Source organism: Pseudomonas sp. 4CAES_32.4 (assembly GCF_058136335.1).
Window position 1 is genome coordinate 5,106,306 of record NZ_CM176882.1, and the last position, 57,154, is coordinate 5,163,459.

Below are 57,154 nucleotides of genomic sequence, written 5' to 3' on the forward strand. Positions count from 1 at the left end.
AACAGCAGAGCGGTTTCGCCCAGCACGTATGGCAGTTCGAAGATGTCGTGGCCCGCAGGGCCACCGGCGACGTTGTTTACCAGTACCGCGTATACCGCGAAGATCGACGCAAACAAAATGCAGTCGGTCATCAGGTAGAGCCAGAAACCGTATACGGTCATCTCGCCCGAATCGTGGTGATGGTCATCGTGCCCATGTTCACCATGGGCGTGTCCAGCATTGGTCACTAAATTCGACATGGTTTAAGCCTGTTCCAACGAGGTTTCAACACGGGTGGCATTGGCCGGGATTTTCCCTGCCGCGACCAGACGCTTGTGCTGCTCGGCTTCGATACGCTCGATCGTTTCAACCGGAACCATATAGCCCTGGTCGTCACGTGCAGCGTGGATCACGAAGTAGACAACAGTGCCTACCAGGCTCGCGATGGCCAGCCACCAGATGTGCCAGATCATGGCGAAACCGAAGACGGTCAACAGCGCGCCCATCACCACGCCAGTGGCGGTGTTGTTCGGCATGTGGATCGGCTCGTACTTGGCCGGTTGCTGGTACGCAGTACCGTTTTCCTTGGCTTCAGTGAACGGGTCGATGCAGTCAGCCTTAGGCAGCACGGCAAAGTTGTAGAACGGTGGTGGCGACGAGGTCGACCATTCCAGGGTGTGTGCATTCCACGGGTCACCGTGATCGCAAACGTTCTCTGGCTTGTTGCGGTCACGCACACTGACGTACAGCTGGATCAGTTGGCAGGCGATACCGACAGCGATCATCACCGCACCGAACATGGCAACGTACAGGTACGGTACCCACTCAGGGTTGGTGGTGGCGTTCAGACGACGGGTCATGCCCATGAAGCCCAGTGCATAGAGCGGCATGAACGCGACGAAGAAGCCGGAGATCCAGAACCAGAACGCTGCTTTACCCCAGCCTTCGTGCAGCTTGAAGCCGAACGCTTTCGGGAAGTAGAACGCGAAACCAGCGATGTAACCGAATACCGCACCGCCGATGATCACGTTGTGGAAGTGCGCGATCACGAACAGGCTGTTGTGCAGAACGAAGTCAGCACCCGGGATGGCCAGCAATACGCCGGTCATGCCGCCGATGGCGAAGGTCACCATGAAGCCCAGAGTCCACAGAACCTGGCTGGTGAAGCGCAGACGGCCCTGGTAGATGGTGAACAGCCAGTTGAATAGCTTCACACCCGTCGGGATGGAAATCAGCATCGTCGCCAGACCGAAGAAGGCGTTGACGCTTGCACCCGAACCCATGGTGAAGAAGTGGTGCAGCCAAACCATGAAGCCCAGTACCGAGATCGCGCCCGAGGCGTAGATCATCGAGTGGTGGCCGAACAGTTTCTTGCCGGTGAACGCCGAGATCACTTCCGAGAAGATGCCGAATGCCGGCAGGATCAGGATGTAAACCTCAGGGTGGCCCCACGCCCAGAACAGGTTGACGTACATCATTGGATTGCCACCAAGTTCATTGGTGAAAATGTGGAAATCCATGTAACGGTCAAGGGTCAGCAATGCCAGGGTAGCGGTCAGGATCGGGAACGAAGCCACGATCAGAACGTTTGCCCAGGTGCAGGTCCAGGTGAAGATCGGCATGTCCATCAGTTTCATGCCAGGGGTACGCATTTTCAGTACGGTCGCGAGGAAGTTAACCCCGGTTAACGTCGTACCTAACCCGGATAACTGTAGCGCCCAGATGTAGTAGTCCATACCCACGCCAGGGCTGTATTGCAGACCCGACAGTGGTGGATAGGCAACCCAACCGGTCTTGGCGAATTCGCCGACGCCCAGGGACAGGTTGATCAGCACAACGCCGGAAACCAGCAGCCAGAAGCTCAGGGAGTTCAGGAACGGGAACGCAACGTCACGCGCGCCGATCTGCAGCGGCACTGCGAGGTTCATCAGGCCGGTGAAGAATGGCATCGCCATGAAGATGATCATGATCACACCGTGAGCGGTGAAGATCTGGTCATAGTGTTCAGGTGGCAGGTAGCCAGGCGAACCCTCGGTGGCCATGGCCAACTGGGTACGCATCATGATCGCGTCGGCAAAACCGCGCAGCAGCATGACCATGGCAACGATGATGTACATCACGCCGATTTTCTTGTGGTCTACCGAGGTCAACCACTCGGTCCACAAGTACGTCCACTTCTTGAAGTAGGTGATTGCAGCGAACAGCGCCAGACCACCGAGCGCGATCATGGCGATGGTAATCATCACGATCGGTTCGTGGAATGGGACTGCTTCCCAACTTAATTTACCAAACATCGTTTACTCCTCTGCCCCGGCAGCTGAATGCGAACTCGAGTCCATTTCCGTGGCCGCCACTTCTTTCTCTTTCTTCTCGTGCTTCAGTGGCTTGCCCGGCTTCATACCTTCGTACTTGTCGACGATGATCTGGAACTGGTTCGGCGTGACCGAGGAGTAGAGCTCGACTGGGTTGTTCTGGCTTGGCTTGGCAAGGGCTGCGTATTCAGCTTGATCAAGCTGTTTAGGTGACTTCTTGACTTCACTTACCCAGGCGTCGAAATCTTCCTGAGTCGTTGAGATAGCTTTGAACTTCATGCCGGTGAAACCCGCGCCGCTGTAGTTGGCGGAGATACCGTCCATTTCAGCGTTACGGTCAGCGATCAGGTGCAGCTTGGTCTGCATGCCCGCCATCGCGTAGATCTGGCCGCCCAGACCCGGGATGAAGAACGAGTTCATCACAGCGTCAGAGGTGATCTTGAAGTTGATTGGCGTGTGCGCCGGGAACACGATCTTGTTGACCGTGGCAATGCCTTGTTCCGGGTAGATGAACAACCACTTCCAGTCCAGCGCGACCACTTCGATGGTCACCGGCTTGACGTCGGATTGAATCGGACGATACGGGTCCAGTTCGTGGGTCGAAATGTAGGTGATGTAACCCAGGGCAATGATGATCAGGACCGGAATGGTCCAGACTGCCACTTCGATTTTGGTCGAGTGCGACCATTTCGGGGTGTAGACGGCGTTCTTGTTCGACGCGCGGTACTTCCAGGCGAACAGGAAGGTCATGACGATAACCGGCACGACGACCAACAGCATCAGCAGGGTCGCGGTGATGATCAGGTTTCGCTGTTCCAGGCCAACCTGGCCCGTTGGATTGAGCAAGGTCATGTTGCAGCCTCCCAGCAACAACGTGCCGAGCAGCGGCACTAGGCCTAGTAATCTGGGGTACCTGTTTTTACTCATCTCACGACCTCTAAAGCAGCTTGCGCAATGCAGTTGGGTTTTGATCGCCAACACTTCACCCTGCCAAGGGTTGGCATTTTCTTTGGATTGAATAAGGGCCGCCCGTCGCGCGTCAGACGCTCGACAAATCCTGGGACAGCGGTCAGTTCTTATTCGAATTCGTGGTCAAAGGCCTTGTTACAGACCAATTCCATTTGGTGCGGAAAGTTGGAAGGCACCGACACCTGGGTGTCTTGGAAGCCTCACGACTCACTCGACACCCGACTTTCTGCGCAGCGCCTTATTAATGTGTTCCTTAATAAAGGCTGAACAGTGCCGGGAATTCAGTGCGGGCGATTGTAGATAGGTAGCGCCCTATACACCATGTCTTATCCCGAAATAATTTTTATCCGTTCGAGCAACAATCCATCACCATTTTTGCAAAAGTTCCGCATGTTATCGAAATCGATTCTCAACAAAAACACCAAAAATTGTAGGTGTACCCGCCTCAGTTCAGACAGCTCTGAAGGCCTTTTCCGAGCCCCGGAATAGCGCAAAGCCCGATAACCCAAGGCTTTTGGCCATATGCCGACGCTTGTTAAAACTGCCTGCTCTGGCACTCCCGTGCTAAAGCCGAAAAACCCCGAAACAGACCAATCTTTTTTTGTAACAACGCACCGATTCGCGTCATTGAAGAGACCTGCGACACGGCGCGTGTGACAACATGTCGCACACTTGCCGCACCCTCCATTGCCGTTCGTCACGGTGTTTTCACAAACGCTGTGAAAATGCAAAACGCCCCGATTTGCTGATCCGCAAATCGGGGCGCTTTCTGTATCGGCCACTCAGCCGAATAGTTGACTCAGCGCAGGGCTTTTCGGTTACGCGAGGTCAGCAGCGGCACCAGAATCACCACCAGCACGAACGCCACCAGCGCCCATTGCGCCAGCGACAGACCGAGGATCGGCGGGTACGGCGTCGAGCAGAATCCATCGACCTGGAAGCCCAGCGGGAAGATCTTCGCCAGTGGCAAATCATCGACAATCGGCTGCAACACATCGATGCCGCAGCTCACCGCCGGGTAGAACTGCGTGTACACGTGATGACCGGCAACCGCCGCCCCGGCAATCGCGCTAATCACCACCAGCACTTCGAATACGGTAATGCTGCGGCGGGTGCGCATGGCTGCGCCAATGAACGCGAACAGCGCAATCAGCAGCAACGCATAGCGCTGCAGAATACACAGAGGGCACGGCGCCTCACCCAGTACGATTTGCATGTACAGCGCGCCACCGATCAGCGCCAGACAGATGATCCCCAACAGCACCAGAAAGCGCCGCTCACGGCCCAACCGAATCGTTTCCTCGCTCATCGCCTTTCCCTTGTTTGTCCATGGTTCAGCCGGCGTGCGGCTGAAAGTTGTCGCAAGTCTACACCGGGGCAATAAACGATAAAGCGGTTAAGGAACCATTAAGTTGTAGGGATGTTTTCCACAGGAGACCCGAGTCGCCCCATCGCTAGCAGGGCTAGCTCCGACACTTTGAAATGCATTCCAAGGGTGGGAGCTAGCCCTGCTAGCGATGGGAGCAACTCGGTTTCAGATCATTCCAAAGCCGAGGCCGGCCCAAAGAACTCGTAACGGCTTTGCTTCTCTGGCACACCCAAGACTTTCAAATGACGCTTGATCGCGCCCATGAACCCCTTCGGCCCAAGGAAGTAAGCATCGACATCACGCTGCTCAGGCAGCCATTCGCCCAATTGCTCCACGCTCAACAGGCCCACCTTGTCCGCCGCCGGACTGACGCCATCGTCTTCGGCGTAGCAATAGAAACGCTTGAGTTGCGGATGACGCGCCGCCAGGCCATCGATCCAATCGCGGAACGCATGGACGCTGCCATTGCGCGCGCAGTGGATGAAGTGCACCGGACGCTCGGTTTCCAGCGCCGCTTCCAGCATCGCCAACGTCGGGGTGATGCCGACGCCGCCGCTGATCAACACCAGCGGTTTGTCGCTGGCCGTCAAAGTAAACTCGCCCGACGGTGGAAACAGCTGAATGCTCGCGCCGACATGCAGTTGATCGTGCAAATGGTTCGATGCACGACCACCCGGCTCGCGTTTAACGCTGATGCGGTACTGACCTTTATTGGCCAGCGCCGACAGCGAGTAGTTGCGACGGATTTCTTCGCCATCGAGGATCAGCTTCATGCCGATGTACTGACCCGGCTCAGCTGCCAGAATCGGGCCTTTGTCGGCAGGTTCGAAGTAGAAGGAGATGATTTCCGCGCTCTCCTCGACCTTGGCCGCGACGATGAATTCACGCGCCCCGCGCCAGCCGCCGACCGCTTGCTCTTTCTGGTCGTAGATCGCGCCCTCGGCACCGATCAGTATGTCAGCCAGTTGACCGTACGCTGCGCCCCAGGCGCTCATCACTTCCGGCGTGGCGATTTCCTCACCGAGTACTTCCGAGATCGCACGCAGCAGGCACGCACCGACAATCGGGTAGTGCTCCGGCAGAATCTGCAGGGCCACGTGCTTGTTGATGATTTTCGCTACCAGATCGCCCAACTGATCGAGTTGATCGATGTGGCGGGCGTACATCAGTACACCGTTGGCCAAGGCTCGAGGCTGGTCGCCGCTCGCCTGGTGGGCCTGGTTGAACAGTGGGCGCACCTCAGGGTATTCAGAGAGCATCATGCGGTAGAAGTGCGTGATCAGCGCTTCACCGCCGCTTTCCAGCAGAGGCACGGTGGATTTGACGATGGCACGATCCTGGACGCTAAGCATAAGAGCAACTCCTGAGCTTTCTTGAAAAGTTACCTTAGGGTTATCAGGTTTCGTGCCAAGTTTTTTATTCATACAAATCAATAACTTGAAGACACAGTAGTCATAATGACCCAAATAGACTTATAGTCATCTCGACTACATCGTGTCCCTTTGACTACAAGACCATGACCGCCAAATCACTGCTCACCGCCCTGCTGCCTCTGGTTTCCGACCTCTCCCGCGAACTGCCTGAGGGTGAGCGTTACCGACGCCTGCTCGAAGCCATGCGCGCGCTGTTGCCCTGCGATGCCGCCGCGTTGTTGCGGCTCGACGGTGAATCGCTGGTGCCGCTAGCGGTGGATGGCCTGAGCACAGACACCTTAGGTCGTCGTTTCAGAGTCAGCGAACACCCGCGCTTCGAAATCCTCCTGGCCGGCGCCGGGCCAACCCGCTTCGCCGCTGACAGTGATTTACCCGATCCTTATGACGGTCTGGTCGATGGTCTCGATGATCATCTTGAAGTTCACGACTGTCTGGGCTGTCCTTTGTTTGTCGATGAAAAGCTCTGGGGCCTGATCACCCTTGATGCACTCGATCCCGAGCGATTCGAACCGATCGAACTCGACGCGCTGCAAGCCTTTGCCAGCCTCGCCTCGGCCACCGTCAACGCCGCCGAACGCATCGAACGGCTGGCCACTCGCGCCGAAGACGAGCATCAACGCGCGGAGGTTTACCGTCAGGCTAGCGGTCAGCAGAACCGCGAAATGATCGGCCAGAGCAAAGCACTCAAACGCTTGGTGGAAGAAATAAACCTGGTCGGTGGCAGTGATCTGACCGTGTTGATCACCGGTGAAACCGGGGTCGGCAAAGAGCTGGTGGCGCAAGCGATCCACGCCGCGTCACCGCGCGCCGACCAACCGATCATCAGCCTCAACTGCGCCGCCCTGCCGGATACCTTGGTGGAAAGCGAACTGTTCGGTCACGTGCGCGGCGCGTTCACCGGCGCCACCAGTGATCGTCGCGGCAAGTTCGAACTGGCCAATGGCGGCACGCTGTTTCTCGACGAAGTCGGCGAGCTGTCGCTGACGGTACAGGCCAAGTTGCTGCGGGTTTTGCAGAGCGGGCAGTTGCAGCGTCTGGGCTCGGACAAGGAGCATCAGGTCGACGTGCGCTTGATCGCCGCGACCAATCGCGACCTGGCTGAAGAAGTGCGCAGCGGTCGTTATCGCGCCGACTTCTACCATCGCCTCAGCGTCTACCCGCTGCGGGTGCCGGCGCTACGTGATCGCGGACGCGACGTGTTGCTGCTCAGCGGTTTCTTCCTCGAACAGAACCGCTCGCGCATGGGCCTTAACAGCCTGCGTCTGAACAGCGACGCTCAGGAAGCGCTGCTGGCCTACACGTGGCCGGGCAATGTACGCGAACTGGAACACTTGATCGGGCGCAGCGCATTGAAGGCGCTGGGCAACTGCAAGGTGCGGCCGAAGATTCTCAGCTTGAGTGCGGCGGATCTGGATTTGCCGCGCGAGGTTGTGGATAACCCGGCGGAACCAATGGCCGCCGCGGTCGCTGTTGCCCCGCTGATTACGGGTGATTTGCGCAGCGCGACCGAGGAATATCAACGGCGCTTGATCAGTGCGGCGCTGGAGCGTAATCAGGATAACTGGGCCAGTGCGGCGCGCGAGTTGGGGCTGGATCGGGCGAACCTTGGGCGGATGGCCAAGCGGTTGGGGATGAAATAATCCGCCCACCGTCGGATTGGCGCCAGAATCCCTAAAGCCTGCCCGCAAGACGTCGATAACCCGGCATCAATACCTGCTGGCGATCTCCGGGATCGCCGCTCACCTTTTTCCACAGAAGGTTTATATGTCTTCCACCAAAGCCCGCGCAGATTCACTTTCGCTTCTGCTGTTTACCTTGCGCAGCGGCAAGTTGATGGCGATCAACCTGCTGAAAGTCAGTGAAATCATTCCGTGCCCGCCGCTGACCAAGCTGCCGGAGTCGCACCCGCACGTCAAAGGCATCGCCACATTGCGCGGCGCCTCGCTGTCGGTCATCGACCTCAGCCGCGCCATCGGCGAGCGCCCGCTGGAGGACCCGAACGGCGGCTGCCTGATCGTCACCGACGTCAGCCGCTCCAAACAGGGTCTGCACGTTCAGGCTGTGAGCAAAATCGTCCACTGCCTGACCACCGACATCAAGCCACCGCCGTTTGGCTCGGGCGGTTCGCGCGCTTACATCACCGGCGTGACCTCAGTGGACGGCACGCTGGTGCAGGTGCTGGATATCGAAAAGGTTATCCACAGCATCGCCCCGGCGCAGATCGAAATGGCCCCGACCGACCTGACCATGGAAGACGCCGAAGTACTCGGCAACGCGCGTATTCTGGTGGTCGATGACAGTCAGGTGGCGCTGCAACAATCGGTGCACACCCTGCGCAATCTTGGCCTGCAATGCCACACCGCACGCAGCGCCAAGGAAGCCATCGACTGCCTGCTCGACCTGCAGGGCACCGCCCAGCAGATCAATCTGATTGTCTCCGACATTGAAATGTCCGAAATGGACGGCTACGCCTTCACCCGCACCCTGCGCGAGACCCCGGACTTCGCCCACCTCTACGTGCTGCTGCACACCTCGCTCGACAGCGCGATGAACAGCGAGAAAGCGCGGCTGGCCGGGGCGAATGCGGTGTTGACCAAATTTTCTTCGCCGGAACTGACCCAGCGTTTGATCGAAGCGGCCAAGCACGTCGCCGCGCACGGGCACTGAGTCTTGGCCGAGACGTATTGTTTTTTGATGCGGCGCGACCTGGCAGAAGTCGTGCCGGATGTGCAATGGCCGTCAGGTGTCGAAATTTCCGTTTACCGCGCAGAACTGGCGCCCTCTGTACATCAGTTGATGCAACTCGGTTACCGCGAAGGCGGCGGTCGCGTGCCGCCACTGGATGAATGGCAACAGCGCTTTGAGCGCGATCCGGAATACGACCCGACCCTGTGTTTTATTGCCTGCGACGCCACGGGTGTTGTCGGCGTCGCGCAGTGCTGGACGAGTGCGTATATCAAAAATCTGGTGGTGCACCCGCGCATTCAAGGCCAAGGACTGGGCCGGGCGTTGTTGCTGAATGCGTTCAAGGTGTTTCAACAAAGGCGCGAAGGATTTGTCGATTTAAAGGTACTGGAAGCCAACCTGCGGGCGCAGCGACTGTATGAAAGTGCCGGGATGTATGTGGTCCGCCGGGAATTGGTGCCGGGCTGATCCACTGCATTCGCTAGCAGGCCCGCTCCCACAACTGAAATGCATACCCCTTTGGGAGCTAGCCCTGCTAGCGATGGCGGCATCCCTGACAACTTTTCCTCCCGAACTGACTCCAACCTTGGCCCCCAAACCAAGGATGCCCCTACCATGAAAGCCATCACCCTCAGCCTGCTCTGCCTCACCGCCCTCGCCTCCCAGGCCCAAGCGTCCAGCCCCGACGCCTGGGCCGCCTACGACAAAACCGTACTCGCCAGCTGCACCAAAGCCAGTGGCCTGAAAAACGCCAAACCGGTCGGCACACCCGCGCAATTCGATGATCGCGTGGGCTACACCGCCGTTCTGCTGCAAGGCCAATACCCGCAAAAACACATGAAAGGCCAGCAAGGCAGCGAGTTGTGCCTATACAACAAACAATCGAAAACTGCCTTCGTCACCGAGTGGGACTCGATCCGTCCGACCGCCAAAGCGAAGTGAGTGGCGCATAATTTGCTTCAACCCGGGTCTGTGCGGTGGTTTTCCGCCGCCGTTTCACACCTTGATTGAAGACAGATCGCTCAATGAATACGACGTTTTCCTGCGTAGGCTGCGGCAAATGCTGCACCGACCACCATGTCCCTCTGACCCTGGCCGAAGCCCGTATGTGGGCGACGGATGGCGGTCAGGTGATCGTGCTGGTCGAAGCCTTTCTCGGCAATGGTCTGGGTTTGCCGGCGCAGCAGCGGGAACATGCCGAACGGCGTTCGGTGGTGGTGCGCAGCGGCGAGACCGACGCCCACGTGGCGATCACCTTCGCGGCTTATAACGTCGGACCTTGCCGGAATCTTGACGAAGACAAGCTGTGCCGAATCTATGAGCGCCGGCCGCTGGTGTGCAGGATCTATCCGGCAGAAATCAACCCGCATATCCCGCTCAATCCTGCGGCCAAGGACTGCCCGCCGGAATCCTGGGAACAAGGCCCGGCGCTGATCGTCGGAGGCGAGTTGGTGGATCAGGAACTGGTCGACTTGATTCAACGCTCGCGACAGGCGGATCGAGATGACATCGGCATCAAGGATGCGATTTGCGCAATGCTCGGGATTAGAACCACGGCGCTCAAGGGTGACGGGTTCACGGCGTATTTGCCGAACATGAGTGCTTTTGCTTCGGTGATTGATCAGGTGACCGCACAACCACTGGCGACTGCGCCGAGTGAATGGCTGTTTCACTTGTCCGGCGATGACGTTGCCGGGCAAGTGTCGGCAGCCGGGGCGCGGGTGGTGACCGAGCCGGCGCAGACGTATGCGTTTATCTCGCTGCGGGCGGCCTGATCCAAGGTCTCGCGGCGGCTGAAGGTTCTTTCGCGAGCAGGCTCGCTCCCACAGGGATCGTAAGTCAACTGTGGGAGCAGCACTGGCAGCCCCAATCCCGAACGGCGGCTACCGCCAGACTTTCAGGTCCTACCTTCTCAGGTAGCGCTCGGTGATCGCCTGATACTCGCCACTCCGCTTCAAACGCTCCAGGGCCGCATTGAGCTCATCGCGCAGCTTGCTGTCGGTTTTGCGCAGCGCCATGGCCACGCCCGTGCCCAGCATCGGGTCCTTGAGCGCCGGGCCTGCAAAACCGAACGGCTCACCTTGAGGCTGGCCCAACAAGGCATAAGTGATTTCGATGGAATCCTGCAGGGTCGCATCGATTTCACCGCTTTGCAGGGCAGCAATCAGTTGATCGTTGAACTGGAAGCTGCGAATCGTCACACCCGCTTCAGCCCAGCGCGCCGTGGCGAATGCCTCGCGACTGGTGCCGGCCAATACGCCGACGCGTTTGCCTTTGAGCGACTGAGCATCGGGCAGCAGATTGGCCCCTTTGCGCGTCACCAACCGGCTGCTTAGCGGGTAGAGATTGTCGGTGAAATCGATGCGTTCGCGGCGTGCCGGAGTGGCCGTCATCGGCATGATCACGTCGAACCGCTGGGCCTCAAGCGCCTCGACATTCGTCGCGTAATCCTGATCGACCCACACACAACGTGTTTGCAGCTCAGCGCACAGCGCATTGCCCAGCTCGATGTTGAGACCGATCAGTTCACCTTTATCGTTGCGACTTTCAAATGGAGGGACGAGAGGTTCGACGCCAAACCGCAGCGTCGGCTCAACCGCTGACGACACACAACCGGTGGTCAGGGCCAGCAACGACAAGGCAGACAGGATTTTTGCCAGAGACATGGAAGCGACCTTCATCAAAGCGTTCACGGGGCGTGAATATTTGACGAAAGGCCGCTTGGATTCCCAGAGGACGAATCAGCTGTCTCTGTGGGAATAATCTGCTTCTTGGTGCGACTACTTCAAACCAGATCAGCGCTTGCCCATCGAACGACGGGTGCCCGGCGGCGCCATGCCCGGGGTCTTGGTGTGGCCGTTCTTGGCGCCGTTCTTGTACCACGGCTGGTTCGAGCCTTGTGCGCTAGCCAGCTCACCCGGTTTGAACGGAAACTTGAAGGCCGGGATTTCGGCTTTGGTATCGCTGGCGTCGGTCACTACAGCCGGAACATCGCTCACGGCGTCGTCAACCGGCGGTTGGGTTGGGGAAGTCATAAAAGCTCCGGAAAGCAAAAAGTCGGGCCCGGTCAGTGAGCCGCAAAGGCGCGCAGTATACCTGTGCGCCATGGCTCGGCACCTGAAGATTTGCGCCGCACGCCGAATGGTCTACAGGTACGAGATGGTGACGATGCCTTTGTCACTGGAAGTCTTCAGCGCCTCGTAGCTCATCGTAAATGGCTGTGATTCATGGCTGCAGGCATTGCGCTCGGTGTCCACGGCGACTTTCAAACCGGGCGTTAGCTCGAACTGACGGGACTCATTGGCGGACAACGCTCCGACACGTCCCACCGCACATCCCGAATCGACAATTTGTCCGGTAAACCGTATCTCGCCAGATTGACTGCCTGGCGCGGCTAACGCAGCGAGTGGAAGCAAGAGAAGCACGTACGGCATTACGGTTTTCAGCTTCATATCAAGACACTCCGCAGTGAACCGCCCAGAGAAAATCCGGGCTACACAATGTTTATCCGCGTGCAGGGCCGGATCTTGAGAAGCGTAGTTGGCAAATGAGTAGCGAATTGAGACGGCAGAGCGAAATGACCGTTAGAGATGTATCGCCCAGGCTCGCTCCCACATGGGAATGCACTTCAACTGTGGGAGCCAGCCCTGCTGATGATGAACGATAACGCGGTGTTCAGACGGATTACGTTTGCGGGTCAACCCGATCCAGCGCCCGGTTCACCGCCAGCTCGGCCAGCATGACAATCTGCTGGATCGCCAGCGCCGTACTGCGCTGCGGGCGGTTGAGCTGATCCGCCAGATCCCCGGCCATGACATGGGCTGACGACAACGATTCGCAGGCGTGGGCAAGCAGACTTTCAGTGTCGATGTTCGGGTGGATGAGGAACATCGTGCTCGGCTCGCGCGGTTTGACCGGTTCAGGGCAGAGATAGAAATCGAGAGCGCGTTTGATGGCTTCGCGGGTTTTGATCTGGTCTTCGGCGCGGAGGGCTTCTTCGAGTGGGGTTGTTTCGATGGGGGGATCGGGTACGGGCTTGGACATTGAAAAACTCTCTTATCAAATGATGTACAGCCATCACTTGTCGTTTCTCACGCGACGAAGGGGTGGCAGCTATGTGCGGAGTGAGAAACCGGTAAGAGAGCAACCCGGCCGGACCGAAGTCCGCCCGCACACAGCCGCCATAAAGCATTGCCGGCAGCAGATGAGCTGGCGGCGATTATGGTCGTACTCGTGTTTGATTAAAACATCTCAGCGGGTTCTCACACCCGATCGCCGAGTTTTCGACGACGACCCAAGACTAGAGAGCCCGCGTCCGACGGACAACCTGAAAACCTTGTGGGAAGGTTCTGCCTGCTGCACACAGATTTAAACAGCCTCAATTCATCGGGTGGATGGGCTGGCCCCATCGCCAGCAGGGCTAGCTCCCACAATTAAACCGGGTGCAATCAGTTGGAGAATGGTCGGCTGTCAGGCCGCTATCGCCAGCAGGGCTGGCTCCCACAATTAGACCGAGTGCAATCAGTTGGAGAATGGTCGCCTGGCAGAGCGCTATCGCCAGCAGGGCTGGCTCCCACAATTAGATCGAGTGCAATCAGTTGGAGAATGGTCGCCTGTCAGGCCGCCATCGCCAGCAGGGCTGGATCCCACAATTAGATCGAGTGCAATCAGTTGGAGAATGGTCGGCTGTCAGGCCGCCATCGCTGGCAAGCCAGCTCCCACAAAATCAAGATCAAAAGATCGTCCGATCGCGGCCCGAGCCTTCGGCAGCTCCTACACAAAACCCGCGGCGCAGCCGCCCCACTCAACAGGATGAGCGTTAGCTCGGCTGCAGCTTTTGATCTGTAGGGCGACATCGGAAGGCTGAGTGGAGGGATTGATCCGGGGGTGGGAGCGCAGCGACCGTTTGGCGCAGCCAAACACAGCGAGAGGAGGTGCAGCGAAGCAAACCGGAGGCGCTGCCCCCCGGATCGATCCCGCAACGAAGGAACCCCGAGCCCCAGCGAGCGGGCCGAACGTAGGAGCAAGCGTTTTTTGCTTACTTTTTTTGGCGTTTAAAAAAAAGTGAGTCGCCGTAAGGGCGAAACCCTAAGCCGCCGTTACCGCAGCAACGGATATGTACCCAACGAAACTGACAGCGCCGACAGCTAGCCGTCACCCTCCTGACCCCCAAACAAGTTTATAAATACCCAACCTGCCCAAACTCCATACCCTTGGCGCCCACCCCGCATGCGAATCCAAAAGAACAAAGCCCTGCTCGCCCTAGTGATCGTCCTGGCCGCCGCAGGCACATGGTGGGCAATGAAACCCGCCCCAACCAAACTCGCCACCCCCACCGCCATCCCCGTGCGAGTCATCGCGGTCAGCGAAAAAGACGTCCCCCGCTACACCAGCGGCATCGGCTCCGTACTCTCACTGCACAGCGTTGTAGTGCGCCCACAAATAGACGGCATCCTCACCAAAATTCTCGTCAAAGAAGGCCAACTGGTCAAAGCAGGCGACCTGCTGGCCACCATCGACGACCGCTCGATTCGCGCCAGCCTCGACCAGGCCCGCGCACAACTGGGCGAAAGCCAGGCGCAACTGCAAGTCGCCCTGGTCAACCTCAAACGCTACAAACTGCTCACCGTCGACGACGGCATCTCCAAGCAGACCTACGACCAGCAACAAGCCCTGGTCAACCAATTGAAAGCCACCGCCCAAGGCAACCAGGCGTCAATTGATTCGGCGCAAGTACAACTTTCCTACACGCAGATTCGCTCCCCGGTCACCGGCCGCGTCGGTATTCGTACGGTCGATGAAGGCAACTTCCTGCGCATGACCGACACCGCCGGCCTGTTCACCGTCACCCAGATCGACCCGATCGCCGTGGAGTTCTCGCTGCCCCAGCAAATGCTGCCAACCCTGCAAGGCCTGATCAGCGATCCGCAACGCGCGCCGGTCAAGGCCTACATCGGCGCCGACACCGATGGCGAGACCGGCAACCTGCTCGGCGAAGGTCACCTGACCCTGATCGACAATCAGATCAACGCCAACACCGGCACCATCCGCGCCAAGGCAGAATTCGACAACGCCAGCCAGAAGCTCTGGCCCGGTCTGCTGGTCACGGTAAAAATTCAGACAGCCCTCGACAAGGATGCGCTGGTCGTCCCGCCTACCGTCGTACAACGCGGCCTCGACCAACATTTCGTTTACCGGGTGAACGGCGACAAAGTCGAAGCCGTGCAAGTGCAGATGGTTTACCAAGGCAGCGGCCAGGACATCATCAAAGGCGTGAAGGCCGGTGACGTGCTGGTGACCGATGGCCAGTCGCGGCTCAAACCCGGTTCGACCGTGCAAGTGATGACCGAGCCGCCGCAGGTGGTGCAAGCGGAGCCGAAGCCATGAAGGCGCACAAAGGCGTCTCGACGTGGTGCATCGATCACCCGGTAGCGACCATTCTGCTGACCATCGCGCTGGTGCTGGTCGGTTTGATTGCCTTCCCGCGTTTGCCCATCGCCCCACTGCCGGAAGCGGAATTTCCTACGATTCAGGTCTCCGCGCAGTTGCCTGGCGCCAGCCCCGACACCATGGCCTCGTCCGTGGCCACGCCTCTGGAGGTGCAATTCAGTGCCATCCCCGGCATGACCCAGATGACCTCTAGCAGTGCGCTGGGCTCAAGCCTTTTGACCCTGCAATTCACCCTCGATAAAAGCATCGACACCGCTGCGCAGGAAGTCCAGGCGGCGATCAACACCGCCGCCGGCAAGCTGCCCAAAGACATGCCGACGCTGCCAACCTGGAAGAAGGTCAACCCGGCCGACAGCCCGGTGCTGATTCTCAGCGTCAGCTCGACGCAAATGCCCGGCACTGAACTCAGCGACCTGGTAGAAACCCTGCTCTCGCGTCAGATCAGTCAGATCGACGGCGTAGGCCAAATCAACATCACCGGTCAGCAACGTCCCGCGATCCGCGTGCAAGCGTCGGCGGACAAACTCGCGGCGATCGGCCTGACCCTCGCAGACATTCGTCTGGCGATCCAGCAGACCAGCCTCAACCTCGCCAAAGGGGCGCTGTACGGCGAATCAAGCATCTCGACGCTGTCGACCAACGACCAGTTGTTCCACCCCGAGGACTACAGCCAACTCATCGTTTCCTACAAGGATGGCGCCCCCGTTCACCTGCGCGATGTCGCCAAAGTCGTCAACGGTTCGGAAGATGCCTACGTGCAAGCCTGGGCCGGTGATCGGCCGGGGGTGAACCTGGTGATCTCGCGCCAGCCCGGCGCCAACATCGTCGAGACCGTCGATCGTATTCAAGCCGCCCTGCCCGGCCTTGAAGCGATGTTGCCGGCCTCGGTGCAGGTGAAAACCCTGATCGACCGTACCCAGACCATTCGCGCCTCGCTGCATGAGGTCGAGATCACCCTGTTGATCGCGATCATGTTGGTGGTCGCGGTGATGGCGCTGTTCCTGCGTCAGTTGTCGGCGACCCTGATTGTTTCGGCGGTGCTCGGCGTGTCGCTGATCGCCAGTTTCGCCCTGATGTACCTCCTCGGGTTCAGCCTGAACAACCTGACGCTGGTGGCGATCGTCGTCGCCGTGGGTTTTGTGGTCGACGATGCGATCGTGGTGGTGGAGAACATCCACCGACATCTGGAGGCCGGCGATGACATGCGCGAAGCGGCGATCAAGGGCGCCGGCGAGATCGGCTTCACCGTGGTCTCGATCAGTTTTTCGCTGGTGGCGGCGTTTATTCCGCTGCTGTTCATGGGCGGCGTGGTCGGGCGGCTGTTCAAGGAATTCGCCCTGACCGCGACCTCGACCATCATGATTTCCGTGGTGGTGTCGCTGACCCTGGCGCCGACGCTGGCGGCGCTGTTCATGCGTAAACCGGTGCATCACGCCCACGCCAAACCGGGTTTCAGCGAGCGCTTGCTGGGCTGGTATGAGAAAGGTCTGCGTCGCGCCCTCGCCCATCAGAAACTGATGATCGGCGTGTTCGGTTTATCGCTGGCGCTGGCCATCGGCGGTTACATTTTTATCCCGAAAGGATTCTTTCCGGTGCAGGACACCGGTTTTGTCCTCGGCACCACCGAAGCCGCTGCGGATATTTCCTACGGCGACATGGTGAAAAAACACCTGGCCATGGCCGAAATCGTTGCCGCCGATCCGGCCGTGCAGGCGTTTTCCCACTCGGTCGGTGTCTCCGGCAGCAACCAGACCATCGCCAACGGCCGCTTCTGGATCGCCCTGAAGAAACGCGGTGATCGTGATGTTTCAGCCAGCCAGTTCATCGACCGCATCCGCCCGCAACTGATGAAAGTCCCCGGCATCGTCCTCTATCTGCGCGCTGGCCAGGACATCAACCTCAGCTCCGGCCCGAGCCGCGCGCAGTATCAATACGTGCTCAAGAGCAATGACGGCGCAACCCTCGCCACATGGACACAACGTCTCACCGAAAAACTGCGCAGCAATCCGGCGTTCCGCGACATTTCCAACGATTTGCAACTGGGCGGCAGCATCACCCACATCAGCATCGACCGCAGCGCCGCAGCGCGTTTCGGCTTGACCGCGAGCGACGTCGACGAGGCGCTCTACGATGCCTTCGGCCAACGGCAGATCAATGAATTCCAGACCCAGGTCAATCAGTACAACGTGATTCTGGAGCTGGACACCAAGCAACGCGGCAAGGCCGAAAGCCTTAACTACTTCTACCTGCGTTCGCCGCTGAGTGGCGAGATGGTGCCGCTGTCGGCGCTGGCCAAATTCGATGCGCCGACTATTGGGCCGTTGTCGATTGCCCACGACGGCATGTTCCCGGCGGCCAACCTATCGTTCAACCTTGCGCCCGGCGTGGCGTTGGGTGATGCGGTGATCTTGCTCAATCAGGCCAAGGCCGAGATCGGCATGCCCACTGCGATCAGCGGCAATTTCCAGGGCGCGGCACAGGCGTTCCAGAGTTCGCTGGCCAGTCAGCCGTGGCTGATTCTCGCGGCGCTGGTGGCGGTGTACATCATTCTCGGTGTGCTTTATGAAAGCTTCGTGCACCCGCTGACGATCATTTCGACATTGCCGGCAGCAGGCTTGGGCGCGGTGATCATGCTGTGGATCTGCGGCCAGGACTTTTCGATCATGGCGTTGATCGGTCTGGTGTTGCTGATCGGGATCGTCAAGAAGAACGGCATCCTGATGATCGACTTCGCCCTCGAAGCCCAGCGACACCGAGGCCTGTCGCCGCAGGATGCGATTTTCGAGGCGTGCATCACACGGTTCCGGCCGATCATCATGACCACCCTCGCCGCTTTGCTCGGCGCACTGCCGCTGATGCTCGGGTATGGCACCGGCGCCGAACTGCGCCAGCCGCTGGGGATCGCGGTGGTCGGCGGTTTGCTGGTCAGCCAGATGCTGACGCTGTTCACCACGCCGGTCATATACTTGTGGCTTGAGCGACTTTTCCATAGACCCAAACCTACGCCGCTGCCGGCGTTGGCGACCACAGACTGAGGCGGGTCATGCGCGTTCTGATTATCGAAGACGAGGAAAAAACCGCGGACTATCTGCACCGCGGTCTGACGGAACAGGGTTACACCGTGGATCTGGCCCGCGACGGCGTCGAGGGTCTGCATCTGGCGCTGGAAAGCGACTACGCGGTGATCGTCCTCGACGTCATGTTGCCGGGCCTTGATGGCTTCGGCGTGCTGCGCGCGTTACGTGCGCGCAAGCAAACGCCGGTGATCATGCTCACCGCCCGCGAGCGCGTCGAAGACCGCATCAAAGGCCTGCGCGACGGGGCCGACGATTACCTCGGCAAACCGTTTTCCTTCCTCGAACTGGTCGCGCGCCTGCAAGCGCTGACCCGGCGCAGTGGCGGCCATGAGCCGGTGCAAGTGAGCATCGCCGACCTGTGGATCGATTTGATCAGCCGCAAGGCGACCCGCGCCGGCACACGTCTGGATCTGACGGCCAAAGAGTTTTCACTGCTCAGTGTTCTCGCCCGCCGCCAAGGTGAAATCCTTTCGAAAACCGCGATTGCCGAGATGGTCTGGGACATCAATTTCGACAGTGACGCCAACGTCGTCGAAGTGGCGATCAAACGCCTGCGCGCCAAGCTTGACGGGCCATTCGACGAAAAACTGCTGCACACCATTCGCGGCATGGGCTATGTGCTGGAGAGCCGTGGTGTCCAGTAATTCGATTGCGCTACGCCTTAGCGGTATGTTCACGCTGGTGGCGCTGCTGGTGTTTCTGTTGATCGGCGGCGCGTTGTATCAGCAGGTCGACAAAGGTTTGGGATTGCTCCCGGAAGCCGAGCTGGATGCGCGTTACAGCGTGCTCGAATCCACCGTTGGCCGCTTTGGCACACCCGAGCATTGGGTGAAGATCAACAACAAACTCAAGCTGCTCGGCGAAGAAGACAAGCGCATCAGTTTCTGGATCAGCAGCGGCGATCCGCAATACGAATACGGCAACCTCACGCCGCAAATCCGCGAGATCACCAATGGGCCGCTGGGCATGCGCGATTTGCAACTGCCGGGGCAGCCTTATCCGTTGAAAGTGCTGGTCAGCGAATTCCCGGCCAAGGACCAGCGCCCGCCACTGCGCTTCATGATCGGCATCGATACCGAGACGTTTCACGAGACGCAACACAACCTGTTGATCGCGTTGATCGGCCTGGCGATTGTCGGGGTGCTGATGGCGTCCGCGCTGGGTTATTGGGTGGCGCGGATCGGTCTGAAACCGCTGATCAAACTGTCCCACGAAGCACAGCGTCTGGCGCCACCGCTGCGGGCCGGTCGCTTGCGTTTGTCGCCGCTGCCACCGGAACTGGAGCAGTTTGTCGACTCGTTCAACTCGACGCTGGAACGGGTCGAACTGGCCTATTCGCGACTGGAATCGTTCAACGCCGACGTCGCCCATGAATTGCGTTCACCGCTGACCAATCTGATCGGCCAGACGCAAGTAGCGCTGACCCGTGGGCGTTCCGCGGAACACTATTTCGAGGTGCTGCAATCCAATCTTGAAGAGCTGGAACGGCTGCGCTCGATCATCAATGACATGCTGTTTCTCGCCAGCGCGGACCAGGGTAATAAGGCGACCAAACTCACATCGACATCGCTGGCCGATGAAGTGGCGACGACCCTGGAATATCTGGATTTCATTCTTGAAGATGCGCAGGTTCAGGTGCAGGTCAGCGGTGATGCGCTGGTGCAGATCGAGGTCGCGCACCTGCGTCGGGCGTTGATCAACTTGCTGAGCAATGCGGTGCAGCACACCGAGGCGGGTCAGGTGATCGAGGTGCGGATTGAGGTTGAAGATAACCAGGTGAGTATTGGCGTGGCCAATCCGGGATCGCCGATTGCCAGCGAGCATCTGCCCCGGTTGTTCGAACGGTTTTATCGGGTCGATGCGTCGCGAAGTAACAGTGGTAATAACCATGGTTTGGGGCTGGCGATCGTCAAGGCGATTGCGCTGATGCATGGTGGGGATGTGTTTGTGCGCAGTGATCGGGGGATGAATACTTTCGGCATCCATTTGCCTGTCTGACCCTCCTCCACCGATCGTTCCCACGTAAAGCGTGGGAATGATCAACATCTTCCCCTGTAGGAGCTGCCGAAGGCTGCGATCTTTGCTTCTGCTGTAACAGTCATTTATGAAAATCACGCTGTTTCCCAACGCCTGGCAACCTTATCTTTGCCCGCACCAAACAGCACTCGCCAAGCGAGAAGGTCTTCAAGATGTCCAACAGTATGGGTATTGCCAGCGCGTTCGTTTTGTCCTCATTGATCCTGTCGCCGATGGCGATGGCTGAAGAATCGCAGTCGTTCGTAGCGCACAATGTCGCTCGCGCTCAGGCTTACGATCAGTATCAGGCTGAAGTGATGGCCAAGGCGCAAAACGCCACGCAAGCCCCGCAGGCTGCAACTTCCCAGGCTCAGGCAAGCGAGACAGACAGCTGAGTCGCGCACCGCGCCAACGTTTCCCTCGACGCGGTTGTTTGGCTCTTCCCGTTCAACCGTCGTCATTCCAGGCCGCTGCCTTTCAGCGGCCTTTTTTCGTTGTGGTTTGAAAGCCGTTTGGTTCGTCTGTAACAACAAGAAACATCGAGCGCCTCAACATATAGAGGCGCCAGTTGACCCAAGGAGCTCCATTGCACGTGCGTTACCCAGTTCGTTTCACCCCGCTGTTCATTGCAATTGCCGCAACGATTGCTCCCGCCGTTCAGGCTGACGAGCCTGCCAAAGAAGGCTTCGTCGAAGGTTCGAGCCTCAACCTTAACGCCCGCAACTACTACATGAATCGCAACCGCCTGCAGCAGACGGACGACAACATCGAGTGGGGCCAGGGTTTTCTCGGGATCTTTGAGTCGGGTTATACCGAGGGCACAGTCGGCTTCGGCATCGATGCCCACGCCATGCTCGGGCTGAAGCTCGATGGCGGTGGCGGCACGGACGGGTCGAGCATCCTGCCGATCCGAGAGAATGGCGGCAAAGCGCCGGGAGCCTTTTCCACGGCGGGCGGCACGCTGAAAATGCGCGCGTTCGACACCGAATTGAAGGCCGGTGATCTGTTCCTCACCAACCCGGTGATCGCCGGCGGCGACACGCGCATGCTGCCGCAGACCTTTCGTGGTGTGAGCCTGACCAATCACAGCTTCGACGGCTGGCTGATCGAAGGTGGCCAGGCCAGTTTCACCAAGCCGTATAACCAGAGCGGTCATACCCGCATCGGCACTTCCTACGGCACCTTGGCCGATAGCGATGAGAGCCAACACCTGAACTGGGCCGGTGTGGCCTGGAGCGGTGTCGAAGGTTTGACCAGCAGCCTGTACGCGTCCGAACTCAAGGACATCTGGAACCAGTACTACTACGACCTGGATTACACCTGGCAGTTGAACGATCTGGTCAGCCTCAACCCGGGCCTGCACTTCTATCACACGCAAGACACCGGTGATGCGCTGCTGGGCAACATCGACAACAACACCTACAGCCTGCACTTCACCGTTGGCGTCGGTCATCACAGCGTTACCGCCGCCTATCAGCGGGTCAACGGCAATACGCCGTTCGACTACATCAGCCAGGGCGACAGCGTTTATCTGGACAACTCGCAGCAGTACTCGGACTTCAACGGCCCGAACGAGCGTTCATGGAAGCTCAAATACGCCTATGACTTTGCCGGTGTCGGCGTGCCGGGCCTGACTTCGGGCGTGTCCTACTCGCGCGGCACGGTGGATTTGACCAAGGTTGACCCCGACAGCCAGGGTTACGCCAACTGGTACAGCGCTGAAGGTCGCAACGCCAAGCACTGGGAACGCGATATCGATGTGAAGTACGTGGTGCAAAGTGGCCAGGCCAAAGATCTGGCAGTACGCCTGCAATGGGCAACCAATCGGGGTGGCAATGGTTACGGCGCGATTGACACCGACACCGACGAATACCGCGTGATCATCGACTACCCGATCAACGTCTTCTAAGATCAGTTAACACTGAACCTGTAGGAGCTGCCGAAGGCCCGAGCTTTCGGCAGCTCCTACGCTTATAAGATCTCCAAACCGACAATCCCATCATGATCGCGAGCCGCACCCCGCCCGTTTCGGGCAAGACCGGACGCCCCGAGTTGCTGCTGATTTGCGGCAGTTTGCTGACCGTGATCGCGATTTTGTGCATCGTCACTTTCCTGCTGATCCGCGAGCACGCCAATGCCCGCGATTCGGCGACCCGCAGCGCCACCACCATCGCCCAGTTGATCGACGCCGACGTACTGCGCACTGTCGAGCTGTACGACCTGACCCTGCAAGGCCTGATCGCCGCCGCCCAGCGCGATGACCTGCAAAACGTTTCGCCGCAGATCCGTCATCTGGCGCTGTTCGACCGTTCCACTACCGCGCGCTTCAAGGGCGATATTCTGCTGCTCGACAAGCATGGCGACGTGCTCGCCGACTCTTCTCGAATCGAACCGAAACCGGGCAACTTCGCCGACCGCGACTACTTTCTCGCCCACGCCTTCAACCGCGACGTCGGCATGTTTATCAGCCGTCCGTTCAAGACCCGCTGCGACTGCGACGAGGCGAATCAATGGCGCATCAGTTTCAGCCGCAGGATTTCTACGGACACCGGAGAGTTCGCCGGGGTGGCCGTGGCCTCGATGAAACTCGACTACTTCGATCAGTTGTTCAACAGCCTCGACATCGGCAAGGGCAGCACGCTGAACATCATCGACCATGACGGCGTGCTGCTGGCGCAGAAGCCTTACCTGCAGAGCGATTCAATCGGCAAGAACTTCGGCAATCGGCCCAATGTGATACGAATCCTGCGCGACAAGGATGGCAATGGCAGTTTCACCAGCACCTCGAGCATTGACCATCAACAGCGTCTCTATACCTATTCACGGGTCGGGAATCTGCCGTTGACGGTGATGGTCGCGCTGTCCAGCGACGAGGTGTTCGCCACCTGGCGCCGCACGGCGATGCTGGTCAGCGGCGCCACCGGCGTGCTGTGCGTGGGCTTGCTGTGGCTGACCTGGCTGCTGGCCCGCGAACTGCGCCGACGCCAGCGTGCCGAGCGCGAACTGGCGCAACTGGCTGCCACTGATGCGCTGACCGGTGTAGCCAATCGTCGGATGCTCGATCAATCGCTGCGTCACGAATGGTTCCGCGCCCAGCGTTCGGGCAAACCGCTGTCGGTGATGATGATCGATGCCGATCATTTCAAGGCGTTTAATGACCGGCATGGGCATCAGGCCGGTGATCAGGCGTTGAAGTCGCTGGCCAAGGTCATCACTGACAATGTGCGACGACCGGCGGATTTGGTCGCGCGTTATGGCGGCGAGGAGTTTTCAGTGATTCTCGCCGAGACCGATGGTCATGGCGCGCAGCAGATTGCCGAGCATATTCGTCAGGCGGTGGAGCAGTTGCCGTGGATTGCAGGGGCTGATCGGCCGATGACGGTGAGCATTGGCATCGCCACATGGACGGCGGCGAGTGAGATGACGCTGGAGCAGGTGTTGTTTGCGGCGGACAAGGCGTTGTATCAGGCCAAGGAAGGTGGGCGGAATCGGGCGGTGGTGGCTGCCTGATAGATGTAGTGGCTTCACCGGCCCCATCGCTGGCAAGCCAGCTCCCACAGGGACTTTTGGTGCATTGGAAATTTGTGGTTCACCTTGGAAACTGTGGGAGCTGGCTTGCCAGCGATGAGGCCAGTGCAGACCACACAAAAACCACAGGCATAAAAAAAGGCCATCCGAGGATGGCCTTCAAAAAACTAGAGAGGTTTTTTACTTACACCGCCGCAACCGGGCGCATGTAAGAGATTGGTGCGGTGCTGGCGTCTTCGAACGTCACCACTTCCCAAGCATCTGTCTGCTCAATCAACTTGCGCAGCAGCTGGTTGTTCAGTGCATGACCGGACTTGAAGCCTTTGAACTCACCAATCAGGCTGTTACCCAGCAGGTACAGGTCGCCAATGGCATCGAGGATCTTGTGCTTCACGAATTCGTCTTCATAGCGAAGACCGTCTTCGTTCAACACGCCATCGGCATCGACCACGATTGCGTTTTCAACGCTGCCGCCGAGTGCGAGGTTGTGCTTGCGCAGGTACTCGATGTCACTCATGAAACCAAAGGTACGGGCGCGGCTGACTTCTTTTACGAACGAAGTGCTGGAAAAATCCACGCTTGCACTTTGGGTGCGGTCCCGGAATACCGGGTGATCGAAATCGATCTCGAAGCTCACCTTGAACCCTTCGAAAGGGACGAAAGTGGCGCGCTTGTCGCCGTCTTCCACTGTCACTTCACGCAGGATGCGGATGAATTTCTTGGCGGCGTCCTGTTCTTCCAGGCCTGCCGATTGAATCAGGAATACGAAGGGTCCAGCGCTGCCATCCATGATCGGGACTTCGGACGCGGAGAGCTCGACGTAGGCGTTATCGATGCCCAGGCCAGCCATGGCCGAGAGCAAGTGCTCTACCGTGTCCACTTTCACGTCGCCATTGATCAGCGTCGTCGACATAGTGGTTTCACCGACGTTTTCCGCGCGGGCAGGAATCTGCACCACAGGGTCGAGGTCAGCGCGACAAAACACAATGCCAGTGTCGACAGGCGCAGGCTTGAGGGTCAGATAGACCTTCTCACCGGAGTGCAGGCCTACACCTGTGGCACGGATAATATTTTTCAGTGTGCGTTGTTTAATCATGGCTTGGGCCGCTTCAGCGCAAATTGCGAACTGGTATCAACAAAGGCTGGCGATGATAGCAGACCATGCCTTTGCTGAACACCAATCACCTTCATAGCCCTGATACATTCCATCAATCGGCCTGACGACGCAGGAATGCCGGGATGTCCAGGTAATCCAGATCATCTTGCGGATTCATCTTCGCGGCAGCCGCAGCACCGGCCTGAGCCTGGTTGCGCATGACGGTCGGACGGTCCAGATCACGGTAGTTAACCGCTGGCGCTTCCTGACGGGCCGGAGCCGGTTGTTGTACCTGGGCAGATGCCATGGAAGTGTGAACGGTGTTGTCGATGACCTTTACCGGCTTCTCGATTTTCGCGCCCAGACCAGTGGCAACCACAGTCACGTGCAGCTCGTCGCGCATGTCCGGATCGATAACGGTACCGACCTTGACCATCGCGTGCTCGGAAGCGAAGGCTTCGATGATGCTACCCACGTCGGAGTACTCACCCAGGGACAGGTCAGGGCCGGCGGTGATGTTCACCAGGATGCCGCGTGCGCCCTGCAGGTTCACGTCTTCCAGCAGTGGGTTGCGGATTGCCGCTTCGGTTGCTTCACGTGCACGGTTCGGACCGCTGGCGCAGCCAGTGCCCATCATCGCCATGCCCATTTCGCTCATCACGGTACGCACGTCGGCGAAGTCGACGTTGATCATGCCCGGACGCTTGATGATGTCGGAGATACCGCGAACGGCACCGGCCAGTACATCGTCAGCCTTGGCGAAAGCCGACAAGAGGCTTGCGTCTTTACCGAGGATGGTCAGCAGCTTCTCGTTCGGAATGGTGATCAACGAGTCGACGCTTTCGGAAAGCATGCGGATGCCTTCGTCGGCGATCTGCATACGCTTGCGGCCTTCGAACGGGAACGGACGCGTCACGACCGCAACGGTCAGAATGCCCATTTCCTTGGCCACTTCGGCGATGATCGGCGCAGCACCGGTACCGGTACCGCCGCCCATGCCAGTGGTGATGAACACCATGTTGGTGCCCTGCAGGACTTCGGCAATGCGCTCACGGTCTTCGAGAGCGGCCTGACGACCTACTTCAGGGTTGGCGCCGGCGCCCAGACCTTTGGTCACACCGGTACCCAGTTGCAGAATGGTGCGTGCGCCGATGTTTTTCAGCGCTTGAGCATCAGTGTTGGCGCAGATGAATTCAACGCCTTCGATGTTGCTCTTGACCATGTGGTTGACAGCGTTGCCGCCGCCACCGCCGACACCGATAACTTTGATTACCGGGCTTGCGGGGATGTTGTCTACGAGTTCGAACATTTTCCCTCTCCTTACATTCTCTAGTTTTTTCGCCTACTGCATGTTTGTTGCGGTGCATCTACTGCTACTGCTTGCCGCTCGAAGCTTGACGCTTCGAACTGCTCTTAAAAGTTGCCTTGAACCCACTTCTTCAATCGGTCCAGCAACGGCGCCTGTGGCTCTTCGTTGCTGTAGCTGTCGCGGCTGCCGATGCCCGAGAACGAGATCCCGTCGGACTGCTTTTGCAGGCCGTACATCAACAAGCCAACGCCAGTGGAATAAATCGGGTTGCGTACCACGTCATCCAGTCCTTTGACGCCGTGCGGCACGCCCAGACGAACCGGCATGTGGAAGATTTCTTCGGCCAGTTCAGTGGCGCCTTCCATCTTCGAAGTACCGCCAGTGAGGACAATGCCCGCCGGGATCAGGTCTTCGTAGCCGCTGCGACGCAGCTCGGCCTGAATCAGCGTGAACAGTTCGTCGTAACGCGGCTCGACCACTTCGGCCAGGGCCTGACGCGACAGTTCGCGCGGTGGACGGTCGCCAACGCTCGGCACCTTGATGGTTTCACCGGCACCGGCCAGTTTCGCCAGGGCGCAGGCGTAGCGGATTTTGATTTCTTCGGCGTACTGGGTCGGGGTGCGCAACGCCATGGCGATGTCGTTGGTCACCTGATCACCGGCAATCGGGATCACTGCGGTGTGACGAATCGCGCCTTCGGTGAAGATCGCGATGTCGGTGGTGCCGCCGCCGATGTCGACCAGGCACACGCCCAGTTCTTTCTCGTCGTCGGTCAGTACCGAGTAGGCCGAGGCCAGTTGCTCGAGAATGATGTCGTCGATTTCCAGACCGCAGCGGCGCACGCATTTTTCAATGTTCTGTGCGGCGTTGACGGCGCAGGTGACCACGTGAACCTTGGCTTCCAGACGGACGCCGGACATGCCCAGTGGCTCGCGAACGCCTTCCTGGTTATCGATCACGTAATCCTGCGGCAGGGTGTGCAGCACGCGCTGGTCAGCCGGGATCGCCACAGCCTGAGCGGCGTCGAGGACGCGCTCGAGGTCGGCCGAGCTGACTTCGCGATCACGGATCGCGACGATGCCGTGGGAGTTCAGGCTGCGGATGTGATTGCCCGCCACGCCGACGAACGCCGAGTGAATGCGGCAGCCCGCCATCAGTTGGGCTTCTTCGATCGCGCGCTGGATCGATTGCACGGTGGACTCGATGTTGACCACCACGCCCTTCTTCAGGCCACGGGACGGATGGGTACCGATCCCGACGATTTCCAGCGAGCCGTCGTCGGAGACCTCGCCGACCAGCGCCACCACCTTGGAGGTGCCGATATCGAGACCGACGATCATTTTGCCGCTTTGCACGTTTGCCATGGGTCCTGCCTCTTCTTAATTCTTTGCGACAGCGGGTTGGGCTGTCGTCGGCGCTACAGGTTCCCGCCAGCCAACAGCGAGGCCGTTGGCGTAGCGCAGATCGATGCGCGCAATGTTCGTAATCTGGTCTTTAAGCGTCTTGTCATAGATGGCGATGAAGCGGCGCATCTTTTCCACCAGGTTGCCGCGTCCCAGCAGCAACTCGATGCCGGGACCGGAACTGCCGGCACCGGTGGTCAGGAACCAGCTCCCGCGTTCACGCAGTTCCAGGCGTGCAATCGAGAAGCCCAACGGCCGCAGCATCTGGCTCAGCACCTGATACTGCTGCATCACTTGCTGCTGGGCCCGTTGTGGGCCGAACAGCTGTGGCAGGTGTTCGTAGTTCGCCAGCTCCTTTGGCGTGAACGCCTGGCCCTGGTTGTTCAGCAACGACTCGTCGCCCCAACGCGCCACCGGCAGTTGCTCTTCGAGGCGGATCACCACCTGGTCCGGCCACACACGACGTACTTCGGCGTGGGCGATCCAGGGCATCTGCTCAAGCTCGGTACGCATGCCGGCCAGGTCGATGGTGAAGAAACTCGACGCCACGTACGGGGCGATCCGTTGCTGCACTGCTTGCTGACTGATGTAACTCAGGTCGCCCTGCACGGCGATCTTGGTGATCGGCCGGTCGGCGTACGGCAGCAAACGCGTTGCGCCTTCGTACGTTCCAAAACCCAGCACCACCAGCAGCACCGGCCAGAACAGACTTTTCACGAAGCCGAAATTGGCTTTCGGCAGGCGCGCAGACATCGGCTCTTTCGCCACCATGCGGCTGGCACCCCGCGGCACCGGCTTGCGGCCGGGTGCGGGAGGCTGATGTCTGAGCTGAGCGCCTTGCATCGTCTTAACCTCTAGCGTCTTCAACACTGGCGGCCAGAATGGCCAGAACCAGTTGCTGGAAATCCAGACCGGCAGCACGGGCCGCCATCGGCACCAGACTGTGATCGGTCATGCCCGGTGCGGTGTTCACTTCGAGGAACCAGAACTGCCCGTCGGCGTCCTGCATCACGTCCGCCCTGCCCCAACCGGCAATACCCAGCGCCTCACTGGCCTTGGCCGTGAGATCCATGAGTTCTTGTTCCTTGGCGGCATCCAGCCCGCACGGAATGCGGTACTGGGTATCGTTGGCGATGTACTTGGCGTCGTAGTCGTAGAACGTGTGCGGGGTACCCAGGGCGATTGGAGGCAACACCTGGTCACGCAGGGTGGCGATGGTGAACTCCGGACCTTGAATCCATTGCTCAACCAAGACTTGCGAATCGTAGGTACTGGCCGCTTTCCATGCGTCGATCAACTCGGACGCAGAACTCACTTTGGCCATCCCGATACTTGAACCTTCATGCGCCGGTTTGACGATCAAAGGGAAGCCCAGTTCCGTCGCCGCCGAAATACAATCAGCTTCGCTGCACAGCACGGCGTGACGCGGCGTCGGAATCCCGAGGCTGTGCCAGACCTGCTTGGTGCGCAGCTTGTCCATCGCCAGTGCCGAAGCCAGAATGCCGCTGCCGGTGTAGGGAATGCCCGCCACTTCGAGCAGGCCCTGCATGGAGCCGTCTTCACCGCCACGGCCGTGAAGGATGATGAACGCACGGTCGATCTTTTCGCTGAGCAGACGTTGCAAAATGTCGTCGCCAACGTCGATGCCGAACGCGTCCACGCCAGCGCTCTGCAGTGCGTCGAGCACGGCGTTACCGGATTTCAGCGAAACCTCACGCTCGGCGCTCAAGCCGCCGAAAAGCACGGCGACGCGGCCGAAGTCTTTCGGCGCGATCGTGGAGAACAGGTTGGCGTAGGCAGCAGTCATTTCAACTTCCCCTCGACCGACGCCGCCACGGCGCCAGCGAACAATTCACTTTTCAACAGCTTCGGCGCGAGACCGCCGATATCACCGGCGCCCTGGCACAGCAGGATGTCGCCGGCACGCAGCAGCGGCTTGACCAGCGGTGCCAGATCAACGCCACGCTCGATGTAGATCGGGTCCAGCGCACCGCGTTGGCGGATGCTGTTGCACAGCTTGCGGCTGTCGGCGCCCGGGATCGGCTCTTCGCCGGCCGGATAGACTTCCATCAACAGCAGCACGTTGGCGTCGGCCAGTACATTGACGAAATCGTCGTAGAGGTCGCGGGTGCGGCTGTAACGGTGCGGCTGGTAGACCATCACCAAGCGGCGCTCCGGCCAGCCACCGCGTACGGCTTTGATCACTGCCGCAACTTCGGTCGGGTGGTGACCGTAGTCGTCGACCAGCATCACGTTGCCACCGTCCACCGGCAGTTCGCCGTAGACCTGGAAGCGTCGACCGACACCCTGGAAACCCGACAGGCCCTGAACGATGGCTTCATCGCTGACGCCCTCGTCGGTGGCGATGCAAATGGTCGCCAGCGAGTTGAGCACGTTGTGGTTGCCCGGCATGTTCACGGAAACATCCAGCGGCTCACGGTCAGGACGCAGCACGGTGAAGAAGGTCTGCATACCTTGCTGGCGCACATTGATCGCGCGCACGTCAGCGTCTTCGCTGAAGCCGTAGGTCACGGTCGGACGTTTCACCAGCGGGAGGATTTCGCGCACGACCGGATCGTCCAGGCACATCACCGCCAAACCGTAGAACGGCAGGTTGTGCAGGAACTCGACGAAGGTTTTCTTCAGTTTGTTGAAGTCGCCGTCGTAGGTCGCCATGTGGTCGGCGTCGATGTTGGTGACCACGGCCACCAGCGGTTGCAGGTGCAGGAAGCTCGCGTCGCTTTCATCGGCTTCGGCGATCAGGTAACGGCTGGTGCCGAGCTGGGCATTGGTGCCTGCAGCATTCAGACGACCACCGATGACGAACGTCGGATCCAGACCACCGGCGGCGAACACCGAAGCGATCAGGCTGGTGGTGGTGGTTTTGCCGTGCGTACCGGCGACGGCAATGCCGTGGCGATAGCGCATCAGTTCGGCGAGCATTTCCGCACGCGGCACCACTGGAATACGACGCTCAAGCGCGGTCGCGACTTCCGGGTTGGAGGTGTTCACAGCGCTCGACACTACCAGTACATCGGCGGTCGCGGCGTTCTCGGCACGGTGGCCGATGAAGATGTGCGCGCCGAACGATTCGAGACGCTCGGTGACCGGCGAAGCTTTCAGGTCGGAACCGGACACTTCATAGCCCAGGTTCAGCAACACTTCGGCGATTCCGCACATGCCCACGCCGCCGATGCCGACGAAGTGGATGCGACGGATGCGGCGCATTTCCGGTTGCGGCATGGCTTTCTGATTCTCAACCATGGGCCACCTCCAGACAGGTATCGACCACGCTACGGGTGGCATCGGGTTTCGCCAGACGGCGGGCCGCTTGGGCCATATCTTCGAGTCGTTGCGGTTGCATCAAGACCTCTGTCAGGCGCGCGGCAAGGTCCGCGGCACCAGTCGTTCTTTGCGGCATCAGGAAGGCAGCGCCTTCACGGGCCAAATAATCGGCGTTGCGGGTCTGGTGATCGTCGATCGCATGGGGCAAAGGCACCAGCATCGAGGGCAGACCGGCGGCGGCCAGCTCACTGATGGTCAACGCGCCTGCGCGGCACACCACCAGGTCAGCCCAGCCATAGGCTTGGGCCATGTCTTTGATGAACGGCTGCACCTGCGCATCGACGCCGGCGGCGCGGTAGCGCTCTGCAGTCACTTCATCGTGGTTTTTGCCGGCCTGATGAAACACTTCCGGGCGCAAATCGGCAGCGACTTGGGCCAGGGCTTCAGGCAGCAATTTGTTCAACGGTTCTGCGCCGAGGCTTCCGCCTAGGATCAGCAAACGCGCTTTGCGACCGGCCAGAGCAGGTCGCGATGTGTCGAGGAACAGCTCGCTGCGCACCGGGTTGCCGGTGGTACGGCGGGTGTCCGACAGAGTAAAGGTGTCGGGGAACGCTTCACACACTCGGGCGGCGAACGGCACCAGCAACCGATTGGCGGTGCCGGCCACGGCGTTCTGCTCGTGAACGATCACCGGCACCCCGGCCAGTTTCGCGGCAAGACCACCCGGGCCAGTCACATAACCACCGAAGCCGACCACGCAAACCGGCTTCAAGCGACGAATGATCGCCCGCGCCTGCCATACCGATTTCAACAGCATGAACGGCGCCTTGAGCAGCGACAGTTTGCCCTTGCCACGCAGGCCGGTAGCGTTGATGCGGTGCAGTTCAAGACCTGCGGCCGGCACCAGTTCGTTCTCGATCCCGCGTGGGGTGCCGAGCCAGTGCACGGTGTAGCCGCGCGCCTGAAACTCGCGGGCACAGGCCAGCGCCGGGAACACGTGGCCGCCGGTGCCGCCGGCCATGATCAATACGTTAGCGCCCATGATTCGGCTCCTCAGCGAAGTCGCTCTCATGGAATTCCATCTCTTCACTGCCCAAGTGGGTTCGACTCTCCCACTCGATCCTCAACAACAAGCCGAGACAGGCGCAGCAGATCACCAACGAACTGCCGCCGTAACTGAGGAACGGCAAGGTCAGACCCTTGGTTGGCAGCAGGCCAACGTTCACACCGATGTTGATCAGGAACTGACCAATCCACAGGAACGACAAGCCGTATGCCACGTAAGCGGCGAAAAACTGCTTGGCTTTCTCGGCCCACAAGCCGATGTACATGCCGCGAATACACACGAACACGAACAGCGCGACGGTGCACAGCGAACCCACCGCGCCGAGTTCTTCAGCCAATACCGAGAACACGAAGTCGGTGTGCGCTTCCGGCAGGTAGAACTGCTTCTGCACGCTGTTGCCCAGACCGACGCCGAGCCATTCACCTCGACCGAAGGCGATCAGGGCTTGCGACAGCTGATAGCCAGCGCCGAACTGGTCGGCCCAAGGGTCAGCGAAGTTAGTCAGACGCGCCATTCGATACGGCTGCATCTGAATCAACAGCACCACCGCACCGACCGCCAGCACCACCATCAGCGAGAAGCGGAACAACCCGACCCCGCCGAGGAACAGCATGGCCGCCGCAGCGCCCATCATCACCACGGTGGCACCGAAGTCCGGCTCCATCAGCAACAGACCCGCCATCGGCAGCAGCACGATGAACGGCTTGAAGAAACCCATCCAGCTCTCGCGCACTTCTTTCTGGCGACGCACCAGATAACCGGCGAGGTAGATCACCACGAACACCTTGGCGATTTCCGACGGCTGCACGTTGAAGAAGCTGAAACCGATCCAGCGCATCGAACCGTTCACTTCGCGACCGATGCCGGGGATGATCACCATCACCAGCAAACCGAACGCACCGATCAGCATCAGCCAGCCAAGGCGTTGCCAAGTGGCAATCGGAATCATCATGGTGACGATGCACGCGCCCAGGCCCAGCACCACGTAAATAAGGTGGCGAATCATGTAATACAGCGGACTGCCCGACTGCGCCGCCGCCACTTCAGTGGACGCCGAGGCGATCATGATCAAACCGAGACCGAGCAGCGCCAGGCAACCGGCGAGCATCGGGAAATCGAGGTCGATACCGCGCCCGGTGATGATCGGCGACGGATACGGTTTGATGATATTGCGCAGGCTCATGCCAGTTCCTCCACAGCGCGGACGAACTGGTGACCACGGTCTTCGTAATTTTTGAACATGTCGAAACTGGCGCAGGCCGGCGACAACAGCACCACGTCACCCGGCTGGGCGGCGGCGCGGCATTGTGCGACGGCGTCGACCAGCGAGGTCGCGCGAATCAGCGGCACGGCATCGCCGATGGCCTCGCCGATCTTGTCGGAGTCACGGCCCATCAGGATCACGGCGCGGCAGTTGGCCGCTACCGGATCACGCAGATCGTTGAACTCGGCACCCTTGCCATCACCGCCGGCGATCAGAATGACCTTACCGTCGATGTCCGCACCCAAGCCTTCGATGGCGGCCAGAGCGGCGCCAACGTTGGTGGCTTTGGAATCGTTGTAATACGCCACGCCGTCGAGATCGCGCACCCACTGGCAACGGTGTTCGAGACCGGCAAAATTACGTAGTGCCGCGAGCATCGCATCGAACGGCAGGCCGACCGCATGACCCAGCGCCAGTGCCGCAAGGGCGTTGGACTGGTTGTGCGCGCCGCGAATCTTCAGCTCACGCACCGGCAGCAGGTTCTGGAATTCGAAGGCCAGATATTTCTCGCCTTCTTCTTCACGGATACCGAACGCCTTGAAATCCGGTTTGGTCAGGCCGAAGGTCCAGCATGGCTGGCCCTCGCCCATCAACGGACGGCTCAGCGCATCCTGACGGTTGACCACGAACTGCTTGGCGCCACGGAAGATCCGGTGCTTGGCCAGGTGGTAGGCCGGCAGACCGCTGTAGCGATCCATGTGGTCTTCGCTGATGTTCAGCACGGTGGCCACTTCGGCGTTGAGCTGGTCAGTGGTTTCCAGTTGAAAACTCGACAATTCCATCACGTACAGCTCGACGTCGTCGCTGAGCAGGTCCAGCGCCGGGGTGCCGAGGTTGCCGCCGACGGCGACGCGTTTGCCCGCCGCAGCCGCCATCTCGCCGACCAGGGTGGTGACGGTGCTTTTCGCGTTGGAACCGCTGATGGCCACGATCGGCGCCTGCGCGTTACGCGCGAACAGCTCGATGTCGCCAGACAGTTTCACGCCACGCGCCGCAGCGGCTTGCAGGGCCGGGGTCGCCAGCGCCAGGCCGGGGCTCACGTAGAGTTCGTCGGCACGGCACAGGAATTCGACGTCCAGCTCGCCACAACGCACTTCCACGTGCGGATAGTCACGCTTGAGCGTGGCCAGTTCCGGTGGATTTTCCCGCGTGTCCGCCACGGCAAACGACGTGCCCCGGTTCGCCAGGAAGCGAACCAGGGACATGCCGCTCTTGCCGAGGCCGACAACGATGCGGAAGTGGTCAGAAGCGATTAGAGACACTCGTTCTACCTCAGCTTCAGGGTGGCAAGGCCAACCAACACGAGAATCACGGTGATGATCCAGAAACGGACGATCACGCGCGGCTCGGGCCAGCCCTTGAGTTCAAAGTGGTGGTGGATCGGCGCCATGCGGAACACACGGCGACCGGTCAGCTTAAAGGACGCAACCTGAATGACGACTGACAGGGTTTCCATCACGAACACGCCGCCCATGATGAACAGGACGATTTCCTGACGGACGATCACGGCGATGGTGCCCAGTGCCGCGCCGAGTGCCAGGGCACCGACGTCGCCCATGAACACTTGCGCCGGATAGGTGTTGAACCAGAGGAAGCCGAGGCCGGCACCGATCAGCGCACCGCAGAACACAATCAGTTCACCCGCGCCCGGCACATAAGGGATCAACAGGTATTCAGCGAATTTCACGTTACCCGACAGGTAGCAGAAGATGCCGAGGCCACCGCCGACCATCACGGTGGGCATGATCGCCAAACCGTCGAGACCGTCAGTCAGGTTGACCGCGTTGCTCGAACCGACGATTACAAAGTAGGTCAGCACGATGAAGCCCAGGCCCAGCGGAATGCTGTAGTCCTTGAGCATCGGCAGGATCAGCGTGGTTTCCACCGGCGTGGAAGCGGTCATATAAAGAAAGATCGCTGCGCCGAGGCCGAACACCGACTGCCAGAAATACTTCCAGCGGCTCGGCAGGCCACGCGAGTTCTTCTCGATGACTTTGCGGTAATCGTCGACCCAGCCGATGGCGCCGAACAGCAGGGTCACCAACAAAACAGTCCAGACGTAGCGGTTGCTCAGGTCAGCCCACAACAACGTGCTGACGCCGATCGAAGACAGAATCAGCGCGCCGCCCATGGTCGGGGTACCCGACTTGGACAGGTGCGATTGCGGGCCGTCGTTACGCACGGATTGTCCGATCTGACGGTTCTGCAGGGTGCGGATCATCCACGGGCCGTAGCACAGCGACAAAACCAGCGCGGTCAGCACACCGAGGATCCCGCGCAGGGTCAGGTACTGAAAGACCGCGAAGCCTTTGTAGAACTGTTGCAGATACTCCGCTAGCAGCAGCAGCATTAATGTTTCTCCAGACTGGACCCGCACAGAGCCGCAACGATGTTTTCCATCGCTGCACTGCGCGAACCCTTGATCAAAATGGTGGTGTTTGTGTCCTGCTCGGCGTCGAGGGCCTGGATCAGTTCGGCTTGCGTGCCGAAGTGATGCGCCTGTTCACCGAATGCGTTCACGGCGTGAACCATGTTTGGCCCAACGGCATAAAGCGCGGAAACCTTGCCCCGGGCGTACTCGCCCACGTCGCGGTGCCCCTGCTCCGCCCAATCGCCCAACTCGCCGATATCTCCGAGCACCAGGACGGTGCGGCCGGAAAAGCCGGCGAGTATATCAACGGCCGCGCACATCGAGGTGGGGTTTGCGTTGTAAGTGTCATCGATCACGCGTATGCCGTTCTTCGCCAGTTGCGCGACGGTGCGACCCTTGACTGGTTGCACGGCGCCAAGCCCGGTGGCGATGCCGAACAGCGACACGCCCAAGGCGTGAGCGGCAGCGGCGGCGGCCATGGAATTGGTGACGTTGTGGGTGCCAAGCAGGTTCAGTTGAACGCGCTCGACACCTTCAGGTGTGTGCAGATTGAAGGCCGGGCAACCACGGGCATCGGTGCTCAGATCGCTGGCGTAGAAGTCCGCGTGCGTGTTGCTCAGGGCAAAAGTCAGCACCTTGCGCGCGCCGGCACGGGTCTTCCAGATACCGAAAGCCTTGTCATCGAGGTTGAGCACGGCAACACCATCAGCCGCCAGTCCGTCGATGATTTCGCCTTTGGCTTCGACGATTTTTTCCGGCCCGCCAAACTCACCGACGTGCGCGGTGCCGGCATTGTTCAGAATCGCCACGTGCGGTTTGGTCAAGCCAACGGTGTAAGCGATTTCGCCCAGACGCGAAGCCCCCAGTTCGATCACCGCCGAAGTGTGTTCCGGGGCCAGTTCGAGCAGAGTCAGCGGTGCGCCGAGGTCGTTGTTCAGGTTGTCACGGGTCGCCAGCACAGGGCCGCGCGTGCGCAGGATGCTCGCGAGCATTTCCTTCACGGTGGTCTTGCCGCTGGAACCTGTGATCGCGGCGACAGGCTGAGTGAATGCGGCGCGGTTCAGCGCGCCCAACTGGCCGAGGGCCTGACGGGTGTCTTTGACCAGCAGTTGCGGCAAGGTGCTGTCGGCCACTTCACGTTCGACCAGTGCAGCAACGGCGCCTTTACCAGCGACATCATTCAGATAGTCATGACCGTCGAAACGCGGGCCGGTCAACGCAATAAACAGTTGCCCAGGCTCGATCGCACGACTGTCGATGCTGACGCCGTCGAAACTGGCATCGGCGGCGATCAGGCGTGCATTCAGGGCGTTGGTCAGTTCGCTGAGTTTCAAGGCCTTAAGCATGGGCCACCTCCCACGCGGTCAGGGCGTGATCGGCCTCGACCAGGTCAGAGAAGGCATGACGCACGCCATTGATTTCCTGATAGTCCTCGTGACCTTTACCGGCCAGAACAATCACGTCTTCGGCGGACGCGCCGGCAACCAGTTGCGCAATCGCCTGGCCACGTCCAGCGACGAAAGTGACTTTATCCACAGCCGTGAAACCGGCGCGGATGTCGTCGAAAATCACTGCGGGGTCTTCGGTGCGCGGGTTGTCGTCGGTGACCAGCACCTGATCGGCCAGACGCTCGACCACTTCAGCCATCAACGGACGCTTGCCGCGATCACGGTCACCGCCGCAGCCGAACAGGCACAGCAGTTGACCTTTGACGTGCGGGCGCAGCGCGGTCAGGACTTTTTCCAATGCATCCGGGGTGTGAGCGTAATCGACCACCACCAACGGCTGCGTGCCGCCACCCAGACGTTGCATACGTCCGGCCGGGCCTTCGAGTTTCGGCAGCACTTTGAGAATTTCGTCGAGCGCGTAATCCAGACCGAGCAAGGCGCCCACCGCCGCCAGGACGTTGCTCAGGTTGAAACGGCCGAGCAGCGTGCTGCGCAGATGATGTTCGCCCTGCGGCGTGACCAGCGTGGCGCGCACGCCGTGGTCGTCGAACTGCGCTTCGCGGCAATACAGATAGGCGCTGCTGTCGAGCAGGCTATAAGTGATCAAGCGCGACTCACGTTTTTCAACGGCCAGTTGCCGGCCGAAATCGTCGTCGAGGTTGACCACGCGGCACTTCAGGTCATTCCAGGCGAACAGCTTGGCCTTGGCCTCGGCGTACGCCTGCATGGTGCCGTGATAATCCAAATGATCGCGGGACAGGTTGGTCATCACTGCGACGTCGAACGCCAAGGCAGTAACGCGCCCCTGATCCAGGCCGTGGGACGAGACTTCCATGGCCACGGCTTTGGCGCCCGCCTTTTTCAGGTCGCCCAGGGTCGCTTGCACGGCGATCGGATTCGGCGTGGTGTGCAGACCACTTTCCAGTGCGCCATGGAAGCCGGAACCGAGGGTGCCGACGATGCCGCAATGCTGGCCGAGCAGATCCAGCGCCTGTGCAACCAATTGGGTCACGCTGGTCTTGCCGTTGGTGCCGGTCACGCCGATCAGGTTCAAGTGATGGCTTGGCTCACCGTAAAAACGTCCGGCGATGTCCGACAGCTGCGCCGCCAGACCTTTGACCGGAATCAGCGGCACGTCGGTAATCGGCAGCACGGTGGCGCCTTCGACTTCATAAGCAACCGCAGCCGCACCGCGTTGCAGTGCGTCGGCAATGTGCGCACGACCATCGAATTTGCCGCCAGGCACGGCGAGGAACAGATCGCCTGCGCGCACGTTGCGGCTGTCCAGCGCCAATTCACGGATCAACAGATCGTGGCCGGCGTGGGGGAATATCTTGTTCAGACTTAATGACATCAGCCGCGCCCTCCATTGGCTTTCAGCGGAATGACCGGGGTGGCGTTGGCTTGTTGCGTCGTCGGCAGGTTGTCCGGCGTCACGTTCATCAGGCGCAGGGTGCCGGACATCACGCGACTGAACACCGGCGCCGATACCAGACCACCGAAGTAACCGGCCTTGGACGGCTCATCGATCACCACAACGATTGCGTAACGTGGATCGCTCATCGGGCCGAAACCGGCGAACAGCGAGCGGTACGAATTTTCCGCGTAGCCCTTGGTGCCGACCGAGGTCTTACGTGCAGTACCCGACTTGCCGGCCACGTGATACGCCGGCACTTGCGCACGGAACACGCCGCGCGGTGCTTCGATCACTTGAGTGAGCATGCCTTGCATGGTTTTCGCCACGGCTTCGGGCAGCACTTGGGTGGTCTGCGGCATCTTGTCGGTTTTGATCAGGGTCAGCGGCGCAAGACGACCGTTGTTGGCCAGGGCCGAGAACGCGTGAACCAGCTGGATCGCCGTCACGGAAATACCGTAGCCGTAGGACAGCGTCGCGGTTTCAGCCTTGCGCCACTCGCGATAGTTCGGCAGGTTGCCGACACGCTCGCCCGGGAAGCCGAGGCCGGTGTCCTGGCCGAGACCGACTTTCTGCGCGAGGCGGAAAATCGTTTCGCCGCCAATATCGAAGGCAACCTTACTCATGCCGACGTTACTGGAATTGATCAGAATGCCGGTCAGGTCGAGCACCGGGCCTTCAGTCCTGGAAACGTCCTTGATCGTGTACTTGCCGATCTGCAGGGAGCCCGGATATACCTCGACGGTGTCGCTCGGCTTCCAGCGGCCGGTTTCGATCGCGGCGCTCATCGAGATGGCTTTCATGGTCGAACCTGGCTCGAACACGTCGATCATCGCGCGGTTACGCATCATCGCCGGTTGCAGGTTGCGACGGTTGTTCGGGTTGTAGGTCGGCTGGTTGACCATGGCGAGAATCTCACCGGTCTTGACGTCCATGATCACCAGACTGCCGGCCTTGGCGCCGTTCTCTATGATCGCGTTACGCAGCTCGCGGTTGGCCAGATATTGCAGACGCAGGTCAATGGACAACGCCAAGGGCTTGCCGGCCTTGGCGTTTTTGGTGACCTGGACATCCTTGATGAGCCGACCGCGCCGATCCTTGATGACCTGCCGTTTGCCCGGCACACCGGCGAGCCATTCGTCATAGGCCAACTCGACACCTTCGCGACCGTGGTCGTCGATGTCGGTAAAACCAACCATGTGCGCGGTGACTTCACCGGCCGGATAGAAGCGGCGGAATTCTTCGATGCCGTAAACGCCCGGCACTTTCAGGTCGAGCACAGCCTGGCCCTGCTCGGGGGTCAACCCGCGCACCAGATAAATGAATTCTTTGTTGGCCTGAGCTTCGAGGCGCTCGGTCAGGGCTTTTGGATCCTGCCCCAGCGCGGCGGCGAGTGCCGGCCATTTTTCTTTGGCTGATTGCATTTCCTTGGCGTTGGCCCACAGCGTGGTCACCGGAGTACTCACAGCCAAAGGCTCGCCGTTACGGTCAGTGATCAGACCACGGTGAGCCGGAATCGGAATGTGACGCAGACTGCGCGCGTCACCCTGACCCTTGAGGAAGTCACGGTCAACCACTTGCAGGTCGATGATGCGCCAGCAGATCGCCGCGACCATGATGCCGAGCAGCGCCACCATCAGGCGGAAGCGCCATGGGAACAGTGCGCCTTCGAGTTTCATCATGGCGCCACCATCTTCACGTCAGCCGCGCCCGGAATGTGCATTTTCAGTTGTTCGGTGGCCAGCACTTCGATGCGGCTGTGCGCAGTCCAGGTGCTCTGTTCAAGAATCAAACGGCCCCACTCGGCCTGCGCCTTGTCGCGCACGCTGAGTTCGTTATAAAGGGTGTTGAGCAACTGCCGGTTCCAGTGCGCGCTGTACGACACGGCGATGGCCGAGACGAGCACGCCGATGAACAGCAGCAGCATCAGAAAGCTGCCGCCTGGCAATGGCTTGGCGAAAAGCTTGCTCACCGCAGCTTCTCCGCGACGCGCATGACGGCGCTACGGGAACGTGGGTTGGCTTTGAGTTCGGCGTCGGAGGCCGTCTGCGCTTTGCCATGGACTTTGATTTTCGGTTCGAACGCGACGTGGCGAACCGGCAGGTTGCGCGGCAGGTTGTCGGCTTCGCCTTTCACCAGTTTGCGCATGAACAATTTGACGATGCGGTCTTCCAGCGAATGGAAGCTGATCACCACCAGACGGCCGCCAATTTCCAGAGCGTCCAGTGCCGCTTCGAGGCCGGCTTCCAGATCACCCAGTTCGTTGTTGACGTGAATGCGCAAACCCTGGAACGCACGGGTGGCCGGGTTCTTGCCCTTTTCCCACGCCGGGTTGGCGACTTTCAATACTTCAGCCAGATCGGCGGTGCGCTCGAACGGCTTGATGTCGCGACGCTCGGCGACGGCGCGAGCCATGCGACCGGAGAAACGTTCTTCGCCGTATTCCTTGAACACCCGGGCGATTTCCTCAGCCGGCGCGGTGTTGACGAACTCGGCAGCGCTGATACCCCTGGACGGATCCATGCGCATGTCCAGCGGGCCGTCATTGAGGAAACTGAAGCCGCGCTCAGCGTCGTCGAGCTGCGGCGAGGACACGCCGAGATCAAGCAGAATGCCGCTGACCTTGCCGTTCAGACCTTGTTCGGCAACCACCGAACCCAGCTCGGCAAAGCTGCGCTGCACAACGACAAAGCGGCCGTCTTCGGCCGCTAGCGTTTGCCCGGTGGCAATCGCTTGAGGATCTTTGTCGAATCCGATGAGCCGACCGTCGGTGCCGAGCTGGCTGAGGATCAACCGGCTGTGTCCGCCGCGCCCGAACGTACCGTCCAGATAGCAGCCATCAGGACGTACGGCGAGAGCCTCGACGGCTTCGTCAAGCAGTACGGTGATGTGGTTAAAGCCGCTATCAATAGTCACAGGATCAAATCACGCAGTTCATCAGGCATCGCGCCCGGTTGTTGAATGGCAGCAAGGTCAGCGGCAGACACCGCGTTCCATGCATCCTCGTCCCACAATTGGAACTTGTTCAGTTGGCCTACCAGCATTGCGCGCTTATCCAGCTTGGCGTACTCGCGCAGACGCGGTGGAACCAGAAAACGGCCACTGCCATCGAGCTCGAGGTCGACGGCGTTGCCGATCAATAAACGCTGCAAGCGACGGTTCTCTTCGCGAAGCGAAGGGAGTGCGCGCAACTTGGTTTCAATAATTTCCCACTCGTCGAGCGGATAGACACACAGACACGGATCAACGGCATCAATGGTGACGATTAATTGGCCGGAACTACGCGAATCGAGCTCGTCACGGTACCGGCTCGGCATAGCGAGACGGCCCTTTGCGTCGAGACTGATAGCGTTAGCTCCGCGAAACACGTCTGCGTTTCTCCAATTTTTATCGTTTTGAGCTCAAAAAACCCACTTCATGCCACTTTCCGCCACTTGCGCACACTATAGGAATGCGCCCACCACACCGTCAAGGCGCGGATTAAAGGAAAACCCTTACAGAACGGAGATTTAGGAGCTTAAAAGGAGGCGTAACGACAATCTGGCGCAGACTTTTGACCTATAACTTGATGCAGCACTGAAAGCTGCGCTCGAAAGTTAAAGTAATTTGTTAAGAGTAAGATTTTTTCGGTATTACAAAAGCGCTTCTGCTGTTGATTGAAGCGAGGTGGGAAATGGCTATTACTGCGTTTGCCGCTGCCGAACTTTCAGACCAGGCCTGCTGATATTACACAGCCCTGTTGCCTTTGATTCAAGCAGGGAAAGAAAAAGGTGGAGAGTCGATCTGTAAGCCGGGTTCTGTCTTGAACAGTCATTCGTCTACGATGGCCATCACTGGACATCTTTAGCAACCTACCCGGTCCCAGCGCGGGCCACGCCTTGGGACCCTATTTGGTCTTGCTCCAAGTGGGGTTTACCTAGCCACGAACTGTTGCCAGACGTGCGGTGCGCTCTTACCGCACCTTTTCACCCTTACCGGCGCCGAAGCGCTTAGGCGGTTATTTTCTGTGGCACTTTCCGTAGGCTCACGCCTCCCAGGCATTACCTGGCACTTCGCCCTATGGAGCCCGGACTTTCCTCCCCCCCCTAATTTTCATAGAGGGCAGCGACTGTCCGATCGACTCTCCGCCGCGAAGGTTAACGGCAGAGCGGCCGAAGAACAAGCGCTAATAGCCGTCAAACCCGTCTGCGCGACGGGTTACTCACCCTTCTGCTGATCCAGCGCGACCTGGTACAGCACGTTTTTACGCTCGCCGGTGATCTGCGCTGCCAGAGCGGCGGCGCGCTTGAGCGGCATTTCTTCGAGCAGCAGATTAAGGACGCGCATCGCTTCGCTGCTGACGGCGTCTTCGGATTCCGGCGCCGTCCAGCCCGCCACCAGCACGACACATTCGCCGCGCTGCTGATTGCTGTCGGATTCGACGAAGGCGCGCAACTCAGTCAGCGGCAAGCCTTTGAGCGTTTCAAAGGTTTTGGTGATTTCCCGGGCCAGCAGCGCCTGACGCTCACCACCGAACACTTCTTCCATATCCTGCAGGCATTCGAGGATGCGGTGCGGTGCTTCATAGAAGATCAATGTGCGCGGTTCTTCCTTGACCGCTTCGAGACGCGCCTTGCGCCCGACCGACTTGGCCGGCAGAAATCCTTCGAAGATAAAGCGATCAGACGGCAGCCCCGCCGCCGACAGTGCTGCGATCAAGGCACAGGCACCCGGAACCGGCACCACATTGATCCCGGCAGCACGCGCCTGACGCACCAGGTGATAGCCCGGATCGGAAATCAGCGGCGTGCCGGCATCGGAGATCAGCGCAACGTTGTCGCCCGCCAGCAGACGGGTAATAAAGCGGCTACCTTCATCTCGTTCGTTGTGTTCGTGACAGGCTGCCAACGGCGTGCCGATACCAAAGTGCTGCATCAGTCGCGCCGAGTGACGAGTGTCTTCAGCGGCAATCAACGCCACTTCACGGAGAATCTTCAGTGCCCGGGCGCTGATGTCGTCCAGGTTGCCGATGGGCGTCGCCACCACATAAAGCGAGCCAGCAGCGGAATTCAGGGAACCTGGAGCAGTCAAAGCGCACACCTCGTGATCGGTAAAAGCGGCCATTGTAGCGCGACACGAGGCTTGCGACGCGCTTCGAGCGACCACGGTTTTCTCCGTGGTTTTGCACCACCGCAACATTTACTACAGCTAAATCGTCCGTTTCACGCCACTAACATCGCGCCCCGGCCAGTGCTTGGGTACAATTCGACGCTAATTTGATCGAGTATCAGGAACACTTACATGATCGCTTGCCTGCGGCTGTTCACTGCCCTCTGCCTCGCTGCCCTGTTGGCGGCTTGCGCCAGCTCCCCTTCCTCCAGCCTTGGCGAACTTCCACGGACTCCGGATGCCAGCATCGAGCAACTGCTCGAACAGGCTACCCAGGCGAAAACCCCGGAAAAAGCCGCCCTGTTGCGCCTGAGCGCAGCGGATCTGGCTTATCGCCAAGGCAATGCCGGACAGTCTGCGCAGATCCTGCAACAAGTGCCGATGGAGCAACTCAAGCCAGGCCAGCAGATTTTCGCCAGCACTTTGAATGCTGAGCTGGCCATGACCCGCAACCAGCCGAAGGCTGCGCTGACTGCCTTGAGCCACCCAAGCTTGCAACATCTCGGCGAAATGCCTGAAGAGCAGCAAGTGCGCACCGGCACCGTTCACGCCCGCGCCCTTGAGGCCGATGGCCAAACCCTGGCCGCTGCCCGCGAGCGCGTGTTTATCGCACCGATGCTGCAAGGCGATGCGGCAAGCAAGAACCACGAAGCGATCTGGACCCTGATTGGCTCGCTGCCGACTGACCAACTGCAACCCAACACCACCGACGATCTCGGCGGCTGGATGGGCCTGGCAATGGCGGTAAAATCTGCCGGCACCCTGGAGCAACAGCAGGCGGCAATCGACACCTGGCGTGCGCAGAATCCAAAGCACCCGGCTGCGATCAACCTGCCGCTGCCGCTGACCAAGCTCAAAGAGCTGGCGAGCCAGCCACTGAGCAAAATCGCCCTGCTGCTGCCACAAGACGGCCCATTGGCCTCGGTCGGCAAGGCCCTGCGCGAAGGCTTCATGGCGGCGCACTACCAGGCGCAACAAGCCGGACAGAAACCGCCTGCCATCGAGTTCTACGACAGCTCGAAACTGACCTCGATGGACGAGTTCTACCGCAAGGCCCAGGCTGATGGCGTGCAACTGGTCGTCGGCCCACTGGAAAAACCGCTGGTCAAACAGCTGAGCACTCGTCCGCAACTGCCGATCACCACCCTCGCGCTGAACTACAGCGAAGGCGACCAGGGCCCGGCGCAGCTGTTCCAGTTTGGTCTGGCCGCTGAAGACGAAGCCCGCGAAGTCTCGCGTCGCGCCCGCGCTGACGGCCTGCACCGCGCCGCGATCATGGTGCCGAAAGGCGAATGGGGCGACCGCGTCCTGCGTGCGTTCAGCCAGGACTGGCAAGCCAATGGCGGCAGCATCGTTGCCACCGAACGTGTTGATCAGCCAGTGCAACTGGCCCAGCAAATCGCCGACATGTTCCAGCTGCGTCAGAGCGAAGCCCGCGCCAAGAGCCTGCAGAACGCCGCCGGCACCAACGTGGCTGCCCAGCCTTCGCGCCGTCAGGACATCGAATTCATCTTCCTCGCGGCAACGCCGCAACAGGCGCAGCAGATCAAACCGACGCTGAACTTCCAGTACGCCGGTGACGTGCCTGTTTATGCGACCTCGCACGTTTACAGCGCCAGCGGCGACGTGAACCAGTACAACGACATGAACGGCGTTCGCTTCTGCGAAACCCCATGGTTGCTGGAAACCAGCGATCCGCTGCGCCAGCAAGTGGTTGCACAATGGCCACAAGCTGCCGGCAGCCTCGGCCGTCTGTATGCGATGGGCGTTGACGCCTACCGCCTGGCGCCGCGCCTGGGCCAACTCAAGGCACTGCCGGACACTCGCATCGATGGTGAATCGGGCAGCCTTGGCATGACTCAGACGCAACGCGTTGTGCGTCAGTTGCCTTGGGCCCAATTCGTCAGCGGCCAGGTTCAGCGCCTGCCGGACACCCCGCGCTAATGCCTGACAGGTCACGCTCGCAGAGCGGCAAGGATGCCGAGCGCCAAGCGCTCGAGCATCTGCAGAATCAGGGCTTGCGTCTGCTGGCGCAGAACTGGTTATGCAAACGCGGCGAGCTTGATCTGGTCATGCTTGATGGCGATACAGTAGTATTCGTTGAAGTTCGTTACAGAAAAAACACTCAATGGGGTGGCGCGCTCGCTAGCATCGATGGGCGCAAGCAGCAGAAACTGATTTTCGCTGCGCAGTATTTTCTTCAGCGCGAGTCGCGTTGGGCCAATTCCCCCTGCCGCTTCGATGTGGTGGCGATCGACAGCCACCCGGATCAGCTGAACTGGTTGCAGAATGCTTTCGACAGTTGATGGCCTGCATCCGGAACCGGAAACTTCCGACAACTTTTGCTCTTTGCTTTGCGGGCTGCACATTCATGTGCCGAATAGCCGCGCTACTTAAGGTCACACAGATGGACATGCAATCCCGAATTCGCCAGCTTTTCCAGGCCAGTATCGACACCAAGCAACAGGCGATGGACGTACTTGCACCGCACATCGAGCAAGCCAGCCAGATCATGGTCAACGCCCTGCTCAACGAGGGCAAAATGCTTTCGTGCGGCAATGGTGGTTCAGCCGGCGACGCCCAGCATTTCTCTTCGGAGCTGCTCAACCGCTTCGAGCGCGAGCGCCCGAGCCTGCCGGCCCTCGCCCTGACCACCGATTCGTCGACGATCACCTCGATCGCCAACGACTACAGCTACAACGAAATCTTCTCCAAGCAAATCCGCGCACTCGGCCAACCCGGCGATGTGCTGCTGGCGATTTCGACCAGCGGTAACTCGGCGAACATTATTCAAGCGATCCAGGCCGCACATGATCGCGAAATGATTGTCGTAGCATTGACCGGACGCGATGGCGGCGGCATGGCGTCGCTGCTGTTGCCCGAGGACGTCGAGATTCGCGTACCGGCCAACGTCACCGCACGTATTCAAGAAGTCCACTTGCTGGCGATCCATTGCCTTTGCGATCTGATCGACAGCCAACTGTTCGGGAGTGAAGAATGACCCCTAATCGCCTTGGCCTTCTGGCCTTGACCCTGTGCCTCGGCATCAGCGGCTGCACCTCGGTGGTGAATGCCAGCCGTGAAGCACCGATCGACGACGACCGTGGCACCCGCACTTTCGGCAGCAAGATCGACGACTCGTTGATCGAAACCAAAGTCGGCGTGAACGTGGCCAAGGCCGACCCGGCACTGGACAACGATTCGCACATTGTCGTCACCAGTTTCAACGGCGTTGTGCTGCTGGCCGGTCAAACGCCCCGCGCAGATCTGAAAGCCAAGGCCGAACAGGCAGCGGCTGCCGTTCAACGGGTAAAAACCGTTCATAACGAACTGCAAGTCATACCGCCGTCCGGCTTCCTGGCGCGCCAGAACGACACTTGGCTGACCTCCAAGATCAAGACGCAGATGCTCACCGACGCCAGCATTCCCGGCTCGCGCATCAAAGTCGTGACCGAGAACGGCATCGTCTACCTGCTGGGCCTGCTGACCAAACAGGAAGCGACACAGGCAACCAATCTGGTTCAGGGCGTTTCCGGCGTGCAGAAGATCGTGAAGCTGTTTGAATACATCGACTGATAGCTGATCAGCACGCACAAAAAAGGCGATCCATCCGGATCGCCTTTTTTTATTTCACCACTTTCAAACTTGGCCGGCCTGTTGGGCGCGGCGGCTCGCTGTCCGGTGGCGGCTGATCGTCATCCTGCTCGATGTCGTCTTCGTCATCCATTGGTGACTCGAGATCGAACACCATGCCCTGACCGTTCTCCCGGGCGTAGATACCCAGAATTGCACTGATCGGCACGTACAGGCTGTGCGGGACACCGCCGAAGCGACCTTCAAAGGTCACAACGTCGTTATCCATGTGCAAATGACGCACGGCACTCGGCGAAATATTCAGGACAATCTGCCCGTCACTGGCGAAACCCTGCGGCACTTGCACCGCCGGGTATTCGGAATTGACCAGCATGTGCGGGGTGCAATCGTTATCAACAATCCACTCGTAGAGCGCGCGGACCAAGTAAGGTCGACTGGAGTTCATAGCGGCTCCTTAAGCCTTAGCGCATATCGCGTTCGACACCAGACAGACTCGCCTGGAAAGCCTCACGCGCAAACTGGCGCTCCATGTAATCAAGCAGCGGCTTGGCTGGCCGCGGCAGTTCAATACCCAGAATCGGCAGACGCCAGAGTATTGGTAATAGGCAGCAATCCACCAGACTTTGTTCCTCACTGAGGAAAAACGGCTTGTCGGCAAACAGCGGCGACACGCCCGTCAGGCTTTCACGCAATTCCTTGCGCGCCACGACTCGCGCGGCCTCTTTGCTCTTCGGATCCAGAATCAGATCCACCAGCCCACACCAGTCGCGTTGAATACGATGAATCAGCAGACGACTGTTGGCACGCGCCACCGGGTAAACCGGCATCAGTGGCGGATGCGGGTAACGCTCATCCAGATATTCCATCACCACGGTCGACTCCCACAACGCCAGGTCACGATCGACCAGAGTTGGGAGACTGCCGTAAGGGTTCACCTCAATCAGTTTAGGCGGCTGACGACCAGCTTCCACATAAATGATTTCGGCGCTGACACCCTTCTCTGCAAGCACGATGCGCACTCGGTGGGAATAGTGGTCGGCGGGGTCGGAGTAACAGGCCAACCGATTGGTCACGCCCATGGCGATCCTCCTCGCTTGTTGAAATTGTCGGAACCGGAAAAACGCGCGCGCCCAGAGGGCGCCTCCCGCAACGTCTGGCTGACCAGATGTTGCGCTATCGGAGGCGCCCTTGGGCGCGCGCGATTAACAGCAATGCTTGAAGCGTATCAGTGCACGTCTTTCCAGTATTCACGCTTGAGCAGGTAGGCGAACACAAAGAAGAACGCCAGGTACAGCAAGACATAAGTACCGATGCGCTGATGTTGCAGCTTAACCGGGTTAGCCGAGTAAGCCAGGAAGGTTACCAGATTCTTGACCTTCTCATCGAACTGCTCTGCATTCAGAGTACCGGTCTTCGGCACGATGGTCAGTTGATCGCACGCTTCATGGGTCAAAGGCGTGCCGGTCAGCGGATCATATTGCTTCTTGCCGTCCTCGACGATTTGCACTTGCTTGCAGCCGACAACCTGACGACCTTGCAGGCCGACCAGTACGTTCGGCATGCCGACGTTCGGGAAGACCTTGTTGTTCACACCCCAAGGACGTGCCGGATCTTCATAGAACGAATGCAGGTAACCGTAGAGCCAGTCAGTGCCGCGCACGCGCGCCACCAGGGTCAGATCAGGCGGCGCAGCGCCGAACCAGGTCTTGGCGTCGGCCGGTTGCATGCCGATGTTCATGTGGTCGCCGATCTTGGCACCGGTGAACACCAGTTTCTCCAGCATCATTTCGTGAGGAATGCCCAAGTCATCGGCAACCCGCTCATAACGCTGGAACTTGGCACTGTGGCAACCCATGCAATAGTTGGCAAAAGTACGCGCACCATCCTGCAGAGCAGCTTTGTCGGCGAGGTCGATGTCGACTTTTTCCAGCTCCGGACCACCGTGTTCAGCGGCGAAAGACAGCACAGGCAACGCAGCAAAAATCAGAGCAAAAAATAACTTTTTCATCAGCCAGTCACCCTTTCCGGAACCGGTTTGGTCTTCTCGAGCCTGGTGTAGAACGGCATCAGAATGAAGTAAGCGAAGTACAGGAAGGTGCAGACCTGCGACAGCAAGGTTCGCTCCGGCGTCGGCGCCAGAACGCCAAGAATGCCGAGAATCACGAACGAAATGCAGAACACCACCAGCCAGATTTTGCTCATCCAGCCTTTGTAACGCATCGATTTGACCGGACTGCGGTCGAGCCACGGCAACACGAAGAGCAAGGCAATCGAGGCGCCCATGGCGATAACGCCCATGAGTTTGTCCGGGATCGCACGCAGGATCGCGTAGAACGGGGTGAAGTACCAAACCGGCGCAATATGCTCTGGAGTCTTGAACGGGTTGGCTTGCTCAAAGTTTGGTTTTTCGAGGAAGTAGCCGCCCATTTCCGGGAAGAAGAACACAATGAAGCAGAAGATAAACAGGAACACCACAACACCGACAATGTCCTTCACGGTGTAGTACGGGTGGAAGGCAATGCCGTCCAGCGGGATGCCGTTTTCGTCTTTGTGCTTCTTGATATCGACGCCGTCAGGGTTGTTCGAACCCACTTCGTGCAGCGCCAGAATGTGCAGCACCACCAGGCCGAGAATCACGATCGGCAGTGCGACAACGTGCAAGGCGAAGAAGCGGTTCAGGGTAATTCCGGAGATCAGGTAGTCACCACGAATCCACTGAGTCAGGTCGTTACCGATGACCGGTATCGCACCGAACAGCGAGATGATCACCTGGGCACCCCAGTAGGACATCTGACCCCATGGCAGCAGGTAACCCATGAAGGCCTCGGCCATCAGCGCCAGGTAAATCAGCATGCCGAAGACCCAGACCAGCTCACGCGGTTTCTGGTACGAACCGTAGAGCAGACCCCGGAACATGTGCAGATAAACCACGATGAAGAACGCCGAGGCGCCGGTCGAGTGCAGCAAGCGCAGGATCGAGCCGTACTCGACGTCGCGCATGATGTATTCGACGGAAGCGAACGCTTCTTCTGCCGACGGCGTGTAGCTCATTGTCAGCCAGACACCGGTAACGATCTGGTTGACCAGCACCAGCAGCGCCAGGGAGCCGAAGAAATAGAAGAAGTTGAAGTTTTTTGGAGCGTAATACTTGCTGAGATGGTCTTCCCACATCTTGGTCGCAGGAAAGCGCGCATCAACCCAATCCATGAACTTGCTCATCACGCTTTCTCCGTATCGACGCCAATGACAATCAGGTCATCGGTCTCATAGGAATGCGGGGGAACTGGCAGGTTCAAAGGCGCAGGTTGCGACTTGTAGACGCGGCCAGCCAGATCGTAGTGGGAGCCGTGGCAAGGGCAGAAATAGCCACCGACCCAGTCTTTGCCCAGATCCGCAGGTGCCACTTCGGGACGGAAGGTTGGTGAGCAACCCAGGTGCGTGCAGATCCCGATCAGCAGCAGAATTTCCGGCTTGATCGAGCGCACTTCAGGGTCGACATAGGTGGGTTGCGTGGAGTTTTTGGAGGTTGGATCGGAGAGCTGGCCCTCGATCTTCTTGAGATTCCCCAGGATTTCCTCGGTACGGCGGACAATGAATACCGGCTGGCCGCGCCACTCAGCAATCATCTGCTGTCCTGGCTCGATTTTGCTGACATTCACTTTCACCGGTGCACCAGCGGCTTTCGCCTTGGCACTGGGAAACCATGACCCCACGAACGGGACCGCAGCCCCCACCGCTCCTGCAGCACCCACCACGGATGTGGCTGCTACCAAGAAGCGACGCCGGCCTGCATTCACGCCGTCATTGCTCATTCAGTCCTCTCCCATCAGCTTTTGTGGCCTGTTAAATCAGGCATCTACTAAATAAATCAATGTTACTTATAAAAATTTTGCCGAGATGGTAATGAAAAGCCCCAATTCTGACAAGGGAATTACCCGGAGCTCCTACCCTCAAGCCTTGCAGTATAGGGGGTCTACAGAAGTGGCAAGTTGTCGCAGCGCAATTCTTTGATAAATCACAGGCATAAAAAAACGCCCGCTTCCGTGAGGAGGCGGGCGTTCTTTTTGAACGCGAAAGCGAAATTAACGCTTCGAGTACTGCGGACGCTTACGCGCTTTACGCAGACCAACTTTCTTACGTTCAACTTCACGGGCGTCGCGAGTAACGAAGCCAGCTTTGCGCAGAGCGCCACGCAGGGTTTCGTCGTAGTCCATCAGTGCGCGAGTGATACCGTGGCGGATTGCGCCAGCTTGACCACTAACACCACCGCCGATCACGGTGACGTAGATGTCGAACTTCTCGACAGTCTCAGTCAGCTCCAGCGGCTGACGAACTACCATGCGGGCAGTTTCGCGGCCGAAGAAGTTTTCCAGCGAACGGTTGTTGATGGAAATGTTACCAGTACCCGGACGCAGGAAAACGCGTGCGGTTGCGGTCTTGCGACGGCCAGTGCCGTAATTTTGAGTCGCCGACATAATGTACTATTCCGTTAAAACTTCAGTTCTTGGGGCTGCTGAGCAGTATGTGGGTGTGCAGCGCCCGCATAGACTTTCAGCTTACGGTACATGTCGCGACCCAGTGGGTTTTTAGGCAGCATGCCTTTAACCGCGGTCTCGATCACGCGCTCAGGGGCTTTAGCGATCAGCTTTTCAAAGTTGATCGACTTGATGCCGCCCGGGAAACCGGAGTGGGAGTAGTACATTTTGTCAGTGGTTTTAGCACCGGTAACACGAATCTGCTCAGCGTTGATTACGACGATGTAGTCGCCGGTGTCAACGTGAGGAGTGTACTCAGGCTTGTGCTTGCCACGCAGACGGCTCGCGATTTCGGTGGCCAGACGACCCAGGGTCTGACCAGCAGCGTCGACGACAAACCAGTCGCGCTTTACTGTTTCCGGTTTAGCAGTAAAAGTTTTCATTCTTTATAGCCTCAGGGGCCGCCCTGTAAATTAGACGGCGGATCTTACTGAATAGTGCGTACTTTGACAAGTCAAAGGCAGCCGGATACAGACGCTTTCGGGGGCTCGGGTCGGCGCGTCCGTTCAACGGCAAGATTCTTCGGCGGCGGCGCATCACTTCCACTGCAGAAAGAGGTCGGCAATTATGCAGATTGCGAAAAATATTTCAACCTGCTTTTATGATTGTTTTGCCCAAGGAGCACCCGATGGACTATCGCCAGCTAGGCCGTACCGACCTGAACGTGAGTGCAATCTGCCTCGGCACCATGACCTGGGGCGAGCAAAACACTGAAGCTGAAGCCTTCGCCCAGATTGAACGGGCCAAAGAGGCCGGGATCAATTTCATCGACACCGCCGAGATGTACCCGGTGCCGCCGAAAGCCGAAACCTACGCCACCACCGAGCGCTATATCGGCAATTACTTCAAGAGTCGCGGCGATCGTGCCGACTGGATTCTCGCCAGCAAGATCGCCGGTCCGGGCAACACCATCGACTACATCCGCGACAAAAACCTGCGCCACAACCGCCAGCACATCACTGAAGCCGTCGATGCCAGCCTCAAGCGCCTGCAGACCGATTACATCGACCTGTACCAATTGCACTGGCCAGAGCGCAGCACCAACTTTTTCGGACAGCTGGGCTACAAACACAAGATCGAAGCCAACCTGACCCCGCTCGAAGAAACCCTCGAAGCACTCGACGAGCAGGTAAAGGCCGGCAAGATCCGCCACATCGGCCTGTCCAACGAAACACCGTGGGGCACCATGCGCTTTCTGGCGCTGGCCGAAGCCCGTGGCTGGCCGCGCGCGGTGTCGATCCAGAACCCGTACAACCTGCTCAACCGCAGTTTCGAAGTGGGTCTGGCCGAAATCGCCATCCGCGAACAGTGCGGCCTCCTCGCCTATTCGCCGCTGGCGTTCGGTTTCCTGTCAGGCAAGTACGAAGGTGGCGCTCGTCCGCCGAAGGGCCGTTTGAGCCTCTACAGCCGCTTCAGCCGCTATTTCAACGCGCAGTCGGAAGCAGCGTGCAGCCGTTATGTCGCTCTGGCCCGTGAACACGGTCTGGATCCGGCGCAGATGGCCTTGGCGTTTGTCACTCAGCAACCGTTCGTCACCAGCAACATCATTGGTGCGACGACCCTTGAGCAACTGGACAGCAACATTGCCAGTTTTGATCTGAAGCTGTCGGATGAAGTGCTGGCGGGGATTGAGGCGATTCACAAGGATCATCCGAACCCTGCGCCGTAAATAAAAAAGATCGCAGCCTTCGGCAGTTCCTACAGGGTTCACACTTTTCCTGTGTAGGAGCTGCCTCAGGCTGCGATCTTTTTAGCTTTCAAAGCGACCGAGCAATGATCTCCTTCATGATTTCATTGGTGCCGGCATAGATCCGTTGCACCCGCGCATCCGCCCACGCCCGGGCCACCGGGTACTCCCACATGAAGCCGTAGCCACCGTGCAACTGCACGCATTCGTCGAGCACTTTGCATTGCAGGTCGGTGCCCCAATATTTCGCCATCGCCGCCGTCGGCACATCCAGCTTGCCTTGCAGGTGCAGCTCCAGACACTTGTCGACGAAGACCCGACCGATCTGAATCTCCGTGGCCATCTCCGCCAATTTGAATCGGGTGTTCTGAAAGTCGGCAATCGCCTTGCCGAACGCTTTGCGATCACGGGTGTAATCCAGCGTCCACTGCAACGCCGCCTCGGCTGATGCCAGGCCACCGATCGCCACGGTCAGTCGCTCCTGCGGCAATTCCTGCATCAGATAAGCGAACCCGGCCCCGGCCTGACCCAAGAGGTTTTCCTTCGGTACACGCACGTCCTGGAAGAACAATTCCGACGTGTCCTGAGCTTTCATTCCCACCTTCTCCAAGCGTTTGCCCTTCTCGAAGCCGGGCGTATTCGCTTCCACCAGGAACAGGCTGGTGCCCTTGGCTCCGGCCTTGGGATCAGTCTTGGCGACGACGATCACCAGGTCCGCGAGAAAACCGTTGGTGATAAAGGTTTTCGAGCCATTGATTACATATTCGTCACCGTCCAGCACGGCGGTGGTTTTCACGCCTTGCAGATCGGAACCCGCGCCCGGCTCGGTCATGGCGATCGCCGTGACCATCTCGCCCGAGACCAGTTTCGGCAGGTATTTGTGCTTCAGCGCTTCACTGCCGTAATGCAGGATGTACGGCGCGACGATATCGGAATGCAGCGAGAAGCCGATGCCGGTCAAACCCAGCCGACCGACCTCTTCGATCACCACAGCGCTGTAGAGAAAGTCCGCCCCCAGCCCGCCGTACTCTTCCGGCAGGTGCGAGCAAAGCATCCCCGCCTCCCCTGCCTTGTTCCAGAGTTTGCGGTCGATATGGCCTTGTTTCTCCCATTGCGCGTGATACGGCACTGCCTCTTTTTCAAGGAAAGTTCGCACGCTGTCGCGGAACAATTCGTGCTCGGAGCTGAACAAGGTTCTGGGGATCATGCGGCACCTTTCTTTCTTGTTGGAGGGAGATGACCTGCAGAGACTAAGCCTCCCCTCTGACACAGGACACTGGACACATCCGACAAAAAATAAGACGATCCAGCCGTCTGGTGACCACTTTCCCTTATAAAAACAAAACAAAAGTTGAATTATGTCTAAGCAAGTCTCCACGCCCTTGCGGCGCGTCAGCATCCTGGCGATCGACCGGGTTTTCGCTTACACCCTCATGCAGGCCAAGGATTTTTTCCATGTGGCCAGCCTCCGTTACGGCAAACAACTGGGCCACGGCCTGACGCCGGCGTTTGAAACACGAATCGTCAGCCCCGATGGCAAACCGGTGAAAAGCTTCAGCGATGTCATGATGCCGGTGGATGGCGGTCTGGAAAACACCGATATCATCATCCTCCCGGCGTTCTGGGATGATTTCGAGGCCTTGTGCAGCCGCTATCCACAGATCCTGCCCTGGCTGCGCGAACAGCATGCCCGTGGCGCTGTGCTGTGCGCCGAAGCCACCGGGGTGTTCTGGCTGGCCGAAGCCGGGTTGCTCGATGGCAAGGAAGCGACGACCTACTGGCGTTTCTTCAACGCCTTCGCCGAACGTTTTCCGAAGGTCTACCTCAATCAGGACAAGCACCTGACCGACGCAGACAATCTCTACTGCGCCGGCGGCACCACATCGGCGTGCGACCTCTACATCTACCTGATCGAGCGTTTCTGCGGTGCGAATGTGGCGCAAGCCGTGGCCCGCGACATTCTCTATGAAGTGCAGCGCAGCTATGCGCCGGGGCGTATCGGTTTCGGCGGACAGAAGCTGCACCAGGACGTGATCATCCTGCAAATTCAGCACTGGCTCGAAGAGCATTTTGCCGACAAATTCCGCTTCGAAGACGTCGCCCGCGAGCATGGCATGAGCATCCGCAATTTCATGCGGCGCTTCCAGACCGCCACCGGCGACAAGCCGCTGCATTACCTGCAACGGCTGCGCATCGAGACGGCGAAGGGCTTGCTGTCCGGCAGCCGCAAGAGCATCAAGACCATCAGTTATGAGGTCGGTTACGACGACGCGAGCTTCTTTGCGCGGCTGTTCCGTCAGCACACTGAACTGTCGCCGAATCAGTATCGGCAGCAGTTTCAGCAAGCTGCCTGACCCCGACATGAATGCAAAAACTGTGGGAGCTGGCTTGCCAGCGATGGCATCGTGTCAGGTGATATTTATTTCGCTGACACACCGCTATCGCTGGCAAGCCAGCTCCCACAGGGATCGCAGTGCGTTCGAGTTTTTCTTCAGCACATAAAAAAGGGCCTGCAATTGCAGGCCCTTTTTTTGTTTCACGATGCTGTTTAAGGCTTGTGCGCCCGCGACAGGAATTCGTGGGATTGCATTTCCAGCAATCGGCTCAGCGTGCGCTGGAATTCGAAGTTCAGACGCCCGCCGGTGTACAGATCTTTCAGCTCGACTTCAGCAGAAATGATCAGCTTGACATTACGGTCGTAGAACTCGTCGACCATGTTGATGAAGCGGCGAGCGATGTCGTCGGTGGTGACGCTCATCTGCTCGACACCGCTGAGCAACACGGCGTGGAAGATCTTGCCGAGTTCGATGTAATCGTTCTGGCTACGCGGGCCGTCGCACAGTTCACGGAAGTCGAACCAGGCCACGTCGTCGCAAGTGCGCAGGGCACGAATCTCGCGGTTTTCGATCATCAGCACGTCGTTCTCGACCGCGGCAGTGCACTCCGGCGTCAGCGCCTTGAAGCTCTTGCGCAGGCTTTCGTGAGCGGCTTCGTCGAGCGGATAGTGGAACAATTCCGCTTGTTCGAGATGACGCAAACGGTAGTCGACGCCGCTGTCGACGTTGACGATCTCGGTGTTCTGCTTGATCAGCGCAATGGCCGGCAGAAAGCGCGCACGTTGCAGACCGTCCTTGTACAGACCGTCCGGGACGATGTTCGAGGTCGCGACCAGGGTCACGCCGTTCTTGAACAGCTCTTCCATCAGCGTGCCGAGGATCATCGCGTCGGTGATGTCGGAGACGAAGAATTCATCGAAGCAGATCACCCGCGACTCGGTCGCGAAGCGCTTGGCGATGATGGTCAGCGGGTTTTTCTCGCCGCCGAGGGTTTTCATTTCTTCGTGCACACGCTTCATGAAGCGGTGGAAGTGGGTGCGGGTCTTTTCCTTGAACGGCAGCGCTTCGAAGAAGGTGTCGACCAGGTAAGTCTTGCCGCGACCTACGCCGCCCCAGAAATACAGGCCTTTGACCGGCGTCTGATCCTTTTTGCCGAACAGCTTGCTCAGCAGACCCGGCTTGTTCTGATCGGCGGCGATCAGATCCTCGTACAAACGCTGCAAATGACGCACAGCAGTTTCCTGCGCGGCGTCATGGAAGAAGTCCGGGCGTTTCAGATCAGCTTGGTATCGTTCTAGGGGCGTCATAATTCGTTAGCAAGGCAACAAAAACGGGCCGTCACTGTAGCGACGGCCCGTAGGAATGGCAATCGGCCCTTGG

General features: G+C 59.2%; 52 protein-coding genes, 1 other RNA gene and 1 pseudogene (1 of these 54 running past the window's edge). 18 read left to right on the forward strand and 36 right to left on the reverse strand.

Annotation, left to right across the window (positions count from 1 at the left end):
- From cyoC to hmpA, 5 genes are all read right to left on the reverse strand, one after another.
- Positions 1-239, reverse strand: the 5' portion of a protein-coding gene (gene cyoC, locus AC3Y64_RS22905; protein WP_129395410.1) for a cytochrome o ubiquinol oxidase subunit III. 385 nt of this gene lie to the left of the window's left edge; the window shows 239 of its 624 coding nt (coding positions 1-239); it begins with the start codon at positions 237-239; the stop codon falls past the left edge of the window.
- Positions 240-242: 3 nt separating this feature from the next.
- On the reverse strand, positions 243-2,273 hold the full coding sequence (gene cyoB / locus AC3Y64_RS22910) for a cytochrome o ubiquinol oxidase subunit I (RefSeq protein WP_489985349.1): 2,031 nt from the start codon (positions 2,271-2,273) through the stop codon (positions 243-245).
- 3 nt (positions 2,274-2,276) lie between these two features.
- Positions 2,277-3,218 carry a ubiquinol oxidase subunit II gene (gene cyoA, locus AC3Y64_RS22915; RefSeq protein WP_489985350.1) on the reverse strand — a complete coding sequence of 314 codons (942 nt, stop codon included), beginning with the start codon at positions 3,216-3,218 and terminating at the stop codon, positions 2,277-2,279.
- An 841-nt stretch (positions 3,219-4,059) separates the two neighbouring features.
- Positions 4,060-4,569 carry a disulfide bond formation protein B gene (locus AC3Y64_RS22920; RefSeq protein ID WP_489985351.1) on the reverse strand — a complete coding sequence of 170 codons (510 nt, stop codon included), beginning with the start codon at positions 4,567-4,569 and terminating at the stop codon, positions 4,060-4,062.
- Between the two features lie 230 nt (positions 4,570-4,799).
- The gene (gene hmpA, locus AC3Y64_RS22925; protein WP_489985352.1) at positions 4,800-5,981 is read right to left on the reverse strand and encodes an NO-inducible flavohemoprotein; all 1,182 of its coding nucleotides are present in this window, start codon (positions 5,979-5,981) and stop codon (positions 4,800-4,802) included.
- 164 nt (positions 5,982-6,145) lie between these two features.
- Here hmpA and norR point away from each other — a divergent pair, with 164 nt between their 5' ends.
- From norR to AC3Y64_RS22950, 5 genes are all read left to right on the forward strand, one after another.
- Entirely contained in the window at positions 6,146-7,702 is a 1,557-nt protein-coding gene (gene norR, locus AC3Y64_RS22930) for a nitric oxide reductase transcriptional regulator NorR (RefSeq protein ID WP_489985353.1), read from the forward strand.
- 124 nt (positions 7,703-7,826) lie between these two features.
- Positions 7,827-8,729 (forward strand): chemotaxis protein CheV, encoded by a 903-nt coding sequence (locus tag AC3Y64_RS22935; protein ID WP_158958280.1) that lies wholly within the window; start codon positions 7,827-7,829, stop codon positions 8,727-8,729.
- 27 nt (positions 8,730-8,756) lie between these two features.
- A complete protein-coding gene (locus AC3Y64_RS22940; RefSeq protein WP_489985354.1) occupies positions 8,757-9,215 on the forward strand; it encodes a GNAT family N-acetyltransferase in 459 nt (152 codons plus the stop codon).
- Positions 9,216-9,362: 147 nt separating this feature from the next.
- Positions 9,363-9,689, forward strand: coding sequence for a hypothetical protein (locus AC3Y64_RS22945; protein WP_122590001.1), 327 nt, complete (start codon positions 9,363-9,365; stop codon positions 9,687-9,689).
- Between the two features lie 83 nt (positions 9,690-9,772).
- Positions 9,773-10,522 (forward strand): YkgJ family cysteine cluster protein, encoded by a 750-nt coding sequence (locus AC3Y64_RS22950; RefSeq protein ID WP_489985355.1) that lies wholly within the window; start codon positions 9,773-9,775, stop codon positions 10,520-10,522.
- Between the two features lie 138 nt (positions 10,523-10,660).
- Here the strand turns inward: AC3Y64_RS22950 and AC3Y64_RS22955 are convergent.
- The 4 genes and pseudogenes from AC3Y64_RS22955 to AC3Y64_RS22970 form a co-directional block, all read right to left on the reverse strand.
- A pseudogene (locus tag AC3Y64_RS22955) lies at positions 10,661-11,413 on the reverse strand (transporter substrate-binding domain-containing protein); the annotation flags it as partial.
- 129 nt (positions 11,414-11,542) lie between these two features.
- On the reverse strand, positions 11,543-11,782 hold the full coding sequence (locus tag AC3Y64_RS22960) for a hypothetical protein (RefSeq protein ID WP_489985356.1): 240 nt from the start codon (positions 11,780-11,782) through the stop codon (positions 11,543-11,545).
- 111 nt (positions 11,783-11,893) lie between these two features.
- Positions 11,894-12,199: a type 1 fimbrial protein gene (locus AC3Y64_RS22965; protein WP_489985357.1), complete on the reverse strand. Its 306-nt coding sequence runs from the start codon at positions 12,197-12,199 to the stop codon at positions 11,894-11,896.
- 232 nt (positions 12,200-12,431) lie between these two features.
- A complete protein-coding gene (locus tag AC3Y64_RS22970; RefSeq protein WP_489985358.1) occupies positions 12,432-12,791 on the reverse strand; it encodes a DUF6124 family protein in 360 nt (119 codons plus the stop codon).
- 1,185 nt (positions 12,792-13,976) lie between these two features.
- Between AC3Y64_RS22970 and AC3Y64_RS22975 the strand changes: the two genes are divergently transcribed.
- From AC3Y64_RS22975 to AC3Y64_RS23005, 7 genes are all read left to right on the forward strand, one after another.
- Positions 13,977-15,134, forward strand: coding sequence for an efflux RND transporter periplasmic adaptor subunit (locus AC3Y64_RS22975; protein ID WP_489985359.1), 1,158 nt, complete (start codon positions 13,977-13,979; stop codon positions 15,132-15,134).
- Positions 15,131-18,232, forward strand: a complete 3,102-nt coding sequence (locus AC3Y64_RS22980; protein ID WP_489985360.1) for a multidrug efflux RND transporter permease subunit — start codon at positions 15,131-15,133, stop codon at positions 18,230-18,232. The genes AC3Y64_RS22975 and AC3Y64_RS22980 overlap by 4 nt, the downstream gene beginning before the upstream one ends.
- Positions 18,233-18,240: 8 nt before the next feature.
- Entirely contained in the window at positions 18,241-18,918 is a 678-nt protein-coding gene (locus AC3Y64_RS22985) for a heavy metal response regulator transcription factor (RefSeq protein WP_007916978.1), read from the forward strand.
- Entirely contained in the window at positions 18,908-20,272 is a 1,365-nt protein-coding gene (locus AC3Y64_RS22990; protein ID WP_489985361.1) for a heavy metal sensor histidine kinase, read from the forward strand. Before AC3Y64_RS22985 ends, AC3Y64_RS22990 begins: the two co-directional genes overlap by 11 nt.
- Before the next feature lie 191 nt (positions 20,273-20,463).
- Positions 20,464-20,685 carry a hypothetical protein gene (locus AC3Y64_RS22995; RefSeq protein ID WP_489985362.1) on the forward strand — a complete coding sequence of 74 codons (222 nt, stop codon included), beginning with the start codon at positions 20,464-20,466 and terminating at the stop codon, positions 20,683-20,685.
- 197 nt (positions 20,686-20,882) lie between these two features.
- On the forward strand, positions 20,883-22,199 hold the full coding sequence (locus tag AC3Y64_RS23000; protein WP_489985363.1) for an OprD family porin: 1,317 nt from the start codon (positions 20,883-20,885) through the stop codon (positions 22,197-22,199).
- Between the two features lie 92 nt (positions 22,200-22,291).
- Entirely contained in the window at positions 22,292-23,800 is a 1,509-nt protein-coding gene (locus tag AC3Y64_RS23005; RefSeq protein ID WP_489985364.1) for a sensor domain-containing diguanylate cyclase, read from the forward strand.
- A gap of 202 nt (positions 23,801-24,002) precedes the next feature.
- On the opposite strand, the gene lpxC is transcribed toward AC3Y64_RS23005, so the two are convergent.
- The 18 genes from lpxC to rsmI all read right to left on the reverse strand — a co-directional run bounded on the left by lpxC (position 24,003) and on the right by rsmI (position 43,577).
- Positions 24,003-24,914 carry a UDP-3-O-acyl-N-acetylglucosamine deacetylase gene (gene lpxC, locus AC3Y64_RS23010; RefSeq protein WP_007916984.1) on the reverse strand — a complete coding sequence of 304 codons (912 nt, stop codon included), beginning with the start codon at positions 24,912-24,914 and terminating at the stop codon, positions 24,003-24,005.
- A 112-nt stretch (positions 24,915-25,026) separates the two neighbouring features.
- The gene (gene ftsZ / locus AC3Y64_RS23015) at positions 25,027-26,223 is read right to left on the reverse strand and encodes a cell division protein FtsZ (protein WP_016986475.1); all 1,197 of its coding nucleotides are present in this window, start codon (positions 26,221-26,223) and stop codon (positions 25,027-25,029) included.
- 104 nt (positions 26,224-26,327) lie between these two features.
- Positions 26,328-27,587, reverse strand: a complete 1,260-nt coding sequence (gene ftsA / locus AC3Y64_RS23020) for a cell division protein FtsA (RefSeq protein ID WP_008082764.1) — start codon at positions 27,585-27,587, stop codon at positions 26,328-26,330.
- 15 nt (positions 27,588-27,602) lie between these two features.
- A complete protein-coding gene (locus AC3Y64_RS23025; RefSeq protein ID WP_064392861.1) occupies positions 27,603-28,469 on the reverse strand; it encodes a cell division protein FtsQ/DivIB in 867 nt (288 codons plus the stop codon).
- A 4-nt stretch (positions 28,470-28,473) separates the two neighbouring features.
- On the reverse strand, positions 28,474-29,433 hold the full coding sequence (locus AC3Y64_RS23030; protein ID WP_223026964.1) for a D-alanine--D-alanine ligase: 960 nt from the start codon (positions 29,431-29,433) through the stop codon (positions 28,474-28,476).
- A complete protein-coding gene (gene murC, locus AC3Y64_RS23035) occupies positions 29,430-30,890 on the reverse strand; it encodes a UDP-N-acetylmuramate--L-alanine ligase (protein ID WP_158958252.1) in 1,461 nt (486 codons plus the stop codon). Before murC ends, AC3Y64_RS23030 begins: the two co-directional genes overlap by 4 nt.
- A complete protein-coding gene (gene murG / locus AC3Y64_RS23040; RefSeq protein ID WP_064392864.1) occupies positions 30,883-31,953 on the reverse strand; it encodes an undecaprenyldiphospho-muramoylpentapeptide beta-N-acetylglucosaminyltransferase in 1,071 nt (356 codons plus the stop codon). Before murG ends, murC begins: the two co-directional genes overlap by 8 nt.
- Positions 31,943-33,160, reverse strand: a complete 1,218-nt coding sequence (gene ftsW / locus AC3Y64_RS23045) for a putative lipid II flippase FtsW (protein ID WP_007916996.1) — start codon at positions 33,158-33,160, stop codon at positions 31,943-31,945. Before ftsW ends, murG begins: the two co-directional genes overlap by 11 nt.
- Entirely contained in the window at positions 33,157-34,503 is a 1,347-nt protein-coding gene (murD, locus tag AC3Y64_RS23050; protein ID WP_489985365.1) for a UDP-N-acetylmuramoyl-L-alanine--D-glutamate ligase, read from the reverse strand. The genes ftsW and murD overlap by 4 nt, the downstream gene beginning before the upstream one ends.
- 5 nt (positions 34,504-34,508) lie before the next feature.
- Entirely contained in the window at positions 34,509-35,591 is a 1,083-nt protein-coding gene (mraY, locus tag AC3Y64_RS23055) for a phospho-N-acetylmuramoyl-pentapeptide-transferase (protein WP_008082775.1), read from the reverse strand.
- Positions 35,591-36,958 (reverse strand): UDP-N-acetylmuramoyl-tripeptide--D-alanyl-D-alanine ligase, encoded by a 1,368-nt coding sequence (locus AC3Y64_RS23060; RefSeq protein WP_489985366.1) that lies wholly within the window; start codon positions 36,956-36,958, stop codon positions 35,591-35,593. Before AC3Y64_RS23060 ends, mraY begins: the two co-directional genes overlap by 1 nt.
- Positions 36,951-38,414, reverse strand: a complete 1,464-nt coding sequence (locus tag AC3Y64_RS23065; RefSeq protein WP_489985367.1) for a UDP-N-acetylmuramoyl-L-alanyl-D-glutamate--2,6-diaminopimelate ligase — start codon at positions 38,412-38,414, stop codon at positions 36,951-36,953. Before AC3Y64_RS23065 ends, AC3Y64_RS23060 begins: the two co-directional genes overlap by 8 nt.
- A complete protein-coding gene (locus tag AC3Y64_RS23070; RefSeq protein WP_178113708.1) occupies positions 38,414-40,153 on the reverse strand; it encodes a peptidoglycan D,D-transpeptidase FtsI family protein in 1,740 nt (579 codons plus the stop codon). The genes AC3Y64_RS23065 and AC3Y64_RS23070 overlap by 1 nt, the downstream gene beginning before the upstream one ends.
- Positions 40,153-40,446, reverse strand: coding sequence for a cell division protein FtsL (gene ftsL, locus AC3Y64_RS23075; RefSeq protein WP_007917008.1), 294 nt, complete (start codon positions 40,444-40,446; stop codon positions 40,153-40,155). Before ftsL ends, AC3Y64_RS23070 begins: the two co-directional genes overlap by 1 nt.
- Positions 40,443-41,390 carry a 16S rRNA (cytosine(1402)-N(4))-methyltransferase RsmH gene (gene rsmH, locus AC3Y64_RS23080; protein WP_489985368.1) on the reverse strand — a complete coding sequence of 316 codons (948 nt, stop codon included), beginning with the start codon at positions 41,388-41,390 and terminating at the stop codon, positions 40,443-40,445. Before rsmH ends, ftsL begins: the two co-directional genes overlap by 4 nt.
- The gene (mraZ, locus tag AC3Y64_RS23085) at positions 41,387-41,842 is read right to left on the reverse strand and encodes a division/cell wall cluster transcriptional repressor MraZ (protein WP_007917012.1); all 456 of its coding nucleotides are present in this window, start codon (positions 41,840-41,842) and stop codon (positions 41,387-41,389) included. Before mraZ ends, rsmH begins: the two co-directional genes overlap by 4 nt.
- Positions 41,843-42,244: 402 nt before the next feature.
- An RNA gene (gene rnpB, locus AC3Y64_RS23090) (RNase P RNA component class A) lies at positions 42,245-42,598 on the reverse strand.
- 73 nt (positions 42,599-42,671) lie between these two features.
- Positions 42,672-43,577 (reverse strand): 16S rRNA (cytidine(1402)-2'-O)-methyltransferase, encoded by a 906-nt coding sequence (gene rsmI / locus AC3Y64_RS23095; RefSeq protein WP_489985369.1) that lies wholly within the window; start codon positions 43,575-43,577, stop codon positions 42,672-42,674.
- Positions 43,578-43,754: 177 nt separating this feature from the next.
- Here rsmI and AC3Y64_RS23100 point away from each other — a divergent pair, with 177 nt between their 5' ends.
- The 4 genes from AC3Y64_RS23100 (at position 43,755) to AC3Y64_RS23115 (ending at position 47,198) form a co-directional block, all read left to right on the forward strand.
- Positions 43,755-45,566, forward strand: a complete 1,812-nt coding sequence (locus tag AC3Y64_RS23100) for a penicillin-binding protein activator (RefSeq protein WP_489985370.1) — start codon at positions 43,755-43,757, stop codon at positions 45,564-45,566.
- Positions 45,566-45,928 carry a YraN family protein gene (locus AC3Y64_RS23105; RefSeq protein WP_126366239.1) on the forward strand — a complete coding sequence of 121 codons (363 nt, stop codon included), beginning with the start codon at positions 45,566-45,568 and terminating at the stop codon, positions 45,926-45,928. Before AC3Y64_RS23100 ends, AC3Y64_RS23105 begins: the two co-directional genes overlap by 1 nt.
- A gap of 101 nt (positions 45,929-46,029) precedes the next feature.
- A complete protein-coding gene (locus tag AC3Y64_RS23110) occupies positions 46,030-46,623 on the forward strand; it encodes a phosphoheptose isomerase (RefSeq protein WP_122590043.1) in 594 nt (197 codons plus the stop codon).
- Positions 46,620-47,198: a BON domain-containing protein gene (locus tag AC3Y64_RS23115; RefSeq protein ID WP_007917023.1), complete on the forward strand. Its 579-nt coding sequence runs from the start codon at positions 46,620-46,622 to the stop codon at positions 47,196-47,198. Before AC3Y64_RS23110 ends, AC3Y64_RS23115 begins: the two co-directional genes overlap by 4 nt.
- A 49-nt stretch (positions 47,199-47,247) precedes the next feature.
- Here AC3Y64_RS23115 and AC3Y64_RS23120 read toward each other — a convergent pair whose 3' ends face one another.
- From AC3Y64_RS23120 to rplM, 7 genes are all read right to left on the reverse strand, one after another.
- Entirely contained in the window at positions 47,248-47,661 is a 414-nt protein-coding gene (locus AC3Y64_RS23120; RefSeq protein ID WP_158958237.1) for a ClpXP protease specificity-enhancing factor, read from the reverse strand.
- Positions 47,662-47,677: 16 nt separating this feature from the next.
- Entirely contained in the window at positions 47,678-48,295 is a 618-nt protein-coding gene (locus AC3Y64_RS23125; protein WP_007961620.1) for a glutathione S-transferase N-terminal domain-containing protein, read from the reverse strand.
- 146 nt (positions 48,296-48,441) lie between these two features.
- Positions 48,442-49,224 carry a cytochrome c1 gene (locus tag AC3Y64_RS23130; RefSeq protein ID WP_158958235.1) on the reverse strand — a complete coding sequence of 261 codons (783 nt, stop codon included), beginning with the start codon at positions 49,222-49,224 and terminating at the stop codon, positions 48,442-48,444.
- Positions 49,224-50,435, reverse strand: coding sequence for a cytochrome b (locus tag AC3Y64_RS23135; RefSeq protein ID WP_158958233.1), 1,212 nt, complete (start codon positions 50,433-50,435; stop codon positions 49,224-49,226). Before AC3Y64_RS23135 ends, AC3Y64_RS23130 begins: the two co-directional genes overlap by 1 nt.
- Positions 50,435-51,028, reverse strand: a complete 594-nt coding sequence (gene petA, locus AC3Y64_RS23140; protein WP_007917031.1) for a ubiquinol-cytochrome c reductase iron-sulfur subunit — start codon at positions 51,026-51,028, stop codon at positions 50,435-50,437. The genes AC3Y64_RS23135 and petA overlap by 1 nt, the downstream gene beginning before the upstream one ends.
- A gap of 270 nt (positions 51,029-51,298) precedes the next feature.
- Positions 51,299-51,691, reverse strand: a complete 393-nt coding sequence (rpsI, locus tag AC3Y64_RS23145; protein WP_008080273.1) for a 30S ribosomal protein S9 — start codon at positions 51,689-51,691, stop codon at positions 51,299-51,301.
- Positions 51,692-51,705: 14 nt separating this feature from the next.
- Complete coding sequence (gene rplM / locus AC3Y64_RS23150) at positions 51,706-52,134, reverse strand: 50S ribosomal protein L13 (RefSeq protein ID WP_007917032.1); 429 nt, start codon at positions 52,132-52,134, stop codon at positions 51,706-51,708.
- Positions 52,135-52,379: 245 nt separating this feature from the next.
- On the opposite strand from rplM, the gene AC3Y64_RS23155 reads away from it, so the two are divergent.
- Positions 52,380-53,420 (forward strand): NADP(H)-dependent aldo-keto reductase, encoded by a 1,041-nt coding sequence (locus AC3Y64_RS23155; protein WP_489985371.1) that lies wholly within the window; start codon positions 52,380-52,382, stop codon positions 53,418-53,420.
- An 88-nt stretch (positions 53,421-53,508) separates the two neighbouring features.
- Here AC3Y64_RS23155 and AC3Y64_RS23160 read toward each other — a convergent pair whose 3' ends face one another.
- A complete protein-coding gene (locus AC3Y64_RS23160; protein ID WP_064392876.1) occupies positions 53,509-54,645 on the reverse strand; it encodes an acyl-CoA dehydrogenase family protein in 1,137 nt (378 codons plus the stop codon).
- Between the two features lie 250 nt (positions 54,646-54,895).
- On the opposite strand from AC3Y64_RS23160, the gene AC3Y64_RS23165 reads away from it, so the two are divergent.
- On the forward strand, positions 54,896-55,792 hold the full coding sequence (locus AC3Y64_RS23165; protein WP_178113707.1) for a GlxA family transcriptional regulator: 897 nt from the start codon (positions 54,896-54,898) through the stop codon (positions 55,790-55,792).
- Positions 55,793-55,986: 194 nt separating this feature from the next.
- Here AC3Y64_RS23165 and zapE read toward each other — a convergent pair whose 3' ends face one another.
- The gene (gene zapE / locus AC3Y64_RS23170) at positions 55,987-57,081 is read right to left on the reverse strand and encodes a cell division protein ZapE (protein ID WP_034156483.1); all 1,095 of its coding nucleotides are present in this window, start codon (positions 57,079-57,081) and stop codon (positions 55,987-55,989) included.
- Between the last annotated feature and the right edge of the window lie 73 nt (positions 57,082-57,154).

What these genes read in the sequence shown, in the direction of transcription:
- AC3Y64_RS23025 (WP_064392861.1), bottom strand. Translation starts at nt 28,469, where the DNA reads ATGCAAGGCGCTCAGCTCAGACATCAGCCTCCCGCACCCGGCCGCAAG.
- AC3Y64_RS22985 (WP_007916978.1), top strand. Translation starts at nt 18,241, where the DNA reads ATGCGCGTTCTGATTATCGAAGACGAGGAAAAAACCGCGGACTATCTG.
- cyoA (WP_489985350.1), bottom strand. Translation starts at nt 3,218, where the DNA reads ATGAGTAAAAACAGGTACCCCAGATTACTAGGCCTAGTGCCGCTGCTC.
- lpxC (WP_007916984.1), bottom strand. Translation starts at nt 24,914, where the DNA reads ATGATTAAACAACGCACACTGAAAAATATTATCCGTGCCACAGGTGTA.
- ftsZ (WP_016986475.1), bottom strand. Translation starts at nt 26,223, where the DNA reads ATGTTCGAACTCGTAGACAACATCCCCGCAAGCCCGGTAATCAAAGTT.
- AC3Y64_RS23120 (WP_158958237.1), bottom strand. Translation starts at nt 47,661, where the DNA reads ATGAACTCCAGTCGACCTTACTTGGTCCGCGCGCTCTACGAGTGGATT.
- AC3Y64_RS22980 (WP_489985360.1), top strand. Translation starts at nt 15,131, where the DNA reads ATGAAGGCGCACAAAGGCGTCTCGACGTGGTGCATCGATCACCCGGTA.
- AC3Y64_RS22935 (WP_158958280.1), top strand. Translation starts at nt 7,827, where the DNA reads ATGTCTTCCACCAAAGCCCGCGCAGATTCACTTTCGCTTCTGCTGTTT.
- AC3Y64_RS22960 (WP_489985356.1), bottom strand. Translation starts at nt 11,782, where the DNA reads ATGACTTCCCCAACCCAACCGCCGGTTGACGACGCCGTGAGCGATGTT.
- murC (WP_158958252.1), bottom strand. Translation starts at nt 30,890, where the DNA reads ATGGTTGAGAATCAGAAAGCCATGCCGCAACCGGAAATGCGCCGCATC.
- AC3Y64_RS23160 (WP_064392876.1), bottom strand. Translation starts at nt 54,645, where the DNA reads ATGATCCCCAGAACCTTGTTCAGCTCCGAGCACGAATTGTTCCGCGAC.
- rsmI (WP_489985369.1), bottom strand. Translation starts at nt 43,577, where the DNA reads ATGGCCGCTTTTACCGATCACGAGGTGTGCGCTTTGACTGCTCCAGGT.
- AC3Y64_RS23130 (WP_158958235.1), bottom strand. Translation starts at nt 49,224, where the DNA reads ATGAAAAAGTTATTTTTTGCTCTGATTTTTGCTGCGTTGCCTGTGCTG.
- rplM (WP_007917032.1), bottom strand. Translation starts at nt 52,134, where the DNA reads ATGAAAACTTTTACTGCTAAACCGGAAACAGTAAAGCGCGACTGGTTT.
- AC3Y64_RS22940 (WP_489985354.1), top strand. Translation starts at nt 8,757, where the DNA reads ATGCGGCGCGACCTGGCAGAAGTCGTGCCGGATGTGCAATGGCCGTCA.
- AC3Y64_RS23135 (WP_158958233.1), bottom strand. Translation starts at nt 50,435, where the DNA reads ATGAGCAAGTTCATGGATTGGGTTGATGCGCGCTTTCCTGCGACCAAG.
- murG (WP_064392864.1), bottom strand. Translation starts at nt 31,953, where the DNA reads ATGGGCGCTAACGTATTGATCATGGCCGGCGGCACCGGCGGCCACGTG.
- AC3Y64_RS23030 (WP_223026964.1), bottom strand. Translation starts at nt 29,433, where the DNA reads ATGACTGCTGCCTACGCCAACCTGTTCTCCACGATCGCGCCGAAAGAC.
- AC3Y64_RS22950 (WP_489985355.1), top strand. Translation starts at nt 9,773, where the DNA reads ATGAATACGACGTTTTCCTGCGTAGGCTGCGGCAAATGCTGCACCGAC.
- mraY (WP_008082775.1), bottom strand. Translation starts at nt 35,591, where the DNA reads ATGCTGCTGCTGCTAGCGGAGTATCTGCAACAGTTCTACAAAGGCTTC.
- AC3Y64_RS23125 (WP_007961620.1), bottom strand. Translation starts at nt 48,295, where the DNA reads ATGGGCGTGACCAATCGGTTGGCCTGTTACTCCGACCCCGCCGACCAC.
- rpsI (WP_008080273.1), bottom strand. Translation starts at nt 51,691, where the DNA reads ATGTCGGCGACTCAAAATTACGGCACTGGCCGTCGCAAGACCGCAACC.
- AC3Y64_RS23065 (WP_489985367.1), bottom strand. Translation starts at nt 38,414, where the DNA reads ATGTCATTAAGTCTGAACAAGATATTCCCCCACGCCGGCCACGATCTG.
- AC3Y64_RS23155 (WP_489985371.1), top strand. Translation starts at nt 52,380, where the DNA reads ATGGACTATCGCCAGCTAGGCCGTACCGACCTGAACGTGAGTGCAATC.
- AC3Y64_RS22920 (WP_489985351.1), bottom strand. Translation starts at nt 4,569, where the DNA reads ATGAGCGAGGAAACGATTCGGTTGGGCCGTGAGCGGCGCTTTCTGGTG.
- ftsW (WP_007916996.1), bottom strand. Translation starts at nt 33,160, where the DNA reads ATGAGCCTGCGCAATATCATCAAACCGTATCCGTCGCCGATCATCACC.
- AC3Y64_RS23005 (WP_489985364.1), top strand. Translation starts at nt 22,292, where the DNA reads ATGATCGCGAGCCGCACCCCGCCCGTTTCGGGCAAGACCGGACGCCCC.
- ftsA (WP_008082764.1), bottom strand. Translation starts at nt 27,587, where the DNA reads ATGGCAAACGTGCAAAGCGGCAAAATGATCGTCGGTCTCGATATCGGC.
- AC3Y64_RS22995 (WP_489985362.1), top strand. Translation starts at nt 20,464, where the DNA reads ATGTCCAACAGTATGGGTATTGCCAGCGCGTTCGTTTTGTCCTCATTG.
- AC3Y64_RS23105 (WP_126366239.1), top strand. Translation starts at nt 45,566, where the DNA reads ATGCCTGACAGGTCACGCTCGCAGAGCGGCAAGGATGCCGAGCGCCAA.
- cyoB (WP_489985349.1), bottom strand. Translation starts at nt 2,273, where the DNA reads ATGTTTGGTAAATTAAGTTGGGAAGCAGTCCCATTCCACGAACCGATC.
- zapE (WP_034156483.1), bottom strand. Translation starts at nt 57,081, where the DNA reads ATGACGCCCCTAGAACGATACCAAGCTGATCTGAAACGCCCGGACTTC.
- AC3Y64_RS22965 (WP_489985357.1), bottom strand. Translation starts at nt 12,199, where the DNA reads ATGAAGCTGAAAACCGTAATGCCGTACGTGCTTCTCTTGCTTCCACTC.
- AC3Y64_RS23110 (WP_122590043.1), top strand. Translation starts at nt 46,030, where the DNA reads ATGGACATGCAATCCCGAATTCGCCAGCTTTTCCAGGCCAGTATCGAC.
- AC3Y64_RS23060 (WP_489985366.1), bottom strand. Translation starts at nt 36,958, where the DNA reads ATGCTTAAGGCCTTGAAACTCAGCGAACTGACCAACGCCCTGAATGCA.
- norR (WP_489985353.1), top strand. Translation starts at nt 6,146, where the DNA reads ATGACCGCCAAATCACTGCTCACCGCCCTGCTGCCTCTGGTTTCCGAC.
- AC3Y64_RS22945 (WP_122590001.1), top strand. Translation starts at nt 9,363, where the DNA reads ATGAAAGCCATCACCCTCAGCCTGCTCTGCCTCACCGCCCTCGCCTCC.
- AC3Y64_RS22975 (WP_489985359.1), top strand. Translation starts at nt 13,977, where the DNA reads ATGCGAATCCAAAAGAACAAAGCCCTGCTCGCCCTAGTGATCGTCCTG.
- hmpA (WP_489985352.1), bottom strand. Translation starts at nt 5,981, where the DNA reads ATGCTTAGCGTCCAGGATCGTGCCATCGTCAAATCCACCGTGCCTCTG.
- AC3Y64_RS22970 (WP_489985358.1), bottom strand. Translation starts at nt 12,791, where the DNA reads ATGTCCAAGCCCGTACCCGATCCCCCCATCGAAACAACCCCACTCGAA.
- petA (WP_007917031.1), bottom strand. Translation starts at nt 51,028, where the DNA reads ATGAGCAATGACGGCGTGAATGCAGGCCGGCGTCGCTTCTTGGTAGCA.
- AC3Y64_RS23070 (WP_178113708.1), bottom strand. Translation starts at nt 40,153, where the DNA reads ATGAAACTCGAAGGCGCACTGTTCCCATGGCGCTTCCGCCTGATGGTG.
- AC3Y64_RS23100 (WP_489985370.1), top strand. Translation starts at nt 43,755, where the DNA reads ATGATCGCTTGCCTGCGGCTGTTCACTGCCCTCTGCCTCGCTGCCCTG.
- AC3Y64_RS23115 (WP_007917023.1), top strand. Translation starts at nt 46,620, where the DNA reads ATGACCCCTAATCGCCTTGGCCTTCTGGCCTTGACCCTGTGCCTCGGC.